Source organism: Brevibacillus sp. NRS-1366 (genome assembly GCF_050467985.1).
This window is the reverse complement of sequence record NZ_JBITPN010000051.1, coordinates 173,015-220,679: the sequence shown is the minus strand read 5'-3', so window position 1 is coordinate 220,679 and position 47,665 is coordinate 173,015. Positions and strand designations below refer to the sequence as shown.

At 48.9% G+C, this 47,665-nt stretch carries 45 protein-coding genes and 1 pseudogene; 34 read left to right on the top strand and 12 right to left on the bottom strand.

The window, feature by feature from the left end; translation table 11 throughout:
* Positions 1-420: 420 nt before the first annotated feature.
* On the bottom strand, positions 421-738 hold the full coding sequence (locus ACIFQN_RS30210; protein WP_429836749.1) for a hypothetical protein: 318 nt from the start codon (positions 736-738) through the stop codon (positions 421-423).
* A gap of 184 nt (positions 739-922) precedes the next feature.
* Between ACIFQN_RS30210 and ACIFQN_RS30205 the strand changes: the two genes are divergently transcribed.
* The 3 genes and pseudogenes from ACIFQN_RS30205 (at position 923) to abc-f (ending at position 4,373) form a co-directional block, all read left to right on the top strand.
* Entirely contained in the window at positions 923-1,072 is a 150-nt protein-coding gene (locus ACIFQN_RS30205; RefSeq protein ID WP_429836748.1) for a hypothetical protein, read from the top strand.
* A gap of 456 nt (positions 1,073-1,528) precedes the next feature.
* Positions 1,529-2,012 (top strand): annotated as a pseudogene (locus ACIFQN_RS30200) (IS110 family transposase); the annotation flags it as partial.
* A gap of 402 nt (positions 2,013-2,414) precedes the next feature.
* On the top strand, positions 2,415-4,373 hold the full coding sequence (abc-f, locus tag ACIFQN_RS30195; RefSeq protein WP_429836747.1) for a ribosomal protection-like ABC-F family protein: 1,959 nt from the start codon (positions 2,415-2,417) through the stop codon (positions 4,371-4,373).
* A gap of 63 nt (positions 4,374-4,436) precedes the next feature.
* On the opposite strand, the gene ACIFQN_RS30190 is transcribed toward abc-f, so the two are convergent.
* Positions 4,437-5,606, bottom strand: a complete 1,170-nt coding sequence (locus tag ACIFQN_RS30190) for an MFS transporter (protein WP_429836746.1) — start codon at positions 5,604-5,606, stop codon at positions 4,437-4,439.
* A gap of 184 nt (positions 5,607-5,790) precedes the next feature.
* On the opposite strand from ACIFQN_RS30190, the gene ACIFQN_RS30185 reads away from it, so the two are divergent.
* From ACIFQN_RS30185 to ACIFQN_RS30175, 3 genes are all read left to right on the top strand, one after another.
* On the top strand, positions 5,791-6,189 hold the full coding sequence (locus tag ACIFQN_RS30185; RefSeq protein WP_429836745.1) for a hypothetical protein: 399 nt from the start codon (positions 5,791-5,793) through the stop codon (positions 6,187-6,189).
* Entirely contained in the window at positions 6,186-6,389 is a 204-nt protein-coding gene (locus ACIFQN_RS30180; RefSeq protein ID WP_429836744.1) for a YqgQ family protein, read from the top strand. The genes ACIFQN_RS30185 and ACIFQN_RS30180 overlap by 4 nt, the downstream gene beginning before the upstream one ends.
* A gap of 291 nt (positions 6,390-6,680) precedes the next feature.
* On the top strand, positions 6,681-7,283 hold the full coding sequence (locus ACIFQN_RS30175) for a DedA family protein (protein ID WP_429836743.1): 603 nt from the start codon (positions 6,681-6,683) through the stop codon (positions 7,281-7,283).
* An 89-nt stretch (positions 7,284-7,372) separates the two neighbouring features.
* On the opposite strand, the gene ACIFQN_RS30170 is transcribed toward ACIFQN_RS30175, so the two are convergent.
* Entirely contained in the window at positions 7,373-7,822 is a 450-nt protein-coding gene (locus ACIFQN_RS30170) for an NUDIX hydrolase (RefSeq protein WP_429836742.1), read from the bottom strand.
* A gap of 15 nt (positions 7,823-7,837) precedes the next feature.
* Entirely contained in the window at positions 7,838-7,996 is a 159-nt protein-coding gene (locus ACIFQN_RS30165; RefSeq protein ID WP_429836741.1) for a hypothetical protein, read from the bottom strand.
* A gap of 126 nt (positions 7,997-8,122) precedes the next feature.
* Between ACIFQN_RS30165 and tkt the strand changes: the two genes are divergently transcribed.
* The 3 genes from tkt (at position 8,123) to ACIFQN_RS30150 (ending at position 13,392) form a co-directional block, all read left to right on the top strand.
* Positions 8,123-10,129 (top strand): transketolase, encoded by a 2,007-nt coding sequence (tkt, locus tag ACIFQN_RS30160; protein WP_429836740.1) that lies wholly within the window; start codon positions 8,123-8,125, stop codon positions 10,127-10,129.
* Between the two features lie 262 nt (positions 10,130-10,391).
* A complete protein-coding gene (locus tag ACIFQN_RS30155; protein WP_429836739.1) occupies positions 10,392-12,941 on the top strand; it encodes a PBP1A family penicillin-binding protein in 2,550 nt (849 codons plus the stop codon).
* Positions 12,942-13,041: 100 nt separating this feature from the next.
* Positions 13,042-13,392, top strand: coding sequence for a hypothetical protein (locus ACIFQN_RS30150; RefSeq protein WP_429836738.1), 351 nt, complete (start codon positions 13,042-13,044; stop codon positions 13,390-13,392).
* Positions 13,393-13,508: 116 nt separating this feature from the next.
* On the opposite strand, the gene ACIFQN_RS30145 is transcribed toward ACIFQN_RS30150, so the two are convergent.
* A complete protein-coding gene (locus tag ACIFQN_RS30145; protein WP_429836737.1) occupies positions 13,509-14,933 on the bottom strand; it encodes a L,D-transpeptidase family protein in 1,425 nt (474 codons plus the stop codon).
* 67 nt (positions 14,934-15,000) lie between these two features.
* Here ACIFQN_RS30145 and ACIFQN_RS30140 point away from each other — a divergent pair, with 67 nt between their 5' ends.
* The 5 genes from ACIFQN_RS30140 to ACIFQN_RS30120 all read left to right on the top strand — a co-directional run bounded on the left by ACIFQN_RS30140 (position 15,001) and on the right by ACIFQN_RS30120 (position 19,432).
* Positions 15,001-15,702 carry an AAA family ATPase gene (locus ACIFQN_RS30140; protein ID WP_429836736.1) on the top strand — a complete coding sequence of 234 codons (702 nt, stop codon included), beginning with the start codon at positions 15,001-15,003 and terminating at the stop codon, positions 15,700-15,702.
* Positions 15,703-15,848: 146 nt separating this feature from the next.
* A complete protein-coding gene (locus tag ACIFQN_RS30135; RefSeq protein ID WP_429836735.1) occupies positions 15,849-16,397 on the top strand; it encodes an RNA polymerase sigma factor SigX in 549 nt (182 codons plus the stop codon).
* The gene (locus ACIFQN_RS30130; RefSeq protein WP_429836734.1) at positions 16,394-17,569 is read left to right on the top strand and encodes a zf-HC2 domain-containing protein; all 1,176 of its coding nucleotides are present in this window, start codon (positions 16,394-16,396) and stop codon (positions 17,567-17,569) included. Before ACIFQN_RS30135 ends, ACIFQN_RS30130 begins: the two co-directional genes overlap by 4 nt.
* A 68-nt stretch (positions 17,570-17,637) precedes the next feature.
* Positions 17,638-18,600, top strand: coding sequence for an ABC transporter ATP-binding protein (locus tag ACIFQN_RS30125; RefSeq protein ID WP_429836733.1), 963 nt, complete (start codon positions 17,638-17,640; stop codon positions 18,598-18,600).
* Positions 18,572-19,432: an ABC transporter permease gene (locus ACIFQN_RS30120; RefSeq protein WP_429836732.1), complete on the top strand. Its 861-nt coding sequence runs from the start codon at positions 18,572-18,574 to the stop codon at positions 19,430-19,432. Before ACIFQN_RS30125 ends, ACIFQN_RS30120 begins: the two co-directional genes overlap by 29 nt.
* 26 nt (positions 19,433-19,458) lie before the next feature.
* On the opposite strand, the gene ACIFQN_RS30115 is transcribed toward ACIFQN_RS30120, so the two are convergent.
* Entirely contained in the window at positions 19,459-19,653 is a 195-nt protein-coding gene (locus tag ACIFQN_RS30115) for a hypothetical protein (protein WP_429836731.1), read from the bottom strand.
* A gap of 231 nt (positions 19,654-19,884) precedes the next feature.
* Between ACIFQN_RS30115 and ACIFQN_RS30110 the strand changes: the two genes are divergently transcribed.
* The 3 genes from ACIFQN_RS30110 (at position 19,885) to ACIFQN_RS30100 (ending at position 23,616) form a co-directional block, all read left to right on the top strand.
* Positions 19,885-21,192: a CitMHS family transporter gene (locus ACIFQN_RS30110; RefSeq protein ID WP_429836730.1), complete on the top strand. Its 1,308-nt coding sequence runs from the start codon at positions 19,885-19,887 to the stop codon at positions 21,190-21,192.
* Positions 21,193-21,291: 99 nt separating this feature from the next.
* The gene (locus ACIFQN_RS30105; protein ID WP_429836729.1) at positions 21,292-22,890 is read left to right on the top strand and encodes an ATP-binding protein; all 1,599 of its coding nucleotides are present in this window, start codon (positions 21,292-21,294) and stop codon (positions 22,888-22,890) included.
* Positions 22,891-23,616, top strand: coding sequence for a DUF977 family protein (locus ACIFQN_RS30100; protein ID WP_429836728.1), 726 nt, complete (start codon positions 22,891-22,893; stop codon positions 23,614-23,616).
* Positions 23,617-23,690: 74 nt separating this feature from the next.
* Here the strand turns inward: ACIFQN_RS30100 and trmB are convergent, their stop codons facing one another.
* Positions 23,691-24,335 carry a tRNA (guanosine(46)-N7)-methyltransferase TrmB gene (gene trmB, locus ACIFQN_RS30095; protein WP_429836727.1) on the bottom strand — a complete coding sequence of 215 codons (645 nt, stop codon included), beginning with the start codon at positions 24,333-24,335 and terminating at the stop codon, positions 23,691-23,693.
* 489 nt (positions 24,336-24,824) lie between these two features.
* On the opposite strand from trmB, the gene ACIFQN_RS30090 reads away from it, so the two are divergent.
* Positions 24,825-25,325, top strand: coding sequence for a C40 family peptidase (locus ACIFQN_RS30090; protein WP_429836726.1), 501 nt, complete (start codon positions 24,825-24,827; stop codon positions 25,323-25,325).
* Positions 25,326-25,514: 189 nt separating this feature from the next.
* On the opposite strand, the gene ACIFQN_RS30085 is transcribed toward ACIFQN_RS30090, so the two are convergent.
* The 3 genes from ACIFQN_RS30085 to ilvD all read right to left on the bottom strand — a co-directional run bounded on the left by ACIFQN_RS30085 (position 25,515) and on the right by ilvD (position 29,285).
* Entirely contained in the window at positions 25,515-26,774 is a 1,260-nt protein-coding gene (locus ACIFQN_RS30085) for an MFS transporter (protein WP_429836725.1), read from the bottom strand.
* Positions 26,775-26,871: 97 nt separating this feature from the next.
* On the bottom strand, positions 26,872-27,474 hold the full coding sequence (locus ACIFQN_RS30080) for an ArsR/SmtB family transcription factor (RefSeq protein ID WP_429836756.1): 603 nt from the start codon (positions 27,472-27,474) through the stop codon (positions 26,872-26,874).
* A gap of 134 nt (positions 27,475-27,608) precedes the next feature.
* A complete protein-coding gene (ilvD, locus tag ACIFQN_RS30075) occupies positions 27,609-29,285 on the bottom strand; it encodes a dihydroxy-acid dehydratase (protein ID WP_429836724.1) in 1,677 nt (558 codons plus the stop codon).
* A gap of 219 nt (positions 29,286-29,504) precedes the next feature.
* On the opposite strand from ilvD, the gene ACIFQN_RS30070 reads away from it, so the two are divergent.
* Complete coding sequence (locus ACIFQN_RS30070; protein WP_429836723.1) at positions 29,505-29,981, top strand: PaaI family thioesterase; 477 nt, start codon at positions 29,505-29,507, stop codon at positions 29,979-29,981.
* Positions 29,982-30,038: 57 nt separating this feature from the next.
* Here the strand turns inward: ACIFQN_RS30070 and ACIFQN_RS30065 are convergent, their stop codons facing one another.
* Complete coding sequence (locus ACIFQN_RS30065; protein ID WP_429836722.1) at positions 30,039-30,416, bottom strand: hypothetical protein; 378 nt, start codon at positions 30,414-30,416, stop codon at positions 30,039-30,041.
* A gap of 142 nt (positions 30,417-30,558) precedes the next feature.
* Here ACIFQN_RS30065 and ACIFQN_RS30060 point away from each other — a divergent pair, with 142 nt between their 5' ends.
* The 14 genes from ACIFQN_RS30060 (at position 30,559) to cysC (ending at position 43,013) form a co-directional block, all read left to right on the top strand.
* A complete protein-coding gene (locus ACIFQN_RS30060) occupies positions 30,559-31,335 on the top strand; it encodes an inositol monophosphatase family protein (RefSeq protein ID WP_429836721.1) in 777 nt (258 codons plus the stop codon).
* 143 nt (positions 31,336-31,478) lie between these two features.
* Positions 31,479-31,928, top strand: a complete 450-nt coding sequence (locus ACIFQN_RS30055) for a hypothetical protein (RefSeq protein ID WP_429836720.1) — start codon at positions 31,479-31,481, stop codon at positions 31,926-31,928.
* An 11-nt stretch (positions 31,929-31,939) separates the two neighbouring features.
* Positions 31,940-32,209, top strand: a complete 270-nt coding sequence (locus ACIFQN_RS30050) for a hypothetical protein (RefSeq protein ID WP_429836719.1) — start codon at positions 31,940-31,942, stop codon at positions 32,207-32,209.
* Positions 32,210-33,454, top strand: coding sequence for a glutathionylspermidine synthase family protein (locus ACIFQN_RS30045; RefSeq protein ID WP_429836718.1), 1,245 nt, complete (start codon positions 32,210-32,212; stop codon positions 33,452-33,454).
* Between the two features lie 22 nt (positions 33,455-33,476).
* A complete protein-coding gene (locus ACIFQN_RS30040) occupies positions 33,477-33,914 on the top strand; it encodes a DUF350 domain-containing protein (protein ID WP_429836717.1) in 438 nt (145 codons plus the stop codon).
* Positions 33,915-33,957: 43 nt separating this feature from the next.
* The gene (locus ACIFQN_RS30035; RefSeq protein ID WP_429836716.1) at positions 33,958-34,725 is read left to right on the top strand and encodes a potassium channel family protein; all 768 of its coding nucleotides are present in this window, start codon (positions 33,958-33,960) and stop codon (positions 34,723-34,725) included.
* 294 nt (positions 34,726-35,019) lie between these two features.
* Positions 35,020-35,850, top strand: coding sequence for a sirohydrochlorin chelatase (locus ACIFQN_RS30030; protein WP_429836715.1), 831 nt, complete (start codon positions 35,020-35,022; stop codon positions 35,848-35,850).
* Positions 35,851-35,951: 101 nt separating this feature from the next.
* On the top strand, positions 35,952-37,568 hold the full coding sequence (locus ACIFQN_RS30025; protein WP_429836714.1) for a nitrite/sulfite reductase: 1,617 nt from the start codon (positions 35,952-35,954) through the stop codon (positions 37,566-37,568).
* 40 nt (positions 37,569-37,608) lie between these two features.
* Positions 37,609-37,848, top strand: a complete 240-nt coding sequence (locus ACIFQN_RS30020; protein WP_429836713.1) for a DUF3906 family protein — start codon at positions 37,609-37,611, stop codon at positions 37,846-37,848.
* A 53-nt stretch (positions 37,849-37,901) separates the two neighbouring features.
* A complete protein-coding gene (gene cobA / locus ACIFQN_RS30015; protein WP_429836712.1) occupies positions 37,902-39,365 on the top strand; it encodes a uroporphyrinogen-III C-methyltransferase in 1,464 nt (487 codons plus the stop codon).
* A 28-nt stretch (positions 39,366-39,393) separates the two neighbouring features.
* Positions 39,394-40,479, top strand: a complete 1,086-nt coding sequence (locus ACIFQN_RS30010; protein ID WP_429836711.1) for an inorganic phosphate transporter — start codon at positions 39,394-39,396, stop codon at positions 40,477-40,479.
* Positions 40,476-41,192, top strand: a complete 717-nt coding sequence (locus tag ACIFQN_RS30005; RefSeq protein ID WP_429836710.1) for a phosphoadenylyl-sulfate reductase — start codon at positions 40,476-40,478, stop codon at positions 41,190-41,192. Before ACIFQN_RS30010 ends, ACIFQN_RS30005 begins: the two co-directional genes overlap by 4 nt.
* Before the next feature lie 45 nt (positions 41,193-41,237).
* Positions 41,238-42,380, top strand: coding sequence for a sulfate adenylyltransferase (gene sat, locus ACIFQN_RS30000; protein WP_429836709.1), 1,143 nt, complete (start codon positions 41,238-41,240; stop codon positions 42,378-42,380).
* A 27-nt stretch (positions 42,381-42,407) separates the two neighbouring features.
* Positions 42,408-43,013, top strand: a complete 606-nt coding sequence (cysC, locus tag ACIFQN_RS29995; protein WP_429836708.1) for an adenylyl-sulfate kinase — start codon at positions 42,408-42,410, stop codon at positions 43,011-43,013.
* A 105-nt stretch (positions 43,014-43,118) separates the two neighbouring features.
* Here the strand turns inward: cysC and ACIFQN_RS29990 are convergent, their stop codons facing one another.
* Positions 43,119-44,402 (bottom strand): hypothetical protein, encoded by a 1,284-nt coding sequence (locus ACIFQN_RS29990; RefSeq protein ID WP_429836707.1) that lies wholly within the window; start codon positions 44,400-44,402, stop codon positions 43,119-43,121.
* Positions 44,403-44,572: 170 nt separating this feature from the next.
* Between ACIFQN_RS29990 and ACIFQN_RS29985 the strand changes: the two genes are divergently transcribed.
* A complete protein-coding gene (locus ACIFQN_RS29985) occupies positions 44,573-47,548 on the top strand; it encodes a DNA translocase FtsK (protein ID WP_429836706.1) in 2,976 nt (991 codons plus the stop codon).
* The last annotated feature ends 117 nt before the right edge of the window (positions 47,549-47,665 follow it).

Genomic DNA, 47,665 nt, shown 5'->3' with positions numbered 1-47,665 from the left:
GGGCCTATTTGACGTTCACGAATTAAGGAATGATTTAGGTAAATTCTGTTAAGGAGGAGCTGGTTGGTCGTATTTCTTAGGTCTGGATAGGGGGCGTGCTAGCTTAATTAGCTAATACTCTTTATTTGATTCATTTCTCGAATAAATGTTTTTATAACCATTGCATTACAGTTTAGAAGCTGTCAGAAGTGGGTGTCTGTCTTTCGTTTTATACTCGCCACTTGAGTATTTTCCCCTTCCATCGATTAATTTGTCCAAATACAGTCCGAATCTCTAATTGTCTCTACAGTTGCTCGATATTCCAGGTGAAAAGGAAAACACAGGACGTGGAGTAAGCACGGATGCGTAAGGCGACATAAAGGTCGCACGAGAACCTTCAGTTTTCTATAATACAATCGGTCCTTACATTTAGGTCTTTACTTACCACTCCCATTTGCTTTCTTTAATGCCAAGTTTTTCAGCGATAGCATATGTAATGGGTAATTTTACTGGGGTAAGAGAACTTTCCGTACAAGTGGATTCTGGTTGATAGTTTAGGGCATTTGCCTGCTTGATGTCTGATTCGGTAAGATTATTCGTCTTTTGTGCTTGTTCATAGCACGGAGGAGAGATAAAAGTTTGGTATGTATTTTCTAGGATGATTCGTGTATCGGCCGAGGGGCTAACCTCTATTTTAAACATAAACAATCCGACTAACACGACGACAAAGAAAAGTACATACAGGGATACTTGCTTCATTCAATCAACTCCAAAAGTTTTTTACAACTCCCATTTCAAGACCTAGACGGAAATGGAAAAGCGACCATGCAGAAGCCTAATTGTAGCATCCTATGCGTTCGTTTTTAATGGCTCACTATTACTATTTACAGATGCATTGTGAGGGAATATGGGAGGATTATTCAGGGGGAGGCTTACCAGATCAATGGGAATCATCCCCGTAGGCGACGTTGCACTCGCTAACGGAGTGAATTTTGGACGACCAAAGCAGGAGATCACGGAGGACTTCAAAGCTGCGTATAAGCGTTGGAAAGCTGGGGAGTTTACTGCGGTCGCTGCGATGAACCAGGAATGAGGGATGCGGTGATTCATCAAATCTTATAAGAGTTTGTCTTATAAGTGCCTATTCAAAAAGTTGACTTTTCAGCACCGAGAAAATGGCGAGAACCGAACGAAAGAGGAACGCGGAGTACTATGCTTAGAGAGACGAGAATAAAGTATCGAGTAAGATTATTACAATACTTTGAATTAATGCTACTATTATCGGAGTCCTCCACCCATTCTTGTTACCACTTCTTTTCGCTGAGTAAAACCAAACTATAAAATTGATAGTTAACATTACTATTAATAATATAGAAAATTCAAATAGAAATGGTGCCGTTATTATTAGCATAAATTCTCCCTTCGGTTTAGCCCATCAAATTTTGGTTGTTCTCCCTTATTCTTGCATTTTAATAGGATTCTTCCCCTACTTCAACCTAGCTGATAAGCAGGAAGGAAAAAATCTAGCGACAATTCGATTTTGGGTCTTAAGTGGCTGTTCAAGCACGAGTTCCAAGTCGTGTTGGTGAACCCTCATCTTGTAAAAAAGAATAAAGAAAACCGAGATAATACACGTTCCAAAAGCGATAGGAAAGATGTCCTGGTTATCGCTGACATGGTCAAGAACGGCTACTACTCCAACATTCACTCCACATCCGAAGAGTTTGAGGAATTACGCGTTCTCTTATCTAACCGTGATGTAATGGTTAAACGTTTGGTAAGTTCCATTAACGAACTGCACCGTTGGGTTGATCTTGTTTTCCCTGAGCTGAGAAAAGTCTTTAAAGACATTACATGCAGCGGCGCAATAGCGACACTTCGCCTTTTTCCAACGCCTTTTGAGCTCTGTAAAATGCAGCCTGAGGATGTAATTAGCGGTTGGCGAACTGCTCATCACTTTAGCAAGCCGCTCGGTTGGTTCGCCTCATGCACACAAAGCATATAAACTTCATTTGAAGCAATTGCTCGAGGACAGCTTCAAGACGTAGAGCAAGAAGTGATTGTCGTGCTTCACCGATTTTCTGTTGTTTTTTCCCATCGCTTATTGTAAGATGAGGGATAGATTACTTCTTGGAAAGGGAGGTGTAAGTACGTGTTCGGAACCGTTCAGGCTTGGTTTGTGGTAGAAACTTCCAGTATGACGCATGATGCAGCGTTCAACGGGACCAGTCTGTCCTTTTTCAGTCATACAACTGAACGGAATATCCATAGGCGTACCATGCATCACTCTCGGAACGGTTTGTTCTTGTAGATAACGGGTCACTAACTGACACAGCTTATGCTAAATCAGCAGACCTTCACGATGCCGCAGGGAAAACGCCTGCGGCTTTTTGCGTCTACACGACCGTTGCCATCATACCAAGGAGGGTTTCATAATGATCATCGTAGCAACTAGGCAAATCCAAAAATCGTACGGAGCAGATCCGGTACTGCAAAATATTACACTCGAAATTAAAGCAGGCGAGCGCGTAGGGATCGTTGGTCCGAATGGCGCTGGAAAAACGACCTTATTTAAGCTCTTGGCAGGCATCGAAAGCCCTGACGTTGGTGAGCTGTATCGTGCAAAGGGAACCGTTTGGGCTTATTTGCCGCAGACACCCAGCTACCCTGCAGAATGGACAGGCGAAGACGTAGTTGCCAGTGCGTTTGCCGCTGTACGCAAGCTTCAGGAAAGCATGCGCGAGCTGGAGCAGCAAATGGGTACCTGCTATGAAAATGAACAAGAGTTGAACGATTTGATGCAGCGCTATCAAAAATGGCAGGATGAATTCGAGCAATTGGATGGCTATCAGTGGGAAACGAGGATGTCCCAGGTGACAGAAGGCTTGGGAATCTCTCGTGAGCTGCTGGCTACGCCTTTTGCCCAATTGAGCGGAGGAGAAAAGACCAAGACAGGTCTTGCCAAGCTGTTGTGCCAACAAAGCGATGTCCTCTTGCTGGATGAGCCGACGAATCATCTGGACGTGGAATCGATGGAGTGGCTGGAGGAGTTTTTGAAAAGCTATCCGGGCACAGTCTTGATCATCTCCCATGATCGCTACTTCCTGGACGCGGTGGTGACCCAAATCTACCATGTGGATGGCGGAGAAGCGGAATTTTACATCGGGAACTACAGCGCGTTTGTGACCGAGCGGGAAGAGCGACTCTTGCGCCAGTTTGCCGCTTACCAGGAACAGCAGAAACAAATTAAAAAGATGAAAGAAACGATCAAACGGCTCAAGGAATGGGGAAATCGTTCCAACCCACCCAACGAAGCGTTCCATCGCCGGGCTAAAAGTATGGAAAAAGCATTAGCGCGAATTGAGCGGATCGACAGGCCGCGAATGGAAGCTGATCGAATGGGCCTGCAGTTCCAAAAAACAGAGCGGAGCGGCCAGGATGTGCTGGTGGCGACGGGTGTGCACAAGGCATTTGGCGGAAAAAAACTGTTTGAAGACGCTGGTTTTCTGCTTCGTTTCGGCGAGAGAAAAGCGTTGCTCGGGCCGAATGGATGCGGAAAATCAACCTTGATTCGAATGCTCTTAGGCGAAATGGAGCCAGATCGCGGTACGCTGAAAATAGGCAGTAACGTAAAGGTAGGCTATTTATCGCAGCAAGCACTGGAGGGTGACCAGAATCAAAGGCTCATCGAAGTGTTCCGTGAGGTGGCCCGGGTCACGGAAGCAGAAGCACGACACATGCTCGCTCGCTTCCTCTTTTACGGGGAGCACGTATTCAAGCGAATCGGCCAATTAAGCGGGGGAGAGAGGATGCGTCTGCGCCTCGCCCAGATGATGCACCAGGAGATCAATCTGCTCATTCTCGACGAACCGACCAACCATCTGGACATCGAGGCTCGTGAAACGCTGGAAGAAGCGCTGGCTGATTTTAAAGGCTCGCTGTTCATCGTCTCGCATGATCGCTATTTCCTGCAAAAAATGGCGGACGGTGTGTTTTGGGTGGAAAACAGGCAGCTCATCCACGATGTCGGTTCGTATGAGGAAGCGCGGGAAAAGCAGAAGCAGCGAAGTGCAGCCCGTGCAAGCAAGCTGGAGGATCGCCCGAAAAAGATTGTGACTGAACCTGAGAAAAAGCAAGCAGTCGAAAAGGGCAAAGAAACTGTTGTCGCAGGTGCGCCAGCCCCAATCCCAGCTAAAAAACCAAATGCGTTCAAACTTTCTGAGCTAGAGAAGCGAATTGCGATGCTGGAAGAAAAAAAGAGCGAACTAACAACGCTTCTCCAGGATGAGAATTCAGACTATCAGCAGCTTGTTGCATGGCAAGAGGAAATAGAGCGGGTGCAGCAGGAGATGGATGAAACGTATTTGGCATGGATGGAGCTGCAGCAAGGATAAGGGATAAACAAAACCACCAGCGTTCGTGATTCGCTGGTGGTTTCTTTGTGTCATACGGTTGTTTTACGCTTGCGCACTTGGTTTGGGCAAACGGCGATAGCTGCTTCTGAACCAGAGTAGGATGAGTACCATCAGTACGCCGCCCAAAAGGAACGGACCACTGTGGGTAAACTGGTACACCGCGCCTCCTGCGAGCGGACCTAAAATACGGCCCAGGCTGTCCATTGAGCTGATGGCTCCTGAGGTCACGCCCTGGCCTTGGGAGGTTCGCTGTGTAATCATCGCGGTAGCAGTCGCTCGGATCATGCCTTGTCCAGCTCCGAACAAGGAGAGGATGAGTGCCAATACCCAAAAGTTCCCCGAGAGTGGAATCGCGAAAAAACCGATACCGTACAAGATCATGCCCAAGGTAAGAACGACAGCTTCACCCATACGCTTCACCATCTTGCCAATCAGTCCTCCTTGGACGATGGCTGCAATAATGCCCATGACGAGAAACATGTAGCCCAGATCCTTGGAAGTAAAGCCGTACAGATCGTTGATGTACAGGGCAAAGGTCGTCTCCAGTCCCGAAAAGGCAAATGAGACGATAAACAAAATCCCATAGAGCAAGGAAAGCGAACCGAATAAGGAGACCAGCGGATTTCCCTGAGCTTCCCGCTTATGACCAGTCCGCTTTTCTTTTGGCAAGCTCTCAGGCAATGCAAACAAAATGACAAAGAACGTGAGAAGCGCCACGATACCGGATGCATAAAACGGAACGGCAAAACCATATCCGCTCAAAAGGCCCCCAATTACCGGTCCAAAGACAAAGCTCAGGCCAATCCCAGCGCCGATGATGCCCATACCCTTGGCACGTTCATTCGATGGAAGCAAGTCCGCTACCATCGCGGTGACTGTAGGCAGTGCAGCAGCAGAGACGATTCCTCCCAAAATACGGTACACTAGCATTTCTGTATAACTGCCAGCCAATCCAAACAGGATAAAGGTGATGGAAAAGCCAAACAAGCCAAACGCGACTAGTGGTTTTCTTCCGATGCGGTCTGAAAGTGTTCCCCAGATCGGAGCAAATACCAACTGCATGATATTGTAGCTGGCGAACAGCACGCCAATCTGGAAGGAGGACGCGCCAAGCTGTTCCGCAAAAAACGGCAAGATCGGGATAATAATACCAAAGCCCAGCATCGTGAGAAAAGCAATCAAGAACAAGAGGGCGAGATGCTTCTTATTCACAAAAAATACCTCTCTTCACACAAAATCAGTTCAATATATTGTTTACTTTTTCCACCTTACTTGATGGCCCGTGGGAAGTCAAGCCAGTAACATGGGCACGAGGGCACCATCCATGCTATAATGGAAAGGAAACAAGAATCGTTCAGAATGTTGTCAAGTATATATCCATGAGGTGTTTGTGATCATGACTACTGCGATGATGTATTACCTGGCCTGGCATGAAGATGATTGGCTGGATGAAGTCCTCGACCGTTTTCCCGAGGTGAATGCGATTGTACCTACTGCGAAGACGTTTGAGATGCTGGCCAAGCAGCGAGAGTCAGGAGAGGTAACACGAGCGGTTCTCGTTCTGAATGCGGTAGAAGAACAAGAGAGATGCCGCGATTTTTTGAGGCTTTGTCGGGAGCACCCGCAGCTATCAACCGATCCTTTGTACATCGTTGGCCTAAAGCCGGAAGAGGAGGGGGCGTGGCAAGAAGCGTATCCAAATGCGAAGATCATCGTGATCACGGGCTTTGCTGTCGAATTTGACTACGACGCCGTCCTCGCCAGGATGGAAAGCGATCTGGAGGGAGCAAATTGAAAGCTGGCTCGAATGAATTTGATTTAAAGGCGTTCCTGCACCGCTTCGGTCTGTTCATTTATACCGGTGATCCCGAGGGGGATATCCTGCTGATAGAGGATGAAATCCGGGAGCTTTACGAGTTGAATGTCATCGACAAGGAAGAGTTTCTGGAGGCACTGTCTGCTTTGCGTGAAAAGCGAAAGGCAGAGGGGCGATAAAAGAGAAAAAGGCGTGTTTATCGGGCAGTCACGAGTGCTATCGATAAGCACGCCTTTTTCCGTAAAAAAGCCTCTATCGTGGCATGCCCACCGAGGAGCGACCGCGTTTTAGAGGAAGGCTTCTATGCGTTCCGGAACGTTTAAGTAATGAAGCTTTTCATTACGATGTACGTAAACATTCCTATACGGTAAGAAATTCTTCAGAAATCCTTTAAACATTCTTAAGCGATTCTCTCTCTTTTTGAAAGGTTTCCTAGATAGGATAGAGTCAGGGAGCAAAAGGGGGGGAGAATGGTGGAGTATTCGGAGTACGTTACACTGTTTGCCCGCATGGTAAAGGGAATGGTGGAAAAGCCGATTCCAGATGAAATCACGGTGGTGACCATGGGGGCACAGGTTGCAGATATAGATCTTCCTTTTTTTGTATCGTTTGCCGCGATTTATACGGCAGTGTCAATGGTACTGGTGGCAGGCTACATAGTGGGTACAGTGGTCAGAGCACGCTTTGTCCATTGGTTAGTCCAGCGCGGAATGATTCCGTTCACACAGGACGAGACAAAGAATGATGCGAATCGCTATCTGGGCTGGTTGCTTTGCCTGGGCTTCTTTTTTCCGGTCGTGCGACATCTGGTGCCGTTTATCGTTGGAGTGGCTCGCATGCCGCTTCGGCAATTTATTCTGTTCTACATTCCTAGCAGTCTCGTCTGGACCTTTCATTATTATTTGGCGGGTTATTGGTTCGCTGACCGAATGGATGATCTGGTGGCGGGTATATATACTTACAGTAAAATAACGTTGGCAGGGCTTTGCCTGGTCGGTGTGACGTATTTGCTCGTTCAAAAGCTACGGCGAGTAGAGAGATGCGGCCCGCCTCCAGGGGAAGAAATGAGGTAGACGCTCATCGCTTATTAAGGATAGAAAAGGATAAAGAAGCAAACAACCGGGAAGGAATATCCCATTGCGGCTGTTTGCTTTTTGTATTCCTACGAACGAGTCTTGTCCCAGCCAAAGCTGTCAAACCACTGTCCATTTCTGTAATTCATAATTGCCTGCCGGACATAAGGAATGACATTTACGGGCAGGTGATCCATGTCTGCCCAGGTCAACTCGTCACATTTGTCAGGCTCGGAATTCGTGATTTCACCATTCCAGCGGGAGGCGACAAGGAAAAAGTCGATTCGCTCATCTCTGCTGCGTCGATGCATGACACCTGCCACCTGCAAGTCAATGGGCTCAATGTCAATTCCACATTCTTCTTTGGCTTCGCGGATGGTTCCCGCTATTACTTCCTCATCTCCGTCCAAATGCCCGGCTGGCACACTGTAATTGCCATCTTCGTAGCCCGTGTTACAGCGGCGCAGCAGCAGTATTTCTGTGCCCTTCACTAGAAACAGATGAACGGCGACTGGCATGGTAAAGCGATCCTTGTTCATGTAATGGCTCCCTTTTTAGAAACCGCCTTCTTCCGGGCGATGATTTTCTGCAGCTTTGCGTTGACGCTCCAGCTTTCTCTGCTTCACAAGCGGCGAGCTGGTCATTGCGGCGAGCAGCATGCCAAAGCCTGCAACCCCCAGTACGATTCCGATAACGAGATAGAAAGTAGACATAATAGGCACCTCCTTTTTCACAAACGCAGACATGATTATGGCTTTGAACTATGCTATAATTGCACAGTGTGTTTTTACCCGGTAACAGGTAGTGATTCAAAGAACAATCAGGGAGGATTTTTCGAGATGACTCAGCATACGTCTGTTGATCAGCTTTCCATTAATACGATTCGCACGCTGGCCATTGATGCCATCGAAAAGGCCAATTCCGGCCATCCAGGAATGCCGATGGGCGCAGCGCCAATGGCTCATGTTTTGTGGAGCCGCTTCATGAAGGTGAACCCAAGCAATCCGAAGTGGATGGACCGTGACCGATTTGTACTCTCGGCAGGACATGGCTCCATGCTATTATACTCGATGCTGCACCTAATGAAATACGATGTTTCTCTGGAAGACCTACATAATTTCCGTCAATGGGGCAGCAAGACGCCTGGTCACCCGGAGTTTGGCCATACGGCTGGTGTTGATGCTACGACCGGTCCTCTGGGACAAGGGATCGCCATGGCTGTAGGGATGGCAATGGCTGAAAAGCATATGGCAGCTGTTTACAACCGCGACAACTTTGACATCGTTAACCACTTCACCTATGTGATTTGTGGTGACGGAGACTTGATGGAGGGTGTATCCAGCGAGTCGTCTTCTCTGGCTGCTCACCTGAAATTGGGCAAAATGATTGTCCTGTACGATTCCAATGATATCTCTTTGGATGGCGAGCTGTCTCGTTCGTTCTCGGAAAATGTAGCAGGACGTTACCAAGCATACGGTTGGCAATACCTTCGTGTTGAGGATGGAAACGACCTGGCTGCGATTGAAGCGGCAATCGCTGAGGCGAAGAAAGATCTGGATCGTCCGACCTTGATCGAAGTCAAAACAGTCATCGGATACGGCAGCCCGAACAAAGGCGGCTCCAGCTCTTCTCACGGTGCGCCACTGGGCAGGGATGAAGTGAAATTAACCAAGGCGAACTACGCGTGGACACATGAAAATGAATTCCACGTGCCTGAAGAAGTAACGGAACTGTACGCAGGTCTGGCAGACGCTGGCGAAAAAGCGGAAGCGGCTTGGCGTGATCTGTTTGCCGCTTATGCAAAAACGTATCCTGATCTGGCCGAGCAATTTACTACCGCACAGGAAGGTCACCTGCCTGCTGGATGGGACAACCATCTGCCAACATACGATGCAGGGGCGAAGCTGGCTACGCGTGTTGCCTCCGGTAATGCGATCAATGCTCTGGCAAGCAGCGTTCCGTTCTTCCTGGGTGGCTCTGCTGACCTGGCACACTCCAACAATACAGTGATTAAAGAAGCTGGAAACTTCCTGCCTGGCACATACGAAGGCCGCAACATCTGGTTCGGTGTTCGCGAGTTCGCGATGGGAGCGGCACTGAATGGAATGTCCTTGCACGGTGGGGTAAAAGTATACGGCGGTACATTCTTTGTCTTCTCTGACTATGTGCGCCCAGCTATCCGTCTCTCTGCGCTGATGAAGCAGCCAGTCGTGTATGTGTTTACGCATGATTCGATTGCGGTAGGGGAAGATGGCCCGACACATGAGCCAATCGAGCAGCTGGCTTCTCTGCGCGCGATGCCGGGACTGACCATCCTGCGTCCAGCTGATGCGGTAGAAACGAATGAAGCGTGGAAATATGCTGTGTCCCGCACAGATGAACCAGTTGTGCTGGTATTGACTCGTCAAAACCTGCCAGTTCTGCCAGAAACGATTGAAAATGCGGCAGAAGGCGTAAGCAAAGGTGCGTATGTACTCGCAGATGCACCAAGCGGCAAACCGCAGCTCATCCTGCTCGCGACAGGTTCCGAAGTATCACTCGTGATGCAAGCACGGGAAGAACTGCTGTCCCGCGGAATCGAAGCGCGTGTCGTTTCGATGCCGAGCTGGAATTTGTTTGAGCGTCAATCGCGAGAATACCGCGAGTCGGTTATTCCTTCAGCGGTAAAAGCACGTGTAGCTGTGGAAATGGGCTCTCCTATGGGCTGGGAGCGCTACGCAGGGGATGGCGGTGCGGTAATCGGCATTAACCAGTTTGGCGCATCCGCACCTGGCGATCGCATTATGAAAGAATACGGCTTTACTGTGGAAAATGTAGTCGCAGAAGCAGAAAAACTGCTGAAGTAATCGATTGCTTGGCGGAGGCGGCCTATCTTCTTTTCAAGGGAGATAGGCTTTTTCCAATACTTTTCCACCGTACGGGAAAGAAAAGAATGTTAGGATATAGGCAGCCCGTGGCCGCCCAAAAGGCAGCCCGTGGCCGCCCAAAAGGCAACCCGTGGCCGCCCAAAAGGCAGCCAAAAGATAGACAGCTACCCATCCAAAGAAACTTTTTTCAAATGCAACCGTCTATAATGGTGTGGGGGAGAGAGAAATCAGGAGGTAAACAATGGCAACAAAGGCCAAGAAGAAGGTCAAGAAGAAAAAAGGCAGCTTGCTGATGATTGCCGTATCGTTTGCAATCTTCCTTCTTTTGAGTGTAGTCGGGGGTTATTTTTCCTTGCTTTACGCGGGAGATCGGATGATTGAGCAAAACGAGCAAAAGCTGAAGGATTTGAAGTCAGAACCAACCGTGATTTATGACAAAAACGGTGAAGAAATCACGAGCCTCATTCGTGAAAAAAACCGTGAATACAAGCCGATCAGTGAAATGCCGAAAATATTGACGAATGCTTTCCTCGCCGTTGAGGATAGACGCTTTTACGAGCACAAAGGCGTAGACATGATTCGGATCGGCGGCGCCATCATCAATGACATCAAAAAAGGGTCGTTGGCAGAGGGCGGCAGTACGATTACCCAGCAGTTAGCAAGAAACGTATTTCTCACCCTGGATCAAACATTTTGGCGCAAAACAAAAGAAATGAGTATTGCGATTGGTTTGGAGCGCAAATTCTCCAAGGATCAAATTCTCGAGTATTATTTAAACAGAGTTTATTTGGGTAAAGGGGAATTCGGGGTAGAGGATGCCTCGAAGTACTACTTTGGCATTGGGGTCGACAGTGATAAGTTTACGATTGCCCAAGCAGCGATGCTGGCGGCGATTCCTAAAGCACCGACAACCTATAATCCGTTTAACAATCCGGAAAAGGCGAAGCTTCGCCGTGATACGGTCATTCGCCTGATGTATGAGCAAGGAATTATTACCGAAGCGCAAAAGAATGAAGCGCAAGCGGAGGCGCTGCCAACCGCACCTTCCGAAGTACCAGGCTCATCCGGACTGAAAAAAGGGTATCGGGCCTTTTTTGATCATATGGTAGAGGAAGCGGAAGCGACTTACGGCGTGACAGAGGAAGAATTGTATCGCGGCGGCTGGTCGGTATACACGACTTTTGATCCGAAAATCCAGGATGCCATGGTCAAGGAATATGAGAATGCGAAAAACTTCCCTAAAGACGGAGCCAAACGCGGCGTAGAGTCTGCCATGATCGTCGTGGATGCAAAGAACGGCGGTATCGCCGGGATGATGGGTGGGCGCAATTACGCAGTCAAAGGCTTTAACTATGCGACGGACATGAAGCGTCAGCCAGGATCCAGCTTCAAGCCGCTGGCTGTATTCGCTCCGGCGATTGACATCAATAGTAAAAAATGGGGACCGAATTCGTCGCTCAGTAACAAGAAGCAGAGCTTTAACGGCTATGAGCCGCGCAACTACAACAACAGATACAGCGATTCTGTGAGTATGAACCGGGCTCTGATCGACTCGCTTAATATTCCTGCGGTCTGGTTGTTGAATGAGATTTCAGTACCGAAGGCATTGGACTACCTCAAAAAATTCGGTATTGAAATGACACCTGAGGATCGAAACCTTGCGATTGCGCTTGGGGGTCTTAGCACAGGGACATCACCGCTGAAAATGGCACAGGCGTATACGGCCTTTGCGAATGGAGGCGTGGTGTCGGAGTCGTATTCGATCACCAAAATCGAAAACAAGGGTGAAGGTATTACGCGTGTGCATGAGGATAAACAAACCGAGGTCTTAAAACCGCAATCAGCATGGGAAGTCCACACGATGCTGGAGAGAGCGGTACAGGAAGGTACGGGTAAGGCTGCACGTATCTCCGGTCGTCATGTTGCCGGAAAAACCGGGACGACGCAATCGATTGCAGGGGATAGCAACGTCAACAAGGATGCATGGTTCGTCGGCTACACGCCCGAGTACGTTGGAGCGGTCTGGATGGGCTTCGATCCTGAAGACAAAGATCACTTGATGCGTCAGGGCAGCAGCTTGACAGCCCAAATGTTTTCCAAAGTTTTGGCGGAAGGCCTAAAAGGTGTCAAAGCAAGTGACTTTGTCCGTCCTGGCGGCACAGTAGAAGAAGCACCTGAAGAGGAAACAACCCCACCCATTCAATTGGATGCCATCTTGACGATGGATGAAAATAATAGGCTGCAGGTCTTGCTGAGCTGGATTGGCGGCTCGCCGGACTACAAATACGATGTGTACCGGATCAAACCAAACGGTGATCGCGAATTAATCGCCGAGGACTATACCGACACGGTGTATAAAGACGTGCTGGATAACCCGACTAAGTATCGCTATATGGTCGTTCCCCGCAATGCTGAAGGGAAGGAAGAAACCCCTTCGAAAATTGTCGACATCGACACGAAGCAATTGGAAAACATGATTAATGACAGTCAGAATCATCACGAGGACGGCAACAATTCTGAAGGAATTCCAGGTGATACAGGAAACGGCGATTCCGGTCAACTGCCGCCTGACACAGGCAATGGAGATCAGACGAATGGGCAGTCGCCTGATGGTCAAGGGAATGCTGGAAATCCAGGGAACTCCGGAAATTCCGGAGGAAATGTAATCCCACCTGATATTGCCAATCCTTCAGATGGTCAGCCAGGATCTTCGTCTGGAGGGATCGAACTGCCTCCACCGCCGCAAGATGGAGATGGACAGCAGCCGAATCCAGAAGGCACAAATGGCTAGTGAGCTGCATACAATGAACAACTCAAACAGATTCACCTATTTGCACATCTTCTTTCGCGTGGTACAATACCAATAAATCGGGAGACAGGGGGGACAGTCCATGTCTGACTACGCACAAAGGGATTTACCCACATTTTTCAATGAACAATTGCGCCAAACCAAGGTGAATTTTGAGCGAGCTCTCGACTGTAAACACACCGATTTTGATGATCTCTACCCATACATGAATGAACAGCCTCAGTTTTTCTGGTATAAACGTTACGTCGCATGGTCCGAACTATTGACCGTCGTACGACTGGCTGAGCAACTGGGAATCGAGTGGACACAGGATTTTAGTGAGCAGCAGGTGGAATTCATCAAGGGTAAGGTACTGCAAGGAAAAGTGCTCGATCATTGGAAGGCGGAAGAAGAGCAAGAAGAAACGATTAGCCAGCTTGAAGAAGAAAAATAATAATAAAAGCGCGTTCCCACCCACGGGAGCGCGCTTTTTTGGCTGTTGGAGAGATTTACTAGCGTAACGTAAACCTCTTTTGTTCGTCTTTCCTTGAAGGAAGGATAGAACGAAAATCAGTGCAGCCAATTGTAAATAACGTCGGGTGTCTCTTCTTTCGGCCCTGCAGCAAGCACGAGTGGTGCTGGATTGCTCCATGGCTTTGCAGGAGCAGGCGTATCGGAGATAACGACTTCGGTTCCCACCGAGACAAAGCTGTATAACTCTTCGACATCTCGGTTGTGCAAGCGAACGCAGCCAAGTGAGACCTCACTGCCGATACTCGCAGGATGATTGGTTCCGTGAATCGCGTAGCCGTTTCCAGAAAACACCAATCCGCGTGTCCCGTAAATGTTGTCATGACCACGGGGACGGCTGATTTTTTGCTTAATCGTAAAATACCCTTCCGGGGTCGAATCATTTTTGCCTATGCCTGCGGGATAGCTCCGTACCAGATGGGCACCGCTTACGAGACTCAGCGTGCGAGTAGATTGAGACAGATGAATCTGGAGCGGCTCCAGTGGAACCGATGGCTCAGGATAGCCCGGGAGAGGCAGAACATCTCGAATGCTAGCCCAGGCGGACTCAGGTCGGAAAGCTTTCGGACGATATTCATAAGAGAAGAGACCCAGTTCAGTAAGCGGAGCGGGAATCTGCGGCAATGAATTAGTCGGGTAAGCTCCGGCCAGATCAGTCAAGTGTGATGGCAGAACTCCTTTTTGCCCATAGGCGCGGAAAAGCGCATTACGCAAAATAAGAACGTGCTGCAATGTCAGTTGCTCCTGCTCCAAAGCTGCTCTCGCGCTCATCAGCATCGGCTCTTGTTCGAATCGACCTGCATGATCAAACCACTTTTGACTGATCACCGTACGATTCAGCGGATTATAGCGCATGACCCCGAGCACTTCCCTCGGTTGATAAAACAAGAGCGGAGTGAACAGCGGTGAACCGGGAACCTCGGGTACCACGATAACTGTGTATGGCTGTGAGAGCGCCGTACGTCTAGATTCCACATAGCGCCGCACGTGGGTTGCCCGCTCTTCGGCGCTGAGGTTTGGCGGTACCGCAATGACTTCTACATGTGGTCGCTCGGGAATAGTAGTCGGTTTTGGAATCGAGGTTGCCTGTGATTTCGTCGTTTTTGCCGGTTCCGTCAGCAATCCGGGAGAAAAAGCAAACTGAAAATAAAGAAACAAGAGAGAGGCTAGTAGGAGGCGCGTTTTTTTCCGCCATTCTTGCTGCTTTCGCGCTCGCAGCAGCGCTTGATATGCTTCTCTGGCATCGTTATAGTAAGGCCCGGCCTTAGCCTGCAGGGCTCGTCTGTGTGCGGAAATGGCCTGGTCGGTTTCACCCCGCGCTTCTCGCTCACGGCCAAGGTGGTACCATCCGATCGCTTCGTCAGGATGCTGTTCAGTAAACCACCGGTAAAAGGAGAGATCGCTTTGATCCGGATATTTCATATGAAACGCGCTTTTTTCTTGAAGAAAGGAAACCTTGTCCACCGATACTCCCCCCTATTAAGATGTATCGGCACAGATGAGAGAAAAAGTGAGTACGGAGGAGAAAAAGATGGTTTACTTGCGAACGATCAAGCTACTGCGAGAGGAATTCCCCGATACAAAACAATATCCGTTTGGACTTCCCTCCTTGCAGAAGATCGATGAAATCGAGCTTGAGAGCTCTGTCACCTTCTTCGTAGGGGAAAATGGTTCAGGAAAGTCGACACTGCTTGAAGCGATTGCGTACCAATGTGGGTTCCATACGGCTGGAGGCTCACGGAACAACTATTATGAGGTGGAGAAATCGGAATCGAGTCTGGGAGACTATATTCGCCTCTCCTGGATGCCCAAGCTGACCAATGGCTTTTTTTTGCGGGCGGAAAGCTTCTATCAGTTTGCCAGTCATATCGACGACACCAATGGCTACAAAAATTACGGTGGTCGTTCGCTTCATGAGCAGTCTCACGGTGAATCGTTTTTCTCCGTGTTCGCTAACCGCTTCTCGGGCAAAGGCATTTATTTATTGGACGAGCCCGAGGCGGCGTTGTCACCGATGAGACAACTAGCTTTCTTATATGTGATGAAGGATTTGATTGAAGACGGGGCGCAGTTTTTGATTGCGACACACTCCCCAATTCTCATGGGATTGCCAGGTACGAAAATATTAAATTTCGATGCTTCTCCTCTCGAAGCGATTCGCTATGAAGACACCGAGCATTATCAGATCACCAGACGATTTCTGGAGAACCCTCATAAATATCTTACGGAATAATATTTTTTTCTCCCAACCTGTCACAAAAATAGCTTCGGCGGTTTCTATTAGGTGAACGAAGCAAAAGCAGCCGATCGATCTCGAATTCGAAAGCAACGAGGCAGCGTCAGTCGGTTGTAAGCGTGTCACCGAAGGGAGGAAGGGAAGTGGAGGTGCATGCAAAGCTGGTGATGAATCGAGTACGGGTCCAGGAAGAGACAGATTCCTTTCAGGACTTGTTTACGGCTTATTATCCAATTGTAGTCAGACAGATCTTGCGGATTGTAAAAGACCAACAAACGGCAGAGGATATAGCGCAAGATGTATTTCTCTCCTTTTACCATACAGACCGCTCTGTAATTGAACATATCCCGGCGTGGCTTTCCAAAGCAGCCTTGTATGCGACCTATAACCATTTGCGTTCGGAAAAACGCCGGTACGACCGTCAGGAGAAGGAAGCAGCAGAGCTAGAACGGGTATCTCCCTCCTCAGAAGAGATGTGCTTGGAAAAGGAAGCAATTGATCAAGTGCGCGACGTCCTGGCCAGGCTGGATGAACGGGAACGAACATTGCTTGTGATGAAATACTCGGGCTTTCCCTACGCGGAGTTGGCAAAAGCTACAGGCGTGGAAATCGGCTCTGTAGGGACGATTCTTTCGCGAGCCAAGAGCAAATTTCGCAAGCTTTATGATCGGATGAGGGGGGAAGAAGCGTGAGTTGTGCGACTACAGGCTTTATCCAGGCATTTTTGGATGGCGAATGCGGAGTTTCGGAAAGCGAGCAATTCATCGCCCATGTGGAGCATTGTGATATATGCTGCAAACAGATGGTTGATCTGTCAGCCCTCGATACCTGGACACGTGAGAAGATGGAGCAGGAGCTTTTTCGTCCAACCGATCAAGTAAAGGTAGATACAGAGGCTGCCTGGCAGACCTTTTCGCAAAAGATCGGGCAGAGTAAAAGCTTTGTTCAGCAGAACCAAATGATGGATAAAAAGCGAGTGTTAAAAAGGAGCTGGAATACCATGAATAAAAAGACGAAACGATGGGTGACAGGTGCATCTGCAGCAGCGGTCTTGCTCGTATCCTTGTCCTTTCCGCAAGTACAGGCGGCAGCCAATGATTTCCTGTCTATTTTTCGGATGGATAAAGTAGAGTTCGTCAAAATGACGCAGCAGGATCTTCAAGAAGTAGAAGGCTGGCTCAGCAGTGGTAGTGCAGGAGAGATGGAGCTGAAAGGGATCGGCAAACTGTGGATTGATGAGGCCGATCAGAACAAGCTAGAGAAAGGCTTTCTCTACTACGACAGCAGAGAAGAAGCGGAAAAAGCAGGAGTGAAGCTTCCAGATTTGCCAAATGATATCAAGGTAAGGAGTGTAGAGGTGAATTCGGCGTATACGATTCATTTTGAAATGAATGCTGAAAAGGCAAACAAGCTCCTGTCCCAATTAAAGGTGGAAAACCGCTTTGATGAATCGCTGAGCGGAAAACGTTTTTCCCTGGAAGTTCCCAAGATGATGAACATCTGGATGAAAAACGGGAAAGAAAGCTTCTCTTATGCGGTTGTGGATGCTCCTGAGCTGAAAGCGCCGGATGGGGTAGATTTAGGGCAACTGCGCGAGACGATGCTGGCCCTGCCCTTCATTCCTGATCGCGTGAAAAAGCAGATGATGAGTATCGAGGATTGGCAGCATACTCTCCCGCTCCCGTATATAGCTGACGGCGATAGCAAAATGAAAGAAGTGAAGGTGCACGGCCAAACCGGCATCCTGATCACGACTACGTATGACAAGCAGTTGATCTGGCAAGAAGGTGGTCAGATCCACATGCTGGGGGGCAGCGCAGTAAATGACGAAAATTTGCTCGCGATCGCTCAGAAGTTGAAATAAATAAGGTAGGATAGCAGAGTTTTCCAATTGGGAAGACTCTGCTTTCACCCGTTTTGGGGAGGAAAAGAATGTCCGATTATGTGATCGAAACCTGGGAGCTGTCCAAGCAGTATGGCGGCAAAGCAGGCTGCAAAAATATTACGTTACAAGTACCTCGAGGCTCGGTATTTGGTTTTCTTGGGCAAAACGGGGCGGGCAAAAGTACGTTTGTACGGACAATGCTAGGTCTGCTGCATCCAACGAATGGCAGAGCAGTCATGCTAGGGTACCCGATTGGCAGTGTGGAGTCTCGTCAAAAGGTAGGGTACTTGCCTGAGCTGTTCCGCTATCCTGACTGGCTGACAGGTACCCAGCTCTTGGAGCATCATGCCGAGCTATGCGGCTTGCCCAAGAAAGAACGAAAAACAATCATCCGTGAAGTCGTCGAGCAGGTAGGTATGGCAGGGCGGGAAAGAGAAAGAATTCGCGGGTATTCCAAAGGCATGCAGCAGCGCATCGGTCTAGCTTGTGCCCTGTTGTCAGATCCAGAGCTGATCTTCTTGGACGAACCAACCTCAGCTCTGGACCCAATCGGGCGAAAAGAAGTGCGAGAGCTGATCGCGAAGCTGCGTGACATGGGAAAGACGATTTTTCTCAACAGTCATTTGCTGAGTGAGATGGAGAGCATCTGTGACCATGTCGGGATCATTCACCGTGGAGAGCTGGTTGTTCATGGGGATTGGCGCAAGCTGAGTGCAGTCCAGCCACAAATCGAGGTGACACTGGATCAGACAAGCGAAAAGCTCCAAACAAAGCTGCCATCGTTTGTTACCGATCGTCATCTGATCAGGCAACGCGGGGAACTGGCTACGTGGCTTTTGACCTTGGACCAGGAAGGGCGTGTTCCAGCGCTTCTTTCGGACTTGATAGCCGGTGGAGCGGCCGTACATGAGGTTGTAAAAAAGCAGCAATCGCTGGAAGAAGTGTTTCTGTATTGGGTGCAGAAAAAGGAGGGGGAAGCACATGTGGGCCATCGTGAAAATCACGTATAGAGAGATGATTTCCAAACGGATCTTTGTGATTACCTTGATGATGTCACTGGCTTTCCTGATCTTGTTCGGAGTGGCTACCTGGTACGCGGGACGAGAAATGAACGATGTGCTGGGTGGAAGTGACATGATTTTGCAGCAAAGCTTTTTCTCTACGCAATTACTGGGAATGGGATTGTACTTCGGTTCCATTATCACCGCGCTGCTTGCGATATTGAGCAGCGTCGGCAGCATCGCTTCCGAGGTGGAAAGCCATCAGATTGATACATGGCTGGCGCGCTCCCTGCCCCGTCACAAGTACTTGCTGGGTAAATTCGGTGGGCTGGCCAGCATGCTTATTTTCTATTCTGCCTGGATGTACCTCGGCTTGCTCGGTATCAATCAATGGGTTGGTGGCGGTGTGATAGCGGTACAATTGGGCATGGGACAGGTGGCATCTTCTCTGGGCTACTTCGTTTTGATGCCAGTCATTCTCGTCTGTGTCTCGCTGCTTTTAAGCAGTATCACGACAACGGTGACGGGGGGAATTATCCTGATCATCTTGTATGGAATCAGCTTCATTGGAGGCTTTATCGAGCAATTGGGTTCGGTGATCAACAATAGCTCCCTCATGAACATCGGCATCATTTCCAGCCTGCTGTTTCCTACTGATTCGCTGTTCAGACAATCCACCATTGCCTTGTTTGATACGGCGGACGATCCGATTTCCTTTGCTTCTCAAGGAATTTTTGGGACAGCCTCTGCTCCGAGCGATGCCATGTTTTATTACACGCTCTTGTATGGAGCAGGTGCTTTGCTGCTAGCTGTGCGCGTTTTTCGGAAGCGAGACGTGTAATAGGGGACACAAAAAAGAGAACGGCGCTATTCTTGCCGTTCTCTTTCTTTTAGGAGCGAAATGAGCTGATCCAGCTTTTCATTTTGTTCTTTATCGTGCAAGGTCTTGTTTTTCATGAAGCGGATCACGGTGAAGATCAGATAGATGACAAGGGCGTAGAACGCCAGCATGATCAGCACGGGAAAAAAAGAAATGAATCCCACATGTCCGAAATCAAGCATAAGCAACCTCCAATTGGAAAATATAGGTTTTAATTATTTTACCACTCATCAAATCATCTGAACAGGGATTTCGTGATTTTAATGATTTTAATAGAAACAATGCGGTTAAAACTGTTTATGCTCAATTTCTATTCTCTATTTCTGAACATTGCTATAATGACAGCACAAAATGAAAGCGCATTCGTCTGAACCGCATCGTTGTAAGCGCATTCGTGCAAGGGGGAGCTCACTATGCTGTCATGGCTTGGTTTTCTAATGGTAATTGTTTTCATGTATTTGATCATGTCGAAAAGACTTTCCGCACTCGTTGCATTAATCGTAGTCCCCGTTATTTTCGCCTTGATTGGCGGATTCGGGATGGAGATCGGCGATATGATGCTCGCCGGAATCAAGCAAATTGCTCCTACGGGAATCATGCTCTTATTTGCTATCCTTTATTTCGGGATCATGATGGATGCGGGTCTATTTGATCCTTTGATTGCGAAAATATTGAAAATCGTCAAGGGTGATCCACTGAAAATTATCGTGGGAACAGCCATACTTTCGAGTCTGGTCGCTTTGGATGGGGATGGGACAACCACGTATATGATTACGGTAACAGCGATGCTACCCTTGTATCAAAAGCTGGGAATCAAACCGATGATTCTGGCAGTCGTGCCGATGCTCGCACTCGGGGTCATGAATATGGCTCCTTGGGGCGGTCCGACTGCGCGGGCGATGAGTGTTCTGAATCTTGACGCTTCCCAGCTTTTTACTCCGGTCGTACCAGCGATGATTGCCGGAATCGCTTGGGTAATCATTGTTGCCTATATTTTGGGGAAAAGAGAAAGAAAGCGTCTGGGCATTATCGAGCTTGGTGAAGATCACGGAGAATCAATGGCAGGTGGAGAAATAGCTGCCGCCGGAGCAGAAGTCTCGCTAAAACGCCCACGGTTGATATGGTTCAATCTGTTGCTGACGATTGCCCTGATGCTCGGATTGATCACGAGCTTCCTGCCACTCCCGATCCTGTTTATGCTGGCTTTTGCGATTGGACTTTTGATCAATTATCCGAAAATGGAAGATCAGAAGGAGCGTATCTCTGCTCACGCTGGAAACGCACTGGCTACCGTATCTATGGTGTTTGCTGCAGGGATTTTTACCGGGATTCTGACAGAAACCAAAATGATTGATGCGATGTCCAACACGGTGGTTTCCTGGATACCGGATTCGCTTGGCACCCATATGCCTGTACTCGTAGCACTGACCAGCATGCCTTTTACTTATTTCATGTCCAATGATGCGTACTATTTCGGTGTCGTACCGATTTTGGCGAATGCAGCAGCGGCGTATGGAGTTGACCCCGCCGAAATTGGACGCGCATCGATTTTAGGTCAGCCACTGCATGTCCTAAGTCCGTTATTCGCTGCTCAATATTTGCTGATTGGGATGGTCGGTGTGGATTACGCGGAGACGCAACGATTTATTTTGAAATGGGCATTTGGCACCTCGATTGTCATGATTGTCGTTGCCATTCTTACTGGAGTGATTTCACTCTAAGAGTTGATGAATCGTAACAGGTACAAGAGGCCCGCCTACGGCCTCTTTTTTCTATTATAAAAAGAATTGGTTACAATGGAGGGAAGAGGAGGGGAGAGTGTGCGGTTTCATAGCAAACTGATGCTGATTATTTGTTCGCTCACCTTTGGTGTGATCATGATCGTAGGCGTTTATTTTGAGCAACTGTTATCAGCCGCATTGGAAAAGGAGATCGGAATGCGAGCACTGCATACAGCCAAAGCAGTCGCACAGATTTCAGATATAAAGGAGGCCTTTTCTGAGCCAGATCCTGCGAAGATTATCAACCCGATTGTAGAGAAGATTCGTGTAAGCACCAATGCAGCTTTTATTACAGTGGGCAATCTGCAAGGCATACGCTATTCTCATCCTGATCCAGACCAGATAGGCAAGCCGATGGTTGGCGGGGATAACGAAGAGGTTTTCCAGGGGCATTCGATCATTTCGGAAACAGTCGGTTCACTGGGACCGGGACTGCGTGGAAAGACGCCGATTTATGACGAAGCGGGAAAAGTGATGGGCGTAGTGTCCGTAGGGTTTCTGCTAGAGGATGTGCAACATACGATTGAGAGCTATCGAGACAGAATTATCGTCGTTGGCATGATCACGCTCCTGCTTGGAGTGATTGCAGCATTATTGGTTGCGCGGAATGTAAAAGAGGCGATCTTTGGCCTGGAACCTGCTCAAATCGGTCGATTGTACCAGGAAAATCAAGCCGTCCTGGAATCCATCCGAGAAGGGATCGTGGCTGTCAATAAAGAGGGGACAATCACGCTTGCAAATCAGGCAGCGATGAACGTGCTCGGGCAATCTGTGCAGATGCAAAAGGCGAAAAGAAGCCAGACGGCTGTATTAGAGGAGTTTCGACTGCGTGATGTGATAAAGACAGGCAAGGCAGCGTTTGATCAGGAGACCTACGTGGGGGATGATGTATTCGTGGTGAATCGTGTCCCCATTTTGGATAATAAGCGCGAGGTAGTCGGAGCAGTCGCTAGCTTTCGCAACAAGTCTGAGCTGTTCTCTGTCATGCAGGAGCTTTCACGGGTAAAGGAGTACGCAGAGGCCCTTCGCTCCCAAACCCATGAATACTCGAACAAGCTGCACCTTATTTCGGGGCTGATTCAATTGGAATCATATCAGGAAGCGATTGAGTTCATTTCTTCTGAGCTCGATGTTCACGTGAGCAATACTCAGTATATTATGAGAGCGGTGCCAGACCCGCTTATTGGTGGGTTGTTGCTCGGCAAATTGAATCTGGCGAATGAACGAAAAGTGGAGCTGACGATAGATCCGGAAAGCAACTTCCGCGATATTCCGGAAGGGATTAACCGGGCGCAACTGATCGTGATTTTGGGGAATTTGATTGACAACGCACTAGATGCAGTCACGTCTCCTGGGGCATCTGCTAAGGAAATAACGCTATTTTTATTAAATATGGAAGATGTCCTGTTGATCGAGGTAGAGGATCGTGGGCCAGGCATTTCCAAGGAAGACGCGACACGAATTTTTGAGCGGGGCTTTTCCACCAAGCAGCAAGAAAACCACGGTTATGGACTCTATTTGGTAAAACAGGCGGTGCGCAGCATGCACGGTAACGTCACACATACCGGTAATCCACTTGGGGGAACCATCTTTACCGTGACGATCCCGAAAGAAGCATGGATAAGGGGGAGCGTGTAGATGAAGAGGGAAGAAATCGAGAGCGTCATACGGGTGTTGATCATTGAAGATGACGTGAGAATCGCTGAAGTAAATCGCCGTTTTGTCGAAAAGGTAGAGGGGTACGAGGTAGTTGGAATCGCTACGAATGCGCAAGAAGCCAGAGATCAGCTAGAACTGTTGCAGCCGGATTTAGCCCTTCTGGACATTTCCTTTCCTGATATGGATGGTTTGGAATTTTTGTCGCTCATCAAGAAAGAATACACAGCGTGTGATGTCATCATGTTGACTGCCGCCAAAGAAGTGGATGCGGTCGTAGAGGCGATCCGCCACGGTGTGTTTGATTTCATCACCAAGCCACTGATTTTTGCGCGGTTGCAGCAGACACTCCGTAGTTATCAGGAATTCCGCCAGAAAGTAAAGGCATGGAAGCAAGAAAGGGAGCAAATCAGTCAAATTGAAATTGATGAACTGATTCAAGGTACAGCGGCGAAGACAACCACGGACAATAAAGCTGTCAAAGGAATTGATAGAATCACGCTGGAAAAAATAGCAGGCTTTCTCATGCAGACACAGGAAGCAACAACGGAACAGGTGAGCAAAGAAACGGGTATTAGTCGCTCGACCGCGAGACGGTACCTGGAATATTTGGTAGCCAGGGGCGAAGCAGTCGCAGACCTCTCCTACGGTGTCGTGGGGCGACCGGAGCGGGTGTACAAAAGCATAAAGAATACCCCTCCACAGTAACCCGAAAGAGAGCTACTCTTTCACGTCTGGTGAAGGGGGATCGGTGAACGCCAACCATCGTGATTGGCGTTCTATTATTTCATGCTGCAGCAAGCCTCAACGCGATAGATTCTCTGTCCGCGGGATGAGAAGCGCTCTTCGTACTCCGTCATCACATTGTCTGCCGCCAGTTTAGACTCGTGCAGATCGAAAGTGATATGGCGCATCTGGAATCGTTCACTGGCAAATTGATTGAGCGAGAACTCAAACAGTGGCTCGTTGTCCGTTTTGAGATGAATTTCTCCAGCTTCTTTTAACACTCGGCGATACGTACCCAAAAAGCTGGCATAGGTCAGCCGGCGTTTGGCATGGCGTGTCTTGGGCCATGGATCGCTGAAATTCAGATAGACACGAGAGATTTCGTGATCAGCAAACAAATCAGTCAACATCGCTGCATCAAACTGGACAAAAGCCAGATTGGGAATCTCACGGTACTCCGTACGCTGAACAGCGCGCAGGACGACCTCTGCCTTTAGCTCGACGGCAATGAAGTTTACGTCAGGGTGGCGCTGGGCCAATGTATTGATGAAACGTCCTTTTCCACAGCCAATTTCGATGTGGATCGGATTATCATTACCGAAGCGTTCCTTCCACCGTCCCTTATAGGAAACGGGGTTATCGACGAACGTCGGATATTCTCGCAGGGCCGATTCGGCACCTGGAATGTTACGCAGTCGCATATGTGCCTCCTTGTAAAACGAACTCCTATCTACTTTACGATGAGTTTTGCTAGGTTGCAAGCCTAGAGAAGAAAGAGATGATAGATTCCAGTAAAGACCACCAGTTCATTTAATAGTTAGGAATTTTTTACATAGAGTACTAGGACATAAGTCGCATTTTAAGCGGGTCGTAAGGAAAAGGGCAGGATAAATTTAGTACTATTGCGAGGAACATCCTGGTAATAAAATTAACTGAAAATTTGAGGAATGCTTATAAAATAAGGCCCCAAGGCGTCAAGGGGAAAAGTTATCCAGAAGTGGTTACGAGATTTGGCAACAATTTGGCAATTTTAATTTGCGAGAGCTTTGGTAAAGTAGAGAACAAGTGAGAGGTCAGCCAAACTTTGCATAGGAAAACCATGCAACGAGTTTCGGAAACGAAAGCATAACTGCTTATGTTCGCGAAAGTACGAACCTTTTCCTACATGATCAAAAGGGAGGATGAACAACATGAAATTGCATAAAGCATTCGTAGGAATCCTGATGGGGTTAACTTTGGGAGTGACAGCTATTGTAGCGCCGTTGCCGGGGGATCAAAATGTGGCGCACGCGGCTTGGACACAAGCGAAAGCCGACAAAGTCATTGCGACTGGGAAAAGGTATTTAGGTACACCTTATAAATTTGGGGCGAGTAAAAATACGACCGCTGTCTTTGACTGCTCATCCTTTACACAACGGGTTTTCCGTGTTGCTGTCGGAAAACAGTTGCCTCGTGATTCGCGGGCTCAATCCCAAGAGGGGACGAGCGTATCCAAGAGCAACCTGAAAAAGGGTGATTTGATCTTCTTCAAGGCGAGCAAAACGACGACGTCTAAACGGATCACCCATGTGGCCATTTATGCAGGCAACAACAAACTTCTACATACTTATGGAAAGCCAGGGGTCACCTTCTCTGATTTTAAAGGGACGTCTTGGGAAAAACGCTTCGTTTCCGCACGTCGCGTCTTATAATCTACTCTACTTACTAATACGTTTGAGAGCTCGGTTTGTTGCGATAGGAAAGAATGCAAATTATGTAAAAAGAATTCCGAAAAAGAGGATGGTCCAACTTGGCTCGTCCTCTTTTCGTTTTCGCCGACAGCTTGTTTCACTCTGTAAAGAAATGACCCAAAGGATGGTAACTTTCATTGCACACGGGACTTAACCTGATTGAACAGTAGACTGTGCGCGTGATTGTCGCCAATAAAAGAAACAGGAAGCAAATAAGAGGGGGACGGAGGCTCCAAAAATGATTTGCTTCGCTGTAAACCCGTAGGCGATTAATAGACTTGTCATCGCTTGCGAAATCGGCTGCAGTCCTAATGAGGCAAGAGAGAGCAAGCTCATGATTTTCCCTAAGGAGACTTCCGGTACCCTTTCTTGAACGAATGCAAGGATAGGGATATTCACTAAAGAAAAGGTCAGTCCCAAGGTAAAGAGAACGAGCATGCTTAACCAGAGTTGATGAGTCAAGCTAAAGGAGAAAAACACAAGCGCCTGCATGATCATGAAAAGAAAAGCCACATGTATTTTATTCTGAGGCTGTGGAGTAACGGTCAGGACGGCGGCGCCTGTCAGCATGCCAAAAGCGAGCGAGCCTTCCAGGAAGCTGTATTGCAGTGTCGTACCCGATAATACTTGTTTTACAAAGAGGGGCAATCCAATGTGCAAGGGGCCCATCAAAAAAAGATTCAGACAGATGACCGCAGTCAAAAGCCTTGGCAAGAACACAGATTGTTTTGCATAGAGAAAGCCCTCCTTGATGGAATCAAGCAGTGAAGCTTGCGAAGAGAATAGTCGTACGCTGGACTTTGGTATTGAGATGACTAATACAGAGACGCTGGAGAAGAAAAGCAGCATAGCTACAGAGCCATAGAGCAAGGAATAGCTGTCCCACTCGATTATAAAACCGGCGAGAAGCGGACCGATTAGTAGCGAGGTCTGACTAGTCGTTTGCAAGATGGAATTGGCACGCAATAGGGAAGAAGGAGATACAAGCGAAGGAATGATTGAGTTTTGCGCAGGCCAAAAAAAAGCATCAATTGTACCGAATAAAAAGGCGAACACCACGAAAAGTGGCAACGATGAATGACTCCACCAAGTGAATGCTCCTAGTACGAGCATGAGGCATGCTTTTAGCAAACTAGAGGCGAAGAGAATTCCTTTTTTACTCCATTGATCTGCAACTACTCCACCGATTAACATAAAAGCCAGCCGCGGAAGGGTAGCAGCTATAAAAACGATTCCTAGAGCAGCTTCTTGTCGGAGCACCTGGATGATATACCACGTCTGGGAGAAGAGAAACATGGAAATGCTCAGACCCGAGCACAGAGTTGACAACCATATCAAAATAAAAGGCTTTGTGAACAGCCGCGTTTTTTTCGCTAGAGAGTCGGCAGTTTGCTGGGGGAATGCATCCATAAAGATCATTGCTCCTTTTTTAAAAATAAACCGGTTAAAAAATATTAACCGTATATTCAAGAGAAAAAACCTAAGAATAGGTTTTTTAATGAATGGATCACTCTTTCGCTTTCTGTTGAAAAAGAGGCTCGTCAATTTGAAATCCTGTAATCATGAGGTAGTAATCTTGCTTGGCGGATGAATCACTGCTTGCTGTCTGCTGCAATTCTGTGAGCAGGGCCCGATATTTTTGCAAAAAGGAGACAAACGCTTCTTCGCTGACTTTTATCTCGGATTGCAAGGAAATACGTGGCCACTCCTCGGGGTGTGACGTTTTGAGCGCGAAGGCTTCTTCTGAAGCTGTCAGCACCCTCGTTCTAGCCCGCTGTAATACTTCGATGTAGGATTGCCTGGTAGCTTCTTGGGACTCTGTATACGTAAGCAAATGATCAGCAGGGATAAAACCTCTGGCAACGGCTTGATAATATTTGAGGATATTCCCGCCCTTTTCTTCTTTTCTGACCAGTTGAATAATGCCGTGCTTTTCTAGTTCCCGCAGATGGTAAAGGATCTTGGCCCGTGAAAGTTCAAAAAGCTGGGAGAGCTGTTGCCCGGTGTACGGTTTTTCCACCAGATGCATAAGCATCTTTGTACGCAAGGGATCACTGATTACTTTTAGCTGGTCGTAGCTTTCAATAATAAAGATCGACTTTTGCTCCATAACAATACAATCCTTTAACCAGTTAATTTTTATTAACTTGATTTTAGGTGCAGCCAGAAAGAAAGTCAACATGCAAAAAGCCCTTGCTTGTGGAAACTCCCACAAAACAAGGGCTTGAGTTTTTTCGTGCAGCATTAGATTTTCATGATACCGCCCATGCTAGCATTGGTAACCAGCTTGGAGTAACGAGCCAGATAGCCTGTTTTCACCTTAGGCTCGAACTCTTTCCAGCCTTCTTGGCGGCGAGCCATCTCTTTCTCGTCTACGTTCAGGTGGATGGTGCGCTCCTCAAGGTCAATGGAGATGATGTCTCCGTCTTGTACGAAGGCGATAGGGCCACCTTCAGCGGCTTCTGGAGATACGTGACCGATACTGATGCCGCGGGAAGCACCGGAGAAGCGTCCGTCAGTGACGAGAGCCACTTCTTTACCCAGACCCATACCTACGATTTGAGAGGTAGGAGCCAGCATTTCTGGCATGCCAGGGCCGCCTTTTGGCCCTTCATACCGAATAACGACTACATGGCCAGATTTGATTTTGCCGGCAGCGATGCCTGCCAGCGCGTCTTCCTGGGAATCGAAGCAGATCGCTGGGCCTTCGTGTCTTTTAATAGAAGGATCGACACCGCCGGTTTTGATGATGGAGCCTTGCTCGGCCAAGTTTCCGAACAGAACAGCCAGACCGCCAGAAGCGCTGTATGGGTTGTCCAGACGACGGATGACTTGATCATTTTTGATCTCGGCATTGGCGAAGTTCTCTGCCAGTGTTTGTCCAGTAACAGTGATACGGTTTGGATGGATCGCGCCTGGTTTTTTCGCAATTTCATTGAGGACGGCTGACACGCCACCAGCCTCATGGCAATCTTCAATATGATAATCAGAAGAAGGGGCGAGCTTGCAAATGTGCGGAATGCGCTTCGCTACTTCGTTGATGCGTTCGATCGGATACTCAAAGCCAGCTTCCTGTGCGATTGCCAGCGTATGAAGTACTGTATTTGTAGAACCGCCCATCGCCATGTCGAGTGCGAAAGCATCGTCGATCGCTTCGAGTGTAACGATGTCGCGTGGCTTAATGTCGCGTTCAATCAGATTTTTCAGTTTTTCGGCGGATGATTTTACCAGCTCACGGCGCTCAGGTGAAACGGCGAGAACCGTACCGTTGCCAGGGAGTGCGAGGCCGATTGCTTCGAGGAGACAGTTCATCGAGTTGGCAGTAAACATACCGGAACAGGAACCGCAAGTCGGACATCCATATTGCTCCAGCTCGTCAAGCTGTTTATCGTCAATCAAGCCAGCCTGATACGCGCCAACGCCTTCGAATACGGATGAGAGCGAGATGGAGCGACCATCGCTTGTTTTTCCTGCTTTCATAGGACCACCGGTAACGAAAACGGTAGGGATGTTTACGCGCAGGGCGCCCATGATCATACCAGGAGTGATCTTGTCACAGTTCGGGATGCAGATCATGCCGTCAAACCAGTGAGCGGCAACCACAGTTTCCAAGCTGTCAGCGATGATCTCGCGGCTTGGCAGGGAGTAACGCATACCAATGTGTCCCATGGCGATTCCATCATCTACGCCGATCGTATTGAATTCGAAAGGCACCATGCCAGCAGCACGAACTGCTTCCTTGACTAATTTACCAAATTCCTGCAAATGTACGTGACCTGGAATAATGTCGATGTACGAGTTGCAAATCGCGATAAACGGTTTGTCGAAATCTTCATCCTTTACGCCTGCCGCACGCAATAAGCTGCGGTGAGGTGCGCGGTCAAAGCCTTTTTTGATCATATCGCTGCGTTGTCTAGCCAATGTAAAAATCTCCCTTCCTACTGGAAAAATACCTGTCTTTTGTTTGAACTATCTTATCAATTTTTATTACTAGAAACAACCGTAAAAGTCTGAACATTTGTTCAGTCTGCCACGGTTGCTTAGCTACTAGTAACTGAGAGAAGCTTTGGTATCATAGCAAAAAGTCAGCGATTGGGCTAAAATAGAGAAACGAATATTATTTTTGTTGGAGTGAACGAAATGATAGAGGAATTGAAAAATATATGGGAGGAAGGGACAGAGGATGAGCGCAAAATCTTGGAGCTGGCTGTCCAGGCGATCCGCCAGAAACGAGAGCGCAATAGTGCCTATGTATCCGGCTTTCTCGGGTCGAAGGGTGAATTCGTCGATGACGAGAAACAGACCTACCGCTTTGATGTGCCCTTAACTACCTACATGCATAACTCGGGTGGGGCCGTTCACGGAGGAATACTCGCCACTTTGATAGATTCAGCGATGGGGTCCTTGATTAACCGCTCCTTGCCGCCCACCGAGTATGCGGTAACCACTGAGCTGAAAATCAATTACCTGCGCCCGGGAAAAGGAGAGCGGCTTCGCGCCGAAGCGACTTTCCTGCACAGGGGACAAACCTTGGTCGTCATGGAAAGCACGATTTACGACGAGAGAAGCAAGCGGGTTGCTCATGGGACGGGTACGTTCATTGTGCTGAAAAAATAGGGGCGAGCAAAAAACCTCTATCCACTTTGATAGGAGATAGAGGTTTTTCACATCAGGCTACCGGATGATGACAAGCCCACTGAATTGCGAAATGTAGGACAACATTTTGGCCGAGAGCGGGACGATAAACTCCATATTTTCCTTTTCCACAATGCCGGATCGGGAGATGACCCGTGCCCATTTCACGTTGATTTTGTAATAATCGGACCCAAAGGAAGCGTGGATCGTTTCGTTTTGCTGGCGAAAGGAAACGGGAGCTGCATTTAGATTGACCGGAACCATGCTCAGAATGTCTTGCAAAAAAAGATGATAGGTCATGTGCGGCTTGAAAAACACCAGCTCCTTGCTGGTGACTGTGCAGCCAAGACTATTGTTCATTTGGGTGAACTTAAGCTCACCCTCCAAATTTTTCAGGCGAATGAAGTTCGTATTCATTATTCCCCTCCTGGTGAAACGTCGTCGGGCCCCTCCTGGTTAAGCCCATCGGCCATAGAATTGGGTATCTCTCTATAATAGGGAAGCTTGTTGTATGAGCGCAAGGGTAATCAATGGGTAAAGGAAGAAGGAGATGGAATTCATGCTGGAGATTGCCAAAGAAGCGGCGAGTGTCGCAGGGGCATTTCTACGGGAACGCTTTCTGGAACAGCTCGTCCCGGACGAAGAGCTGCACAACGATGTGAAATTGCCGGAAGACAAAGAAAGTGAGCGTCGCATCATCGAGGTGTTGCATCGCCATTTTCCTACACATACAATTTTTTCCGAGGAAGTAGGGATGGTTTCACGGGAGGAAGAGTATTTGTGGATAGTGGATCCTCTCGATGGAACGAACAACTATTTTATCGGGTATCCGTATTTCTCTATTTCTATCGCGTTGCAGCACAAAGGCGAGCTGGTATTGGGAGTCGTTTACAATCCGATCGCAGGGCAGATGTTTTGGGCGGAAAAAGGAAAAGGCGCCTATTTGAACGGCAAACGTATTTCAATTAATAACAGAACAGACATAACACGGGCTGTCGGGACGTATATTCGCGGACGAAACAGCATTACGAAAGAACAAGAGCTGGCGTTTACGCGGCCATTTGTGATGGAAACTAAACGGGTTTTGCGAAATGTGGCCCCTGCTTTGGACTGGTGCTTGCTTGCAAATGGCTGGATCGATTATATCGTCATGCAGCGCTCAGGAATCATGGATGTCGCAGCCGGAATTGTTATTGCAAAGGAAGCGGGAGCGACGATTACGGATTGGCAAGGAGTAGCGTATCAGCATGAGGCATTTTTATCTGAGCATATGCGTTCTTTAGTTGCCAGCAACGGTCATTTGCATGAGACGATTCGCGGAATGATTCACGAGTAAGAAAGCAGTATGGCTCAGATGATCTAGGTCTCCGGCAGCAGTTTCTCACTAATCTGCCGGATTTTTTCTGTTTGTGGCAACCATTTATTTCGAGGCGCGTATATATGTTTGTTCTACAACATGAGACGAAGAGGTGAGTTAAGTTGGCGAGGCTAGAATACCGGCTTCTGGACGAGGCGAACGGGTATCCTTTGCTTTTTTATTACGATCATATTGATAAGGATGAGGTGTCTTTGCGTTTTGCCTGCGATTATTTGGTGAAGGGTCATGTCGTTTACGAAAAAACTTCCTGTGCAGTGGAGCCTGCCAGCTACGTGATTTATGTCAAACGCTCAACGGAAGAACAGGCAGTAGATTACGCGCACGAAGCGGCCAAACGCTGGGGAAGCATTCAGATCGAGCTGCGGGAGTACAAGGATGGGACAGCAAATTATCCACTGATTCATACTTTTTATTTCAAAGATGATGACGATGCCCTCTTGCATCTGCAAAGCGACTACCTTTTCATTAATGGGACAGAGTGGGAAAAGACATCGGCAGAAGTGGATGAAGACCGGCATGTGTACATTTACTACGCACACAGGGCAGGGTAGGAGGAAGAAACATGGCACAAACAAAGTCGGCGAAAGTAGTCGGACTGTTCGTGGCTGCGGCATTGACTGTCAGCGGATGCTCGTCGGGGGGCAACGGGTATGACGACGATTGCTACGACGCCAACAATGACGGGTACTGCGACGATGGTGGCGGTTCCGGCGGCAGTTCATCCACCTATATCCATTCTGGTGGAAACAAGTCTTACAAAAGCAATTCGTCAGGAATAACGAGCGGCTCTAAGGGTGGAATCGGCAGCTCAGGCTCGTCCAGTTCGGGGTGAATGATGAGAGAATCTGATCAAGATCGTCGGGAACGGCTGTATGGGCCCATGCGTGAGGAAGGCGTATTTACATGGGACTGGATGTACGGGGATGAGTACGCGCTGGCTGACATCCATCTCATTTCGCGGGATTACCGGCAAGAGCTGTCGCGCGCAACCGAGCGACTTGGGCACATCTTTGCCAAAGTCGTACCAGTGCTGCAGCAGGCAGACGATTCCCTTTTGCTTGAACTCGGCGTACCCGAGCAGGCTTTGCGGGCGGTGAGAACCGTTGTGGACCAGACACAGCCAACTGTAATCGGGCGATTTGACTTCGCCCAGACGACAGAAGGTTTGAAAATGCTGGAATGTAATAGCGATACGCCAACGGGCATTGTCGAGGCCTTTTACGTGAATGGTCATGCTTGCCGTTTTTTCGGACGAGAAGACCCAAATGCCGGGATGGACGCACATTTTGAGGTTGCCTTTGTCAGTGTGCTGGATGCTTATCGGCAGCGAGGCTATCAGACAGATCAGATCTGGTTCAGCTCGTTGGATTGGCATGAGGAAGATCGAGGAACCACGCTCTATCTGCAGGACAAATCAGGACTTTCTGCCCGTTTTGCTGCATTGGAAGACCTTCGAGTCTGGGAGGATCGCTTGTATGTAAAAGAGGGAGATGACCTGCTCCCCGTAGATGTGCTGTATCGTTTGCACGCCTTGGAAAAACTGGCTTTGGAACAGGATGAAGACGGATATCCGACCGGCGCACATGTGCTTTCGCTGATCGCAGATCGAAAACTGGCCGTCATTAATCCGCCATCGGGCTTTCTCATCCAAACAAAAGCGCTTCAGGCACTCATTTGGAATCTGCATGAAACCGATGAATTTTTTACTTCAGAAGAACATGCCATCATAGAAAAATATATGCTGCCGACTTATTTTGAAAATCAATTCACAGGTGCTTGTGACTACGTTACCAAGCCTATTTTTGGCCGAGAGGGTGGCGGCGTTGTCATCTTTGATGCGAAGGGCGGTATCTTGGAAAAAGATCAGGAGGAATTTTACTGGGAGCAGCCAATGATCTATCAAAAGCGGGTGGAGCTTCCTGAAATTCGTGTGAAGACGACAAAGGGTCTGTTTGATGGCCGTCTGCTTTGGGGGTCATTCTGGATTGGCGGGAGAGCATCAGCGATCGTCGCCCGTGTCGGAGGACCCATCACAAACAACATGTCGTATTTTTTGCCGGTAGGCATCGACGGATAACGAAAGGAGAGGAGAACGGTTTATGATCTCGCAATGGAGTTACCTACTCAACTTTTTGGCGTACTTGGCAGTGACCATCCCGATTTTGGCGATTGGGATTTTTGTTTTCACTTTCACCACTCCCTACAAGGAATTTGATTTGATCAAGCAGGGAGCACAGACTGACGATCCGAAAAAAATGGCAGCGGCAAAAGCGGCAGCGCACGATCTGGGAGGGAAAATCATTGGCCTGGCGATCGTACTGGCATCGGCTGTTTACCACTCCGTCAACCTCTGGGATTTGGCTGTCTGGGGCATCGTTGGCATGGTTTTCCAAGTACTGGTCTTTTATTTATTTGAATGGGTCACGCCTTTTAAAGTGGTCTCTGAAATTCCAAATGGAAACGTCTCCGTTGGCATTTTCGCCTCCCGATTGAGCATCGCGGCTGGTTTATTGATGGCTGCTCTCATTAGTTACTAAAGGCAAAACAAGTGACCTCTACCGGATAGAGGGAGGAGTCTTTGTGTTTTGGCGCGTCATGTATGAGATTTTTGTCATTATGCTGGTCATTACGTATGCGATTCTGTTGTCTGCGGATTTTTCTAATCACCCTTTGCTGACGGATGAGCTCATGCATGTGGTAGACAATACTCTCATCGTGCTGCTCGTTGTGGAATACGTCGTTCGTTTATGGCTAGCACCGAGCAAACGAAAATTTGTAATCGAAAACTGGTTTGACCTCGTTGCCATGATTCCGTTGGATTCGTACTTTTATGTGGCGAGAATCATGAGGGTTCTCAGGTTGATTCGCATTGTGCGGGCATCACCTTTTTTATGGGGAATCGTTCGATCCGGGGCGATGCGTAGAGTTTTTGGCGTCGTTACGATCATCATGCTGTGGAGCTCGACAGCGATTTATTTGTTGGAGTACGGCGTAAACGACAATATCAAGAGCTTCCAGGATGCCTTGTGGTGGTCCATCGTGACGACTACGACTGTAGGCTATGGTGATATTTCGCCGGTGACATCGGGTGGGAGGATCATGGCGGCGATTTTGATGCTAACCGGTATCGGGATGCTTGGAGCATTGACCGCTAACTTTGCCAACCATTGGACGGAAACACACGATAGCAAAGCTCCAGCAAGCTCTGATAGATTGACGGAAGAGATGAAAAAACAGGCGATCGGACACATTCAGCAAATCGAAAGCTTGAATGAGCAAGAGTTTGAAACGTTAAAAGAGAGCATGGAATTACTTTATCGGCGGACAAGGAAAAAAGAGGAAGAATAGAAAAAAAGGAGTAACAGAAAGGATGCCCGACCTTGGAAAACGAACGCCTGATAGATACATCATAGGCGACTTTAGCCTCAAAAGATATGCAGGAGCAAGCATATCTTTGGGGCTTTTCTATGTCCTTTTACGACTATAAAAGTAGATACATATGGGCTAAGCCGAGCGAATAGGAAGTTAGACTGATCTTGACGTTAGGCCAGAAATTCCTGTTGACGGGGGAAAATATCGCCTATATAATTCCGAGTAAACATATATGAAATAGAAAGTAAATTAGGTTAAGGGGACTATCCGATGTCAAAAACAGCGGTATTGGTAATTGCTCACGGTTCACCCGACCCTGACTGGCTTGCGTTGGTGGAGTCAGCCGTCCGACAGTGCCGTATTGATCTGCCGATTCGGGTAGCCTATCTAGGAGGAGTCGAGGGTCGAGGTATTCGCGATGAAGTAAAGCGCCTGGAGGATGCAGGAGCACGCAGGATCGTGGCTGTTCCCCTGTTTGCCTCAGCCGGGAGCAATCATGTAGGAGAAATTCGCTGCATGCTTGGGCTGGACACTTGGCCAATAGGGGAGACAGAGCCGCTGCGAATTCCGGTCCGCGCGCGAATCCTTTGGTGTCCGCCTTTGGAAGACCATCCCGTAGTGGAGCAAATTGTGGCACAGCGCATTGCAGGGCTTTCCACCAATCCTGGCCAGGAATCACTCGTACTCGTTGGACATGGCAGTGATTTGCCAGGGTGTCATGAGCGGTGGGAAAAGCTTCTCCTCCGCCTAAGTTTTCGACTGCAAAACCGCTATTCTTTTGCGGCTGCAGGATATGCGACGCTTCGCCCCGATACATTGCGGGAGCAGGCAAGTATGCTCGCAGAGAAGGGGGACGTGATTGTGCTTCCTCTGTTCGTCAGTCAAGGGTACTTTACACGGCGTGCGATCCCCGAGCGACTGCGAGGCTTGTCGTACCGGTATGACGGAAGCGCCTATTTGCCCCACCCATTGATTGCAGAATGGCTCACCCAGTCGATTCGCATGGCATTAGTAGAGCCTGTTCAAAAAGGAGGACAAACAGAGCATCGAAGTTCAAGGCGCGGCAGACCCGAGCAGCGCAGCGTAGGTGAGTCTACGTGAGCAGCACAGGGGCAACGCAACGCAGAAATTCACAGCTATATTTCCCGGACTTTTTGAACATCCTCAAGTAACTGATCTTACACAAAGGAGCGTATATGTGCATGGCAGAGAGAAAGCAGTGGAAATGGGCAGATGATCCTTCTTTAAACAAAATGGAATTTACCAAGCTGGAGAAAGACGGATTGGATGTCATTGAAACAATCGTCAATACCTACTCCAAAGAAGGTTTTCAATCGATTGAATCTTCTGATATGGATCGCTTTAAATGGGCAGGCGTTTACCAGCAGCGGCCCAAGGACGGTCACTTTATGATGCGGGTGCGGATTCCTGGTGGGATCTTGAGCAGTGAACAAGCACGGGTGCTCGCTCGTATCGCACAAGAATACGGACGTGATCTCGTAGACGTTACGACTCGCCAAGCCGTGCAGTTTCACTGGCTGACAGTGGAAACACTGGCTGATATTTTTGATCGGCTCGCTTCAGTTGGGCTTTCCTCGTTCGAAGCATGTGGAGACTGCCCGCGTCAGATTATGGGAAATCCGCTGGCCGGGATCGATCCGCACGAAGTATTGGATACACGGCCGCTGGTTGCCCAGCTGGAGCAGTTCTTTTTGCTAAACAGAGAATTCTCCAACCTCCCGCGCAAATACAAAATGTCCATCTCAGCAAACATCCACAATGCTGCTCACGCCCAAATCAACGACCTTGCTTTCACCCCTGCGAAAAAGGTCATCGCTGGCGATGAAGTAATCGGCTTCCATGTGTGGGTAGGCGGAGGCTTGTCGGCAAAACCGCATCTTGCCAAGCAGCTTGATCTGTTCGTCCGACCCGAAGAAGTCGTGAAAGTAGCAGAAGGAGTAACGACACTTTTCCGCGATTTTGGCTACCGGCAAAAACGGACCCATGCCCGCCTGAAATTTTTGGTAGCAGACTGGGGACCGGAGAAATTCAAAGACGAACTGATCAATCTGGTAGGCGAGCTGGAAGCTGGCGGAGAGGACTTGCTCAAAGGCTGGAATGGCGGCTATTTTTACGGGATTCATGAACAGCGCCAGGCTGGTCTTTACTACGCAGGCTTGTCTGTCCCTGTCGGCCGGATGAATGCTGAGGAGCTGATTGAACTGGCTCGTTTGGCAGATGAATACGGGGATGGAACGATTGGCACCTGTAACACCCAAAATGTCCTGATTCGCAATATTGCAAAAGAGAAAGTCGCTGCTTTTCGCAATGAGCCGCTCATCGTCAACCGTTTCAAATTAACACCCAGCACTTTTGTCGGGTATGCCGTTTCCTGTACTGGTACCGAATACTGCAACCTGGCGATTGTAGAAACCAAAGAACGGATGCGTTCGCTGGCACAGTATCTCGATGACTCGGTCGTTCTCGATACGCCGCTGCGGATTCATATGATTGGTTGTCCGAATTCCTGCGGTCAGCGTCAGATTGCCGATATCGGTCTGCAGGGAGCGTTGGTTAAAACACCTGGAGGCATGGTTGAGGCGTTTGACATCCACGTTGGCGGTACGCTGGAAGAGGCGCAGTTCAACCGCAAGCTGAATGCGCGCATCACCGTAGATCGATTGGGTCCGTTCCTCGCCCAACTGATTACGCTTTACAAAGAAGATCGACAAGAAGGGGAACAGTACTGGCGCTATGTCGAGCGTGTAGGGCTTGCCCACATTCAGGAGCAGGTGGACAGCATTTTGCAAACGGCATAACCATGATCCGAATTAAGGTCCGGGAAAAGAGGGACATACCATGGCAGAAGAACAGACAGAGAGCTATCTGTACAAGCTGGAAGCAGTACTTGAGGAAGGCAGGCTGTTGACTGTAGTCGTGATTGCCAAATCAGACGAGCGAGCATTTTCTACGGCCGAAAACAATATTTTGCGTCATACGGTAGCACCACCGCGAATCAAGGAGCTCAGTCTTGTTGAAAAGAAACCACTTGGACGCCAAGGCGTTGGCTATGTGCTGGAAACCTCTCATTTTAGCTAATGGTCTCGTTTTCTATCTACCCGTAAAGACTGCAACCACGAGGAGTGATCAGGATGAAAACAGGCAGTGTCTTGTTTGTAGGAGCAGGACCCGGTGACCCCAAGCTGCTTACGATCCGTGGAAAGGAAGCACTTGAGCACGCGGATGTCGTCATTTATGACCGACTTGCCAATCCACTCTTGCTCGGCCACGTCAAAAACGATGCCAAGCTGATTTACTGCGGTAAGGAAGCGGATCGCCACACACTGCCACAGGACCAGATCAACCTCCTATTGATTGAGGAAGCCCAGAAGGGGAAAACCGTGGTTCGTCTGAAAGGAGGTGACCCCAGCATGTTCGGGCGGGTGGGAGAAGAAGCCCAAATGTGCTTGTCTCACGGCATCCCGTTTGAGATCGTGCCAGGGGTTACCTCTGGCATGGCCGCCCCGCTCTACGCTGGAATCCCTCTAACCCATCGGGAGTACAATTCCTCGGTGGCGTTTGTTACGGGTCATCTTTGCGACAAAAATGCGGAGAAGGAGCCTGATTGGGCAGCCCTCTCCTCGGTAGAAACATTGGTTATTTACATGGGTGTGAAAAATTTGCCGCGAATCAGGGAGAGACTCCTCGCGCACGGCAAAGCAAAAGAAACGCCTGTTGCGCTGGTACGTTGGGGAACGTTGGGCGAACAAAAAACGCTGGTTGGCAAGCTGGATACAATTGACCAGGATGTGGCTCAGGCAAGGTTCGCGGCGCCAGCGATTATTATCGTCGGCGAAGTGGTTCGATTACGTGAATCGCTAAACTGGTACGAGTCCCGCCCCCTTTTTGGCAAAAGAATCGCTGTTGCCGCCAAAACTACAGAAGGAAGAGAAGCAGACCTCGCCACGAGACTGGAAAAGTTGGGGGCAGAGGTAGTGCCCATCCCCCTCATGGAGACTGTGGTGTCGACATCGGCAGCAGGTACCGGGATTCCTGCAGATTTTTCTTCTTATCAATGGCTCGTATTTGACGATGAAAGACAAGTTTCTTTTTTCTTCCAAGAGCTACGTCTGCGGCGTTTTGATCTTCGGCAGATAAAAAGCAAGCTGGCAGCACGAGGGCGGCTGGCGGCGGAGGCATTGGAAAAAAGGGGGCTGTACCCAAATCTGGTGCTGGACGAATTGCTGACAACCTCCACTGTACATCTGCACCTTTCATTGGGAAAAGGGGACCGCATCCTTCACTTGAGCGCTGGCAAGAGCATGGTGGTTCTGCACGCGCAAGGGACTGTGACCCATACCGTTCAAGCGGGTACTGTAGAGTGGAATCATGCGCATCCAACGACTGAATGGATATCAGAGCGTCCAATTGACTGGCTTGCAACCGATGACAGCTATGCCCTGCCCGCATTGGCAGCATTTGCAGGAGTAGAGTGGCAAACAAAGCCGATTATGTGCGTCGGTACCGATACAGAAGGGAAGGCGAGAGAGATGGGATGGCGTATCGTAACGAACCTCCTCTCTACCCAAGAACCGGAAAAAATTTTAAGTCTATAGATTTGCAAGACAGGAGGTAGTGCTGTTCGTGGATTGGAGTTATGTCGCGATCGCCATTGCATTGTTTTTCGCCATGAATATCGGAGCGAGCGGGACAGCCGCATCTATGGGCGCAGCATATGGTAGCGGAGCTGTCAAAAACAAACGTATAGCCATGCTTTTAGTAGCGATAGCGGCTCTCTTGGGGGCAGTCTTGGGCGGTCAAGAGGTCGTCAAGACGATCAGCGGCGGTATTATTCCAGCCAGCCTGATGAGTGTCGAGGCCGTCGTGATCGTCCTAGCCTCCGCCACGTTCACCTTGTTTGGAGCGAATCTACTTGGGATTCCGCTGTCGACGAGCGAGGTAACAGTCGGTTCGATCGTGGGAGTGGGACTTGCCTATCAATCGTTGTACGTGGGGCATCTGCTCATCATTATCTCTTTTTGGATTCTCGTACCAGCGGCAGCCTTTGTCGGGGCTTATTACTCAGGAAAGCTGATTGATCGCTTACAAGGGCGTTGGCCCCACCTGCAAAAGCCCGGTTCAAAAGGGGAGAGGTGGCTGTCCATTTTGCTGGTCGGTTGTGGTGTCTATGAAGCTTTTTCAGCAGGGATGAACAATGTTGCCAATGCCGTAGGTCCGATAGTTGGCGCTGGGCTGATGACGAGTCAATCCGGTGTATGGCTGGGCGGTATAGCAGTAGCCGCTGGATGCCTGCTTTTGGGCGGGAAGGTACTGGAAACGAACGGGAAAAAAATTACCTCGCTTTCCCTGCTTCAAGGAAGTGCCGTCTCTCTCACAGGGGGGACACTGGTGATTGTAGCCTCGCTGTTCGGAATTCCCGTTCCACTGACACAAGCAACGACCTGCGCGATTCTCGGTGTAGGAACCGCGGAAAAAGGCTTCGCTCTTTGGCAAAAAGGGATTATTAAACAGATCGTCATGGTTTGGATTGTTTCCCCTGTGTCATCGCTGGTCGTTTCGTTTGCTTTTGTACATCTGTTTCTGCGTTCAGATTTGTATACGCTGGTGGTCCTCGTCAGTGTTTTTGTCGCAACGCTTGGATTTGTCGTGCTGATTCGGCTGATACGCAGGGAGAATAGTTCGATCAATGATCAAGGAGGAGGCATATGAACAGTCTGAATTTTTCGTCGGCGACGCCTGAACGTCTCACCGCTATTAACAAAGATTTGGCCAAAGGTGACACCCTTGAAGTAATCAAATGGGCGTATGAGAACTTTTCTGATGAGTTGATCTATTCTTGCAGCTTTGGTGCGGAAGCCATGGTGCTCCTGGATATGATCAGCGATGTGAAAAAGGATGCCCGCGTCACTTTTTTGGATACCCATCTTCATTTTCCTGAAACGTATACCTTGATCGAAAAGATTCGGGCGAAATACCCTGATTTGCATTTGACGATCAAAGAGCCAACCCTTTCGCTTGATGAGCAGGCGGCAGCCCATGGGGAAGAGCTGTGGAAAAGTCAGCCAGACCTGTGCTGCCAAATTCGCAAGGTCGACCCGATGGAAAGCGTGCTGAAAGGAGCCGTCGCCTGGATGTCGGGGCTTCGCCGGGAACAGTCTGCGACGAGAGCGGATGTGCAGTTCGTCAATCGCGATGAGAAGTTTCAGTCGCTTAAAATCTGCCCGCTCATTCATTGGAAAGCGGAAGAGGTGTGGCAGTATATCCGCATTTTTGAATTGCCGTACAATGCCCTCCATGACCTGAGCTACCCCAGTATTGGCTGCGCGCCTTGCACCCGGCCTGTAAAAGAGGGAGAGGATGAGCGGGCCGGTCGCTGGTCGCATCTGGGCAAGACGGAATGTGGTCTTCATCTGGCAAAATGACCGCATGAGGAAAATAACAAGGCAAGGGATGAGGAGTGAGTGCAAGTGAGTGGAAGTAAGCCGGACAAAGGTACACTGGTGAACCGCTTTGATCCAGAGGCAAATCTGTCTCTGGCTGCCAAAGATGTGGAAATAGACGCTTTTGCCCTGTCTGACCTGGAGCTGATTGCGATCGGAGGGTATAGCCCCATCAGCGGATTTTTAGATCGGAACAATTACAACTCCGTGGTGGAAGAGATGAGGCTGCTTGACGGAAGCGTCTGGAGTATTCCGATTACGCTCCCCGTTTCCGAGGCTGTGGCAGAAGGGCTGCAAATTGGCGAGCAGGTACGCTTGACCCACCAAGGAAGCGTCTATGGTTTGCTGGAGGTCGCTGATATTTATACCCCTGATAAGCTGCGTGAAGCTCGGCTCGTTTATGGAACCGATGACGAGAACCACCCGGGTGTAAAAAAGCTTCTGGAGCGCCCGGCGGTTTATCTCGGCGGGAGCATTACACTGGTGAAGCGTACGGATAAGGGCGAGTTTGCCAGCCACTACTACGACCCTCTCGAAACAAGAGCGTTGTTTGCGGAAAAGGGCTGGAAAACTATTGTAGGCTTTCAGACGCGCAATCCCGTTCATCGCGCGCATGAGTACATTCAGAAAGCAGCACTGGAAATCGTAGACGGACTGTTTCTCAATCCACTTGTCGGGGAAACAAAAGCGGACGATATTCCTGCAGACGTACGCATGGAAAGCTATCAGGTGCTGCTGCAAAAATACTATCCGGCCAGCCGTGTACAGCTCGCTGTTTTCCCTGCTGCGATGCGCTATGCGGGCCCGCGTGAAGCCATCTTTCACGCACTGGTGAGAAAAAATTACGGCTGCACGCATTTTATTGTCGGCCGAGATCATGCAGGTGTCGGAAACTACTATGGTACATATGACGCCCAGCATATTTTCCATAGCTTTACCCCTGAAGAGCTTGGGATCACTCCGCTATTCTTTGAAAACAGCTTTTACTGCCGTTCCTGCGGAAATATGGCCTCTACGAAAACATGTCCCCATGGAGCCGAGCATCATGTTGCTTTGTCTGGTACCAAGGTGAGGGAGATGTTAGCGAGAGGGGAAGCACCGCCTTCAGAGTTCAGTCGTCCCGAGGTAGCGCGGGTTCTGATCGAGGGATTGCGTCCACTTTCCGTTTGATAGGCACAAGAGAGAGGGATTGAGACGATGAGTAGAGATAGCGCAGCCCACATCGTGTGGCATCCGACCACGGTCACAAAAAAGGATCGCCTGGAGCGAGCGGGGCACAAGAGTTGCATTCTCTGGTTTACGGGATTGTCAGGTGCAGGCAAGTCGACCTTGGCCAACGCAGTCGAGTATGAGCTCCATCAGCGGGGCTTGGCAAGCTATGTCTTGGACGGGGATAATATCCGGCATGGATTGAACCGGGGATTGGGATTTGGGCCAGATGATCGAAAAGAAAATATCCGTCGAATTGGTGAAGTAGCCAAGCTGTTTGTGGATGCAGGTGTCATCACACTAACGGCGTTTATCTCTCCGTACCGAGAGGACAGGGAGCTCGCCCGAGGACTCGTTGCAGCAGGCGAGTTTATCGAGGTATATGTGAAATGCCCGCTGTCAGAATGCGAACGGCGTGATGTAAAAGGCTTGTATCAAAAGGCGAGAAACGGGGAAATCCCTCAATTTACGGGAATCTCTTCTCCATATGAGGAACCTGACGCAGCAGAACTCGTTATCGAGAGCGATGCTCAGACGATCCGGGAGTCTGTCCAGACAGTACTTGTGTATCTGGAACAAAAAGGGATTATTTGATCGTTACATGACAATGGCTATGATAGGGGTTAGAAACTTATAAACCTTTATCAGTCAAAGAAAAAGCACGACGCTTAGATGCGCCGTGCTCTTTTCTTTTTTTAATTAAGGGGCTACGACTTCTGCCGCTGCTTCTTCGTCATACTCTGCCCATTCAGCTTCCAGTTCTTTTTGCCATTTGTGTTGCTCCAGCATGCTTTGTGCGAATGGACGCATGAAGCCTTTATCGCTAAAGCTGTTGATCGCTTTTTCGTCAGCGTACAGTTGCTCAACAGTTACACCAGCATCTTTTGCAGGAATAGTAAATTTGGTTGCTTTGCCAAAGTTAAACGCGTATTGATCCGCTTCCAATCCAACTGTCAAAGGTTGCTTCATTTCTTTCGTTTGGAATGTTACGTTCAAAGAACTCTTTTGATGTACAGGCATTTTCGCACTGTCTACGTAGAAGTCGAGATTCCAGGCCAGGTTGTGGAAGCCTTCCTTTTTCATTTCTTCTACGATTTTTTCAGGAGTGTATACTTTACCTGTTTCATCCAGCCATTCTTTTGCGGATTTCAGACCTTCTGCGACAGTTGCTTCTGCGAGTGCACGCTTTTCTGCTTCTGTCGTTTTACCCATTTCCGGATACATTTCTTCTGTAAAGGTATTGGTCAGAACGATCATGTCGATCGCGAATGTTTTCACATCTTGGCTTGCAACAGCATCATTTGCAGTGAAGAAGAACATTTTTACGAGTTCTTTTGCGTCGATCTTGATGGCTACATGCGTCGCATCCACTTTTTCACCGTTTGGCAAGGTTACTTTGGTGGCGCCCAGGTTTTTCGCATCAGCCAGTTTGTAGCCATATTTGCTCACGTATTTTTTGATGAAGTTCAACGTGAGGTCGTTCATTTTATCTTGAAATTCCTTCAGCTTGGCAGGGTTTACGCCCTCAGCACCGCTAACGTCGCTGAAAGGATTGGATGCCGCCGCGTCGATCACCAAATATTTGGAGTCCAATGGAGATTTTGCATATACTTTATTGTCTCTGACCAACAGCTCTACGGAAGCTTTTTTATCGCCAGTCCAAAGCTTGTTGTCACGCAGCAATTTGTCGTCGTTTACTTCCAATTGAATTTTTGCGTTATTCAGGTCCAGCTGAGAGCCTTTGGCTGTTACGCCAGCTTTTAATGCCGCCAGCAAAGCCTGTCCTTCTTTGTCCGCCTCTGTTTCTCCGAGTGCTGCTGGCAGTTTATCAACGTCGCCTGTCAGCTTCAAGGTTCCTTCAAAATCGTAGTTTGGTTTATCTATGGATGCTACGATCGAATCACGCACCAAAGATGCTTCACTGGTACAACCAGTCAGTACCAGCATACCCGCGAGCAGCAAGGCACTTCCCTTTTTCCACATGTAGTGTTCCTCCCCTATGTACTATTTGTTTTTGTTTCCATATTGTAGTACGTAAAAAATGGTAAAAGGTTGCGCAAATACGGAAAAAAATCACCAATCCGGGAAAATACAGCTCGTTTTCGTGGTAAGATGAGAGGGAAAAGATGGTTAGAAAGAAAGGGCGTTGTACCATGTGGTTGTGGCTTCAAAAGCTGATGAGTTATTTTCAGGGTGAAGCAGAACAAAGAGTGGAGGATGAAGTTCGTTCTCCGGTCAATCCAGCTCCCCGTCAGCTCAAGGCGAAAACAAAAAGCATATACCCAAAAGAGCGGGCAAGCGATCGGGAAATGGAAGATTTTAGATCGAGTAAGGAACGGCAATTCCGCTTTCCTGTCGTTCCAGATGAGTATCCGCTACAAAGGCGCAAAGATAGGGAAAAAAATGTGGATGGCAAAATGATGCCACGACAGCAGGCTCCCCTCCAACAGGAGAAAAGCGTAGATACCCGTGAAAAGGCACGCAGCACCCGAGAAGTCCGTGAAAACCATGAAAGCATACTGGTTCCCAAAGTTGAGCAAAAAATAGAGAAGCAGCCTCCCGTCCGTGCCGAAAATAGGGAGCAGGCGTGGCGCAAACCGGAAAGACAAAGTGAAAAAGCAGTTCGCAGTCCACAGCAGGCAGATGATAAGCGGTCATATCAACCGTCTGAAATTATCTCACCGGTTTATGGGAAAATCACCCCTGCTACTCGCGAGGCGGAGCACCGCATACATACGACATCGGGAATCGTATATCCCCGCTTGGAGCAAGAAGAGCAGTTGAATCAATTAAAGCAATGGGAAAAAGAAATCAGCGAGCGCTATTTCCCAGAAGAGGGCGCAGAGGAGGACTTTACCCATACGGAAAAAGAAATCAAGGTTCACCGCGAGGATGCGTGGGATGAAGTCCAGCTTGCATCGCAGGAAGCAGCTTTGTCGGGAACGGTGGAGCTGGCTCGTTCAACTGTTGCCGAGGGCAGACTGGAAGAAGAAAGTGAAGCAAGTGCCCGTGCAGGTTCGGTTGAGTATGTGGAAGTAGCGGCCGGGGCCAATACGGAGGCTGTGCTGGAGATAGAAGAAGCCGAAGCAGAAGTGCCGGTAGAGTCAGCTGTAGAGGTAGACGAAGCCGAAGCGGTAGAACATGCAGAATCTGCATTGGAAGCAGAAGAAGCCGAAGCGGTAGCTCACACAGAGCCTGTTTTAGAGGTTGAAGAAGCCGAAGAGGTAGAACATACAGAGTCAGCTTTGGAGGTAGAAGAAGCCGAAGCGGTAGAGCAAGCAGAGTCAGCTGTAGAGCTAGAAGAAGCCGAAACGTTAGAACAAACAAAGTATGCATTGGAGGCAGAAAAAGCTGAAGCGGTAGCGGTAGCTCACACAGAGCCTGTTTTAGAGGTAGAAGAAATCGAAGCGGTAGAACAAACAGAATCTGCTTTGGAGGTAGAAGAAGCCGAAGCAGTACCTCATATAGAATCAGCTGTAGAGGCAGAAGAAACCAGAGCGGCAGCTCAACACGAGTCTTCGGTAAAAGTAGAAGAAACGGAAACGGTGATCGCGCCACCGTATGCCTCGGCAGTCAGCCGATTGCTGGAACGAGCCGAGCTTGACCGGCAGGACGAAAAAAATACATCACCGGTTCTGGAAGCTAAACCAACAACAGACCAAGCAGCAGGCCAAGCAACAGAACAAGCAGCAGAGACACCACCAGCAATCATAGAGCCACCTTATGTGAAGCCGCAGCTCGAACTTCTCAATCCGAGCCCGCCTGTCAGTGATGACGATGATGAGCATACCCAAATCCAAAAGCTGTTGCTGGAAGAAACGCTGTCCAATTTCAATGTAAGTGCGCACGTCGTCGGGATTGTAAAAGGACCGTCCGTTACGCGATTTGAGCTGCAACCCGCTCCAGGGGTCAAAGTCAACAAAATCACGAGCCTGGTAGATGACATCAAGCTGAATTTGGCTGCAAAAGATATCCGGATCGAGGCACCTATTCCAGGTCGCAACGCCATCGGGATTGAGGTGCCGAATCTCGCCAGTCAGCCTGTCATGATTGAAAAGATTATCGGATCCGAAAAATTCCAGGAGCATAGTTCTCCGCTGGCTGTTGCACTTGGGATGGACATCGGTGGAGAGCCGATTATCGCAGATATTAAGAAAATGCCGCACGGATTGATCGCGGGCTCGACCGGTTCAGGGAAAAGCGTCTGCATCAATTCGATCATTGTCAGCCTGCTGTACAAAGCAACACCTGAACAAGTGAGACTGCTTTTGATTGACCCGAAAATGGTTGAATTGGCTCCGTACAACCACTTGCCCCATCTGGTGACACCTGTCGTGACGGAAGCGAAGCAGGCGACTGCTGCCCTCAAATGGTGTGTCGAGGAGATGGAAAAACGGTACGCACTCTTTGTGGATGCTGGCGTGCGGGATATCGACCGTTATAACCAAACGACAGATGATGCACTGCCGTTCATTGTCATTGTGATTGACGAGCTAGCTGATCTCATGATGGTTTCTCCGCAAGATGTGGAAGATTGCATCATTCGTATTGCCCAAAAGGCACGCGCTTGCGGCATCCACTTGTTATTGGCTACCCAGCGTCCGTCCGTTGACGTCATTACAGGTAATATCAAAGCAAACGTTCCGACCCGTTTGGCATTTGCGGTATTCTCCCAGGTAGACTCTCGCACAATCCTAGACCAATCAGGGGCTGAGCGATTGTTGGGCCGAGGAGACATGCTTTTCCTCGAAAGCGGAACAACGCCGGTTCGTCTGCAAGGTAACTTTGTCTCGGACGACGAAATCGAACGAATTACGCAGATGATTAAAAAGCAGCGAAAGCCTAAGTATTTCTTCAGCAAGGAAGATTTGGAACAGCAGGTGCAATCCTTTGATGCAGGCGATGACCCGCTCTATTTGGAGGCACTCGTATTCGTTGCCGAGCAAGGTCACGCATCAGCATCCGGGCTGCAGCGCCGCTTCCGTGTAGGGTACAACCGGGCAGCTCGTTTGATCGAGATGATGGAATCAGACGGTTACGTTGCAGGACAGAGCGGTGGAAAGGCACGTGCGGTCTTGATCTCTCTCGAAGATGCACAAGCGGTAGTGGAAGGGTCGACGTTACTGTAGACAAATAACAAGAGGGTCTTGCACATGTTGCAAGGCCCTTTTTTCTGGAAGATACCCCTGCCTATTTTAAATATTATGACGAATGAGTTGCCAAAATATTCGGTAAGATAGTATTCT

What these genes read in the sequence shown, in the direction of transcription:
- ACIFQN_RS30210 (WP_429836749.1), bottom strand. Translation starts at nt 738, where the DNA reads ATGAAGCAAGTATCCCTGTATGTACTTTTCTTTGTCGTCGTGTTAGTC.
- ACIFQN_RS30205 (WP_429836748.1), top strand. Translation starts at nt 923, where the DNA reads ATGGGAATCATCCCCGTAGGCGACGTTGCACTCGCTAACGGAGTGAAT.
- abc-f (WP_429836747.1), top strand. Translation starts at nt 2,415, where the DNA reads ATGATCATCGTAGCAACTAGGCAAATCCAAAAATCGTACGGAGCAGAT.
- ACIFQN_RS30185 (WP_429836745.1), top strand. Translation starts at nt 5,791, where the DNA reads ATGACTACTGCGATGATGTATTACCTGGCCTGGCATGAAGATGATTGG.
- ACIFQN_RS30175 (WP_429836743.1), top strand. Translation starts at nt 6,681, where the DNA reads ATGGTGGAGTATTCGGAGTACGTTACACTGTTTGCCCGCATGGTAAAG.
- ACIFQN_RS30170 (WP_429836742.1), bottom strand. Translation starts at nt 7,822, where the DNA reads ATGAACAAGGATCGCTTTACCATGCCAGTCGCCGTTCATCTGTTTCTA.
- ACIFQN_RS30165 (WP_429836741.1), bottom strand. Translation starts at nt 7,996, where the DNA reads ATGTCTACTTTCTATCTCGTTATCGGAATCGTACTGGGGGTTGCAGGC.
- tkt (WP_429836740.1), top strand. Translation starts at nt 8,123, where the DNA reads ATGACTCAGCATACGTCTGTTGATCAGCTTTCCATTAATACGATTCGC.
- ACIFQN_RS30155 (WP_429836739.1), top strand. Translation starts at nt 10,392, where the DNA reads ATGGCAACAAAGGCCAAGAAGAAGGTCAAGAAGAAAAAAGGCAGCTTG.
- ACIFQN_RS30150 (WP_429836738.1), top strand. Translation starts at nt 13,042, where the DNA reads ATGTCTGACTACGCACAAAGGGATTTACCCACATTTTTCAATGAACAA.
- ACIFQN_RS30140 (WP_429836736.1), top strand. Translation starts at nt 15,001, where the DNA reads ATGGTTTACTTGCGAACGATCAAGCTACTGCGAGAGGAATTCCCCGAT.
- ACIFQN_RS30125 (WP_429836733.1), top strand. Translation starts at nt 17,638, where the DNA reads ATGTCCGATTATGTGATCGAAACCTGGGAGCTGTCCAAGCAGTATGGC.
- ACIFQN_RS30120 (WP_429836732.1), top strand. Translation starts at nt 18,572, where the DNA reads ATGTGGGCCATCGTGAAAATCACGTATAGAGAGATGATTTCCAAACGG.
- ACIFQN_RS30115 (WP_429836731.1), bottom strand. Translation starts at nt 19,653, where the DNA reads ATGCTTGATTTCGGACATGTGGGATTCATTTCTTTTTTTCCCGTGCTG.
- ACIFQN_RS30110 (WP_429836730.1), top strand. Translation starts at nt 19,885, where the DNA reads ATGCTGTCATGGCTTGGTTTTCTAATGGTAATTGTTTTCATGTATTTG.
- ACIFQN_RS30100 (WP_429836728.1), top strand. Translation starts at nt 22,891, where the DNA reads ATGAAGAGGGAAGAAATCGAGAGCGTCATACGGGTGTTGATCATTGAA.
- trmB (WP_429836727.1), bottom strand. Translation starts at nt 24,335, where the DNA reads ATGCGACTGCGTAACATTCCAGGTGCCGAATCGGCCCTGCGAGAATAT.
- ACIFQN_RS30090 (WP_429836726.1), top strand. Translation starts at nt 24,825, where the DNA reads ATGAAATTGCATAAAGCATTCGTAGGAATCCTGATGGGGTTAACTTTG.
- ACIFQN_RS30085 (WP_429836725.1), bottom strand. Translation starts at nt 26,774, where the DNA reads ATGGATGCATTCCCCCAGCAAACTGCCGACTCTCTAGCGAAAAAAACG.
- ACIFQN_RS30080 (WP_429836756.1), bottom strand. Translation starts at nt 27,474, where the DNA reads ATGGAGCAAAAGTCGATCTTTATTATTGAAAGCTACGACCAGCTAAAA.
- ACIFQN_RS30070 (WP_429836723.1), top strand. Translation starts at nt 29,505, where the DNA reads ATGATAGAGGAATTGAAAAATATATGGGAGGAAGGGACAGAGGATGAG.
- ACIFQN_RS30065 (WP_429836722.1), bottom strand. Translation starts at nt 30,416, where the DNA reads ATGAATACGAACTTCATTCGCCTGAAAAATTTGGAGGGTGAGCTTAAG.
- ACIFQN_RS30060 (WP_429836721.1), top strand. Translation starts at nt 30,559, where the DNA reads ATGCTGGAGATTGCCAAAGAAGCGGCGAGTGTCGCAGGGGCATTTCTA.
- ACIFQN_RS30050 (WP_429836719.1), top strand. Translation starts at nt 31,940, where the DNA reads ATGGCACAAACAAAGTCGGCGAAAGTAGTCGGACTGTTCGTGGCTGCG.
- ACIFQN_RS30045 (WP_429836718.1), top strand. Translation starts at nt 32,210, where the DNA reads ATGATGAGAGAATCTGATCAAGATCGTCGGGAACGGCTGTATGGGCCC.
- ACIFQN_RS30040 (WP_429836717.1), top strand. Translation starts at nt 33,477, where the DNA reads ATGATCTCGCAATGGAGTTACCTACTCAACTTTTTGGCGTACTTGGCA.
- ACIFQN_RS30030 (WP_429836715.1), top strand. Translation starts at nt 35,020, where the DNA reads ATGTCAAAAACAGCGGTATTGGTAATTGCTCACGGTTCACCCGACCCT.
- ACIFQN_RS30025 (WP_429836714.1), top strand. Translation starts at nt 35,952, where the DNA reads ATGGCAGAGAGAAAGCAGTGGAAATGGGCAGATGATCCTTCTTTAAAC.
- ACIFQN_RS30020 (WP_429836713.1), top strand. Translation starts at nt 37,609, where the DNA reads ATGGCAGAAGAACAGACAGAGAGCTATCTGTACAAGCTGGAAGCAGTA.
- cobA (WP_429836712.1), top strand. Translation starts at nt 37,902, where the DNA reads ATGAAAACAGGCAGTGTCTTGTTTGTAGGAGCAGGACCCGGTGACCCC.
- ACIFQN_RS30005 (WP_429836710.1), top strand. Translation starts at nt 40,476, where the DNA reads ATGAACAGTCTGAATTTTTCGTCGGCGACGCCTGAACGTCTCACCGCT.
- cysC (WP_429836708.1), top strand. Translation starts at nt 42,408, where the DNA reads ATGAGTAGAGATAGCGCAGCCCACATCGTGTGGCATCCGACCACGGTC.
- ACIFQN_RS29990 (WP_429836707.1), bottom strand. Translation starts at nt 44,402, where the DNA reads ATGTGGAAAAAGGGAAGTGCCTTGCTGCTCGCGGGTATGCTGGTACTG.
- ACIFQN_RS29985 (WP_429836706.1), top strand. Translation starts at nt 44,573, where the DNA reads ATGTGGTTGTGGCTTCAAAAGCTGATGAGTTATTTTCAGGGTGAAGCA.